The following is a 57,671-nucleotide window of genomic DNA, read 5'->3' as shown; positions in this document are numbered from 1 at the left end:
GCATCGCCGAGGATCGGCGCGCCTTTGGACGACAGGTGGACGCGGATCTGATGGGTGCGGCCGGTGTGCAGGGTGCAGGCGACGCGCGCGGCCATGGGGGCGCCGCCAGCTTTCGCGGGCTGCCCGAAGGTCGCTTGGACGACATAGTCGGTGATGGCCTCGCGACCGCCGGTCTTGAGGACCGCCATCTTCTTGCGGTCGCTGGTGGAGCGGCCGATGCGGGTGTGGATGCGGCCGGTCGCGGGCGATGGCGCGCCGCGCGTCAGGGCGATGTAGGTGCGCTCGATGTCGTGCGCAGCGAACAGGGCGGACAGGCCGGCGTGGGCGCGGTCTGTCTTGGCGGCGACCATGACGCCGGACGTGTCCTTGTCCAGCCGATGAACGATGCCGGGGCGGGCGACGCCGCCGATGCCCGACAGGCTGTCGCCGCAATGGGCCAGCAGCGCATTGACCAAGGTGCCGTCGGGCGTGCCGGGCGCGGGGTGGGCGGCCATGCCCGCGGGCTTGTCGATGACGATCAGGTCGGCGTCCTCGTAGAGGACGATCAAGGGGATGGCCTGGGGCTGAGGCATGGCCGGCGCGACGGGCGGCAGGGCGACGGCATAGAGGCCGGGCTGGGCCTTGGCGGAACCGCCGGTCAGGACCGCGCCATCGCGACTGACAGCGCCCTCGACCAGCAGGGCCTGGAGCCGGGCGCGCGACAGGGTAGGGAAGGCGCCGGCCAGGGCCTTGTCCAGGCGAACGCCGGCCGCGGCGATGCGGGCCTCCAGCACCTCGGCGGGGGCGCCGGTTGCAGGGTCTTCGTCGTCATCGATCAGATCATGGGCGGACACGTCGTCTCCCTAGCACGACCGGCCGCTTGCGCGAGGGGCGCGGGTGAGGTGATAGTCAAGCTTGGGGGCGTAGGGGACATCCGATGAAGCGGTTGATGATCGCCGGGGGCGCGTTCGCCGCAGCGGCGCTGCTGAGCAGCTGCACCACCATGAGCAAGGACGAATGCCTGGCCGGGGCCTGGGGCGAGAAGGGCTATGCGGACGGGGCGTCAGGCTATCCGATGACGCGACTGGACGACCACGCCAAGGCCTGCGCCAAGTTTCAGATCGCACCCAACCCGGCTGCCTATGGCTCGGCGCGTGAAGATGGCTTGCGGACCTACTGCACCTTCCAGCGCGGCTGGGAGGAGGGGCGGGCGGGCAATACCTATTATGGCGTCTGTCGGCCGGAGGAGGAGCAGGCGTTTCTGCCGGCCTATCGTGACGGCCGACTGCTGCATGAGGTCGAGGACGCGTACCAGACGGCGGAAAGCGCGCTGAACAGCGCCGAGGCCCGGATCGAGAACCGCGAAGACAAGCTGGAGGCCAAGGAGCGCGAACTGCGTGGCGAAGGCCTGACGGACGAGGAGCGGGAGCGCATTCGTGACCGCATTCAGGAGGTCAGAGGCGAGATCCGCGATGCGCGTCGCAATGCCCGGGAGGCCCGCGACGCGCTGGATCAGGCGGAATGGGACGTTCGACGGGTACGGCGCGAACTGAGCGGCCGCTACCCGGTCTAAACGACGGTCCTAGGCGGCCTTGACGGCGGCGCCGCGGAAGGACGGATCCAGGTCGCCCGAGGCGTAGCGCTTCGCCATCTGGGCGGTGGAGAGGGGACGAATCTTGGAGGCCTGACCCTCGCAGCCGAACTGCTGGTAGCGCTCCATGCAGAGCTTCTTCATCGCCTCCTTGGCGGGCTTCAGATAGTAGCGCGGATCGAACTCGCCCGGCTTCTCCATCAGGGCCTTACGGATGGCGCCGGTGATGGCCATGCGGTTGTCGGTGTCGATGTTGACCTTGCGCACGCCGTGCTTGATGCCGCGCTGAATTTCCTCGACCGGCACGCCCCAGGTCTGAGGCATTTCGCCGCCGTACTGGTTGATGATGTCCTGCAGGTCCTGCGGCACCGAGGATGAACCGTGCATCACCAGATGGGTGTTGGGCAGGCGGCGGTGGATTTCCTCGATCACGTTCATGGCCAGGACCTCGCCGTCCGGCTGACGCGTGAACTTGTAGGCGCCGTGGCTGGTGCCCATGGCGATGGCGAGGGCGTCGACCTTGGTGGCGGCGACGAAGTCGACGGCCTGATCCGGGTCGGTCAACAGTTGCGAATGGTCCAGCTTGCCTTCGAAGCCGTGGCCGTCCTCGGCCTCGCCCATGCCGGTTTCCAGCGAGCCCAGCACGCCCAGTTCGCCCTCGACCGAGACGCCGCAGGCGTGGGCCATTTCGGTGACGCGACGGGTGACGTCGACGTTGTATTCATAGCTAGCGGGGGTCTTGGCGTCCTCCTCCAGCGAGCCGTCCATCATCACGCTGGTGAAGCCATACTGGATGGCGGTGGCGCAGGTCGCCGGGCCATTGCCGTGATCCTGGTGCATACAGACCGGGATGTGCGGATAGAGTTCGGCCAGGGCGTCGATCAGCTTGGCCAGAACGATGTCGTTGGCGTAGTTCCGGGCGCCCCGGCTCGCTTGAATGATCACGGGAGCATTGACCTCGTGGGCCGCCTCCATGATCGCCAAACCCTGTTCCATATTGTTGATGTTGTAGGCGGGCAGGCCGTAGTCATTCTCTGCCGCGTGGTCGAGCAGCTGTCGCAGCGTGATGCGCGCCATGGGGTAGTCTCCTGAGCCGAAAAGTCTTTTTGGTTGGGCGAGAGATTAGACGCCGGACAGCGCGAAGTCACGCCGTGTTACAGCCGTTTCAACGCCGATTTCAAAGACAGGATGCAGGCGTGATCCGCCTGCATCGCTGAGCCTTCAGGCCCGCAGGGCCTCGACGCCGGGCAGGGGTTTGCCCTCCATCCATTCCAGGAAGGCGCCGCCGGCGGTGGACACGAAGGTCAGGTCCGCCGCGACGCCGGCATGACCGACCGCCGCGACCGTGTCGCCGCCGCCCGCCACCGCGATCAAGGCGCCGGCCTTGGTGCGCTCGGCGACGTGCTTGGCGGCCGCGACCGTGGCGGCGTCGAAGGGCGGCACCTCGAACACGCCCAGCGGGCCGTTCCAGATCAGGGTCTTGGAGCCGTCGATGGCGGCGTTCAGGCGCGCGACGGTGTCGGGGCCGGCGTCCAGGATCTTGTCGTGAGCGGACAGGGCCTCGCCGGTCTTGACGGTGCGGGCCTCGGCGCCGGGCTTGACCTCGGTCGCCACCACGACATCGACGGGCAGCAGGATGTCGCAGCCCTTGGTCTCGGCTTCCGCCAGGATTTCGCGCGCCGTGTCGGCCATATCCTTTTCGGCCAGCGAGCCGCCGATATCGACGCCTTGGGCATACAGGAAGGTGTTGGCCATGCCGCCGCCGATAGCCAGCGTGTCCAGCTTGCCGACCAGGTTCTTCAGCAGGTCCAGCTTGGTCGAGACCTTGGAGCCGCCGACGATGCCGACGACCGGCTTCTGCGGATTGCCGAGCGCGGCGTCGAGCGCATCGAGTTCGCGGCGCATGGACTCGCCGGCATAGGCCGGGATGTGGTGGGCGACGCCTTCGGTCGAGGCGTGGGCGCGGTGCGCGGCCGAGAAGGCGTCGTTGACATAGAGATCGCCGAGATCCGCCAGCTTCTGGGCGAAGACCGGATCATTGGCCTCTTCCGCCGCATGGAAGCGCACGTTTTCCAGCAGGACAACGCCGCCCGCATCCAGGTCGCGAATGGCCTCCACGGCGTCAGGGCCGATGCAGTCGTCGGCGAAGCGGACGGGGGCGCCGAGCAGTTCTTCCAACGGCTGGACGATCGGCTTCAGGCTCATCGACGGAACGCGCTGGCCCTTGGGGCGGTCGAAGTGGGCCAGCAGGGCGACCTTGGCGCCGGTGTCGCGCAGCCGCTGGATCGTCGGCAGGGCGACCCGCAGCCGGGTGTCGTCCGTGACCTTGCCGCCCTCCATCGGGACGTTGAAGTCCACGCGGACCAGCGCCGTCTTGCCGGCGAGATCCTTGGCGTCGTCGAGAGTGCGGAAGGTCATGACGTTATCCCAAAACAGTATTGATGGCGCTGAAGAGGCCTAGGCCTGAGGCCGCCACGATCAAGAGCGCCAGCATCGGAACACTGGCGACTGGTCTGCGGACGGGCACGCCGTCCAGAAGTTCGGAAGATTCAAAGCGGGTTCTGTTGAACCAGGCCAGGGCAAGGAAAAGCCACCAGCACAGCAGGGCGGCCGTCCACGCCGTCGCGTTGATCCAACTGTTGCCGAACTTCAACAGAAGAAGGTGCTTGGAGGCCTCAAGCATGAGGCCGCCTGAAAGCGGCGCCGCGACAGCCGTCAACAGAATCAGGAGGTAGCCTGACCTTGCGTTTCTGACAGCCGTGCGGCGCCCGGTTTTCAAGTTACAGGAACTTCGCCATCACCAATGCGGTGTCGCTCATGCGCGTCGCGAAGCCCCATTCGTTGTCGTACCAGCTCAGCACGCGGGCCAGCTTGCCGTCGACGACCTGGGTCTGGGGCAGGGCTGCGGTGGAGGAGGCGGCGATGTGGTTCAGGTCGTGCGAAACCAGCGGGTCGGTGGTCGTGAACAGGACGCCCTTCATCGGTCCGTCGGCTGCGGCCTGAAGCGCCGCGTTGATCTCTTCGACCGTGACCTCGCGACCGGCGACGACCTTCAGATCCACGACCGAGACATTCGGCGTCGGGACGCGGATCGAAGAGCCGTCCAGCTTGCCCTTCAGCTCCGGCAGAACCAGGCCCAGGGCCTTGGCGGCGCCGGTCGAGGTCGGGATCATCGACAGGGCCGCGGCGCGGGCGCGGTACAGGTCCTTGTGCATCGTATCCAGCGTCGGCTGGTCGCCGGTGTAGGAGTGGATGGTGGTCATATAGCCGCGCTCGATGCCGAACAGGTCGTTCAGCACCTTGGCCACCGGGGCCAGGGCGTTGGTGGTGCACGAGCCGTTCGACACGACGATGTCGTCGGCGGTCAGGGTCTCGTGGTTGACCTTGTAGACGATGGTCTTGTCGGCGTTGTCGGCGGGCGCCGAGACCAGGACGCGCTTGGCGCCGGCCTTCAGGTGGGCGCTGGCCTTGTCCTTGGAGGTGAAGATGCCGGTGCATTCGAAGGCGATGTCCACCTTCAACTCGGCATGCGGCAGATTGGCGGGGTCGCGCTCGGCCGTGACCTTGATCTTGCCCGTGCCGACGTCGATCCAATCCTCGCCCGAAGTCACCGTGCCGGGGAAGCGGCCGTGGACCGAATCGTAGCGGAACAGGTGGGCGTTGGTCTCGACCGGACCCAGATCGTTGATCGCCACCACCTCGATGTCCGTGCGGCCATGCTCGATGATCGAGCGAAGGACCAGACGGCCAATGCGGCCGAAACCATTGATGGCGACGCGAACGGTCATGGGAAGCTCCTCTGAACGGTAGGGTGTTGTGCGCTACATATAGGTTGGCGTCTCAATGGAGCGGTCGCGGACGGGTTTCAACCCCGCGCACGTAACATGATGTGATGGACGGTTACGCTTCGTCGGCTGTCCAAATGTAACGGCGGCAAGAAACACCCTTGTTTCGATCGTTTTGCTTTCGTGGCGCAAAATTATTGCGACAGGGGTTGTGCGACTCCAGCGGCTATGGTTTCTTGGCGTCAGAACAGGGAGCCACCCGTGGCCACTATGACGCGCGACATGACGAAGGGACGCACCGCCAAGGCGGTCGCAGCCGTTCGCGCGCCTGTCGGCCTGGAAAGCCCCGTATTCCTGATTACCCTCGTACTTCTCGGCCTGCTTACGCAAGCGGCGTGGATGCACGCGACCTGACCTTAGACACACTCAGGATCGCCTCGCACCACCCCGCCTCCGAATGGAAGCGGGGTTTTTAGTGCGCGGCGGTTCGAAACGAACCGGACCGATGACGCAAAATTCTACCTCCCAGCCTAGTAAGCCCAACGCGCGCAGCGCGGCGGTGACGGCTGGCCCGAACCGGGCGGCCGCCCGCTCGTATCTGCGCGCCGCCGGCATGCAGGACGCCGACTTCGACAAGCCGATGATCGGCATCGTCAACACCTGGTCGACGGTCACGCCGTGCAACATGCACCTGGATCGCCTGGCCAAGGATGTGCGCGCCGGCATCGTCGCGGCGGGTGGCTATCCGGTCGATTTCAACACCATCGTCGTCACCGACGGCATCTCGATGGGCACGGCGGGCATGAAGGCCTCGCTGATCAGCCGCGAGGTCGTCGCCGACTCCATCGAACTGGCCATCGAAGGCCACCAACTGGACGGCGTGGTCTGCATCGTCGGCTGCGACAAGACGATCCCGGCGGCGGCCATGGCCCTGGCGCGGATGGATATCCCCGGTCTGGTCTATTACGGCGGCACCATCATGCCCGGCGTGATCGGGACCAAGGAAGTCTCGGTCCAGGAGGTGTTCGAGGCTATCGGCGCCCATTCGGCCGGCACCCTGGACGATGAAGGGCTGAAGGCGGTCGAACAGGCCGTCTGCCCCGGCGCGGGGGCCTGCGGCGGCCAGTTCACGGCCAACACCATGGCCATGGCCTTGTCGGTCATGGGCATCTCGCCCATGGGCGCCAACGACGTGCCCGCCGTCGATCCGAACAAGGCCGCCGAGGGCGAGCGCTGCGGTCGCCTGATCGTCGAGCGCGTCTTCTCGGGCGACACGGCCCGCAAATACATCACCCGCGCCAGCCTGAAGAACGCCGCCGTCGCCGTCTCTGCCTCGGGCGGATCGACCAATGCGGTCATGCACCTGACGGCCATCGCGGCGGAGGCCGGCGTCGAGTTCGGCGTCGAGGACTGCCACCAGGCCTGCGTCGAGGCGCCGGTCATCTGCGACCTGAAGCCGGGGGGCCGCTTCCTGGCCTCGCACCTGTTCGCGGCCGGCGGCACGCGCCTGGTCACCCAGCGGATGGCCGAGGCGGGCAAGATCGTGAACACGCCGACCGTGACCGGTCGCAGCCTGTTCACCGAGGCGGCCGAGGCCGAGGAGACCCCCGGCCAGGTGGTGGTGACCACATTCGACGCTCCCGTCATGGATCGCGGCAGCTTCGCCGTCATCTATGGCGATGTCGCCCCGGAAGGCGCGGTCATCAAGCTGACGGGCCACAAGGTCGATACGTTCGAAGGCCCGGCCTGCGTCTTCGACTCGGAAGAAGACGCCTTCCACGCCGTTCAGGACGGATCGGTCGGCGAAGGCGACGTGATCATCATCCGCTACGAGGGGCCCAAGGGCGGTCCGGGCATGCGCGAGATGCTGCAGGTCACCGCCGCCTTGAAGGGTCGCAAGATCGACAATGTCGCCCTGCTGACCGACGGCCGGTTCTCGGGCGCCAGCTACGGCTTCGTCGCCGGACACGTCTCGCCGGAAGCCGCCGTCGGCGGCCCGATCGCCCTCATTCGCGATGGTGACCGCATCACCATCGACGTCACCAACCGCCGCATCGACGTCAATGTCGATCTGGCGACGCGCCGGGCGGGCTTTACGCCCCACGTAGTCCGTCCGGCGCGAGGTGTCTTCGCCAAATACCGCGCCTCGGTCGCCTCGGCTGCCCAGGGCGCCGTCACCATTCCCAACCCGCCGCCGGCCCAAGTCCCGGCAAGCCACAAAACCAACGCTGCTCAGGACGCCTGACCCATGGCCATCACCATCTACACCAACGAAGACATCAAGCCGGGCACCATCGCCGGCCAGCGCATCGCCATCATCGGCTATGGCTCGCAAGGCCGCGCCCACGCCCAGAACCTGAAGGACAGCGGCCATGACGTGGTCGCAGGCGTCCGTCACGGCGGTACGGGCTGGAAACACGCCACCGCCGACGGCGTGCCGACCGCAGAGCCGGCCGAGGCGGTCAAGGGCGCCGACATCATCGCCATTCTGACCCCCGACATGGTTCAGGGCGACGTCTATCGCGACATCATCGAGCCGAACGCCAAGGAGGGTTCGGCCCTGCTGTTCGCCCACGGCTTCTCGATCATCTACGGCCGCATCACCCCGCGCGCCGACATGGACGTGATCCTAGTCGCGCCGAAGGGACCGGGCGATCTGGTCCGCCGCGAGTTCCAGCGCGGGCGCGGCGTGCCCAGCCTGTTCGCCGTTGAGAAGGATGTTACCGGCAAGGCGCGCGACCGGGCCATGGGTTACGCCAAGGGCAACGGCGGCGCGACCGGTGGCCTGCTAGAAACCACCTTCCGCGAAGAGACGGAGACCGATCTGTTCGGCGAACAGGCGGTCCTGTGCGGCGGCGCCAAGGAACTGGTCATCCAGGGCTTCAACACCTTGGTCGAGGCCGGGTACCAGCCCGAGATCGCCTATTTCGAATGCCTGCACGAGCTGAAGCTGATCGTGGATCTGTTCTACGAGGGCGGCATCTCCAAGATGCACCACTTCATCTCGGAAACGGCCAAATACGGCGCCGTCGCCAGCGGCCCGCGCGTCGTGACCGAAGAGACCAAGGCCCGGATGAAGATCATCCTGGACGAAATCCAGGACGGCACCTTTGCGCGCAACTGGATCGCCGAGAACGAGGCCGGCAAGCCGCAATACGAGGCCTGGCTGAAGGCCGACCGCGAAAGCCAGATCGAACAGGTCGGCGCGCGTCTGCGCGAACGCATGGCCTGGCTGAACACGCCCAAGGCAGAAGCGGCCTGATCGCCGCCTGAACGACCGGATGACCCTGATGACCGCCGCCGCTTTCAAACCCTCAGCCGAGACCGCACCCCAATCGGGTGCGCGTCTGCTGGTCTCCACCCTGGAGCGGCTGGGGGTGGAGGTGGTGTTCGGCTATCCGGGCGGCGCCATCATGCCGGTCTATGACGCCCTGGCAGGATCTAGGCTGAAGCACATCCTGGTTCGCCACGAGCAGGGCGCGGCCTTCGCGGCCGATGCCTATGCCAGAAAGAGCGGCCAGGTCGGGGTCTGCATGGCCACCTCCGGCCCTGGCGCCACCAACCTGGTCACCGGCATCGCCAATGCGATGATGGATTCGGTGCCGATCGTCTGCATCACCGGCAATGTCGCCCAAGGCTTGATGGGCACCGACGCCTTTCAGGAGATAGATATCCTGGGCGTCACCCTGCCGATCGTGAAACACTCGATCCTGGTCCGCGACGCCGCTCAGGTCCCGGCCGCGATCGAGGAGGCGTTCCACATCGCCGCATCGGGTCGCCCCGGCCCGGTGTTGGTGGATCTGCCAAAGGACGTGCAGTTCGCCACGACCAGCGAGGACTACGGCTTCCACATCCCCAATACGGCGACCGCCGTCGATCACGACGCCATCGCCGCCGCCGAGGCCGCGATACGCGCCGCGAAGAAGCCGCTGATCTACATCGGCGGCGGGGTGAAGATCGGCGGTGCGACCGAGGCGGTGCGCGCCTTTGCTCAAGCGACCGGCATTCCCCAGGTCTCCACGCTGAACGCCCTGGGCACGGTCCCGACCGATGCGCCGGGGATGCTGGGCATGCTGGGCATGCACGGGACCCGCGCCGCCAACCATGCGGTGCAGGACAGCGATCTGCTGATCGTCGTCGGCGCCCGGTTCGACGACCGCGCGACAGGCAAACTGGCCGAGTTCGCGCCGAACGCTCGCATCATCCATTTCGACATCGATGCCTCGGAAGTCGGCAAGCTGCGCAGCGCCAATGTCGCCGTCGTCGGCGAGCTGCGTGAAGGCGTTGAGGCGCTGACGGCGCGGATGCGGTCGGGCGCCGCCTTGGACATCCAGGCCTGGGCCGACGACTGCGCCGATGCGGCCAAAGCGGGCGCTCACCGCTATGACGCGCCGGGCGAGGGGGTTTATGCGCCCGCCCTGCTGAAGGAAATCTCGGAAGCGGCCGGCGATGACTTCGTCGCCGCCTGCGACGTGGGCCAGCATCAGATGTGGGCGGCCATGCACTGCCGCTTCGCCAAGCCGGAAGCCCACATCACCTCGGGCGGCCTGGGCGCGATGGGCTTCGGCCTGCCCGCCGGCATCGGCGCCAAGCTGGCCGATCCTTCGGCGACGGTCGTCACGATCGCCGGCGACGGCGGATTCATGATGAACATTCAGGAGCTGGCGACGCTGAAGCGTTACGGCATCCCGTTGAAGATCGTGCTGATCGACAATTCCTCGCTGGGCCTGGTGCGCCAGTGGCAGGAGCTGTTCTTCGCCGAGAACTATTCCGAGATCGACCTGTCCGACAATCCGGACTTCGTGAAGGTCGCCGAAGCTTTCGGCATCGAGGCCTTCCGCATCGATCGCCGCGATCAGGTGTCGGACGGCATCCAGCGCCTGTTGGCCGCCGACGGACCCTGCTTGGCCCATGTGGTCATCGACCCCCGAGACAATGTCTGGCCGCTGGTTCCGCCGGGCAAGAGCAATGCTGAAATGATGGAGGGCTCCTGAGATGAGCAACACGATCCACATCCAGATCGACCGTGCGGACGGTTCGCTTCAGCGTCTCATTGGCCTGGTGGAGCGCCGCGGCTTCCACATCGACGGCATGGCCTTGGCTGACGAGGGCGCTTTCCGCCGCATCGCCCTGACTGTGCGCGGCCGCGACGCTGGCCGCTGCATGGACAATCTGGGTCGCCAGATCGACAGGCTGTTCGGCGTGCGCCGCATCAGCAACGACATTATTCAATCCGAGGCCGCGTGATGCACCCCGACAAAGTACGAGTATCGGGCGTATCGCGCACCGAGCAGATCGCCGCTGACCCCAACCGCGTCATCGTCTTCGATACGACGATGCGGGACGGGGAACAGGCTCCGGGCTTCTCGATGAGCGCCCAGGCCAAGGTGAAGATGGCCCATGTCCTGCGGGATCTGGGCGTCGATGTCATTGAGGCCGGCTTTGCCGCCGCCTCGCCGGGCGACGAGGACTGCATCCGCCGCGTGGCGGGCGAGGTCGAGGGGCCGGTCTTCTGCTCCCTGTCGCGCGCCAACGAAAAGGACATCGACGCCACCTTCCGCGCGCTGGCGCCGGCCCCGAAATCGCACCGGCGTTGCCACACCTTCATCGGCACCAGTCCGATCCACCGCACCGCCAAGCTGAAGATGTCCACCAATGAGGTGCTATCCACGGCCGTACGGTCGGTGGAATACGCCCGCAGCCTGTTCGACGATGTCGAATTCTCGGCCGAGGACGCCTTCCGCACCGAGCCGGAGTTCCTGGCCGACGTGCTGGAGGCCGCCGCCGACGCCGGCGCCCGCACCCTGAACGTGCCCGACACCGTGGGCTATGCCACCCCGCAAGAGGTGCGCGAGCGGTTCGCCGCCCTGGCCGCGCGCATCAAGAAGCGGCATCCGCACGTGATCTTCTCGGCCCACTGCCACGACGACCTGGGCATGGCGGTCGCCAACTCCCTGGCCGCCGTCGAAGGCGGCGCGCGTCAGATCGAGGGCGCGATCAACGGCATCGGCGAGCGGGCCGGCAACTGCTCCATCGAAGAGGTCGTCATGGCGCTGAAGGTCCGCGAGGATCGCTATGGCGTCACGACCGGCGCCGACAGCCGCCATCTGGTGCGCGCGTCCAAAATCCTGTGCGAGATCACCGAGACAGTCATCGCCCGCAACAAATCGGTAGTGGGCATCAACGCCTTCGCCCATGAGGCGGGAATCCACCAGCACGGGATGCTGGCCGACAGCCGCACCTATGAGATCATGCGTCCCCAGGACGTCGGGTTCGAGGGCAGCTGGTTCGTGCTGGGCAAGCATTCGGGCCGTCACGCCATCGCCAAGCGCGCCGAGACCATCGGCCGTCCCATCGAGGGCGAGCGGCTGGCGGCGGTGGTCGCCGGATTCAAGTCACGCGCGGATCAGATCGGCGAGATCAATGACGCCGAACTGATCGCCATCATTGACCGGGTCGATGGCGTGTCCGAGGTCGTGGCCCAATATGCCTGATCCCAAGACCCTGTTCGACAAGGTGTGGGACGCCCACGTGGTGCGGTCGGAAACGGCCGACACGCCGGGCGTGCTGTATATCGACCTGCATCTGGTCCACGAAGTCACCAGCCCCCAGGCCTTCAGCGAGATCGAGGCGCGCGGGCTGAAGGTGCGCCGTCCCGACCGGACCTACGCGACCCTTGACCATTCCACCCCGACCCTGCCGGCGGGTCTGAACGGGCTGAAGCCCTATGTCACGGCCCAGGCCGAGGCTCAGGTCCATACGCTGGAGCGCAATTGCGCCGCCCACGGCGTGCCGCTGGCGGGATGGGGATCGGACGATCGCGGCGTGGTCCATGTCATGGGACCGGAACTGGGCCTGACCCAGCCGGGCATGACCGTGGTCTGCGGCGACAGCCATACGGCGACCCACGGGGCCTTCGGCGCCCTGGCCTTCGGCATCGGCACGTCCGAGGTCGGCCATGTGCTGGCGACCCAGTGTCTGTTGCAGCGCAAGGCCAAGGCCATGCGGGTGACCGTGACCGGCGAACTGCAGCCGGGCGTGTCGGGCAAGGATGTGGCGCTGGCCGTCATCGCCGCCATCGGCTTTGGCGGCGGCACCGGCTATGTCATCGAATATGCGGGCGAGGCGGTGCGGTCGCTGGACATGGAGGGGCGGATGACCCTGTGCAACATGTCCATCGAGGCCGGCGCGCGGGCGGGCATGATCGCCCCGGACCAGACGACCATCGACTGGCTGCGCGGACGCAAGCACGTCCCCGCCGACTATGAGGCGGCGACGGCCGAATGGCTGAAACTGGCGACGGATGCAGGCGCGGTCTTCGACAAGGAAGTCACCCTCGACGGCGCCGCCATCCGACCCATGGCGACCTGGGGCACAACGCCGGATGCGGGCGCGCCCATCGGTTCGCCTGTGCCGCAACCCCAGTCGGACTCGGACCGCAAGGCCATCGCCTATATGGGCTTTACGGCAGGGGAGGCGACGACCAGCCAGCCGGTGGATGTCGTCTTCATCGGCTCCTGCACCAACGGGCGCCTGCCCGATCTGCGCGCCGCCGCCGAGGTGCTGCGCGGCCGCAAGGTCAAGCCGGGTCTGCGCATGCTGGTGGTGCCGGGGTCCGAGGCCGTGCGTCGCGACGCCGAGGCGGAAGGCCTGGACCAGGTCTTCATCGCCGCCGGGGCCGAATGGCGCATTCCCGGCTGTTCGATGTGCATCGCCATGAATGGCGATTTCGTCGCGCCGGGCCAACTGGCCGTATCCACGTCGAACCGCAATTTCGAGGGGCGTCAAGGCAAGGACGCCCGCACCATCCTGGCCAGCCCGGCGACGGCGGCGGCGACTGCCGTGGCCGGGGTGCTGACCGATCCGCGCGTCTATCTGAAGGAGGCGGCCGCCCTCAAGCAGTCGAGCGCCGCGCGCGAGATGGTAGGAGCGCAAAATGTCTGAACCCTTCCAGGTGCTGACCTCCAAGACCGTGACCCTGAGTCAGGCCAATATCGACACCGACCAGATCATTCCGGCGCGGTTTCTGACCACGACCACGCGCGAAGGGCTGGGCAAGGCCGCCTTCTATGACTGGCGTTACGAAGACGACGGCTCGGAAAAACCCGAGGCCATTCTGAATCGCATCGATCCGGCCGAGCATCGCATCCTGCTGGCGGGCCGGAACTTCGCCTGCGGCTCGTCGCGCGAACATGCCCCTTGGGCGCTGCTGGACTATGGGTTCCGGGCGGTGATTTCGACCGAGATCGCTGACATTTTTACATCGAATGCGCTGAAAAACGGCCTGCTGCCCATCGTCGTCAGTCAGGCGGTTTGGGACGATCTGGCGTCGCAGCCGGACCAGCCGGTCACGATCGACCTCCAGGCCAATCAGATTCAGCGCGGCAATGCCGAACCCGCGCCGTTCGGGGTCGAATCCTTCGCCCGCCAATGCCTGCTGGACGGAGTGGACACCCTGGGATGGCTGCAAGCAAACATGCCTGAAATCGAAGCCTACGAGCGATCGAAAGAGACCGTAAGATGAGCACCGCCGCCACCAAGACCTACAACATCGTCCTGCTGCCCGGCGATGGCGTCGGACCGGAGGTCACACGGGCCGCGCGCGACGTCCTGCGGGTCATCGGCGACTTCTATGGTCACCATTTCGAGTTCGCCGAGCATCTGATCGGCGGCGCGGCCATCGACGAGACGGGCGAGCCCTTGCCCGAGGCCACACGCGCCGCCTGCGTCGCGTCCGACGCCGTGCTGCTGGGCGCCGTCGGCGGGCCGAAATGGGATGGCGGCAAGGCGCGTCCGGAACAGGGGCTGTTAGCGATCCGCAAGGCGATGGGCCTGTTCGCCAATCTGCGGCCGTTGCAGGTGTCGCCGGTGCTGGCGCACCGCTCGCCGCTGAAGAAAGAGATCGTCGAGGGCGTCGATCTGATCGTCTTCCGCGAACTGACCGGCGGCGTCTATTTCGGCGAGAAGACCCGCACCGCCGATCGCGCCACCGACCTGTGCGAATACACCGTGCCGGAGATTGAGCGGGTGACCCGCGCCGCCTTCCAGACCGCCCAACAGCGTCGTGGCAAGGTGACCTCGGTCGACAAGGCCAACGTCATGGAGACCAGCCGCCTGTGGCGCGAGGTCGTGACCCGCATCCATGCCGAGGAGTTCCCCGACATCACGCTGGAGCACGCCCTGGTGGACTCCATGGCCATGCACCTGATCCGCAAGCCGCGCGACTACGATGTCATCCTGACCGAAAACATGTTCGGCGACATCCTGTCGGACGAGATTTCAGTGCTGGGCGGCTCCATCGGCCTGTTGCCGTCGGCGTCGCTGGGCGCGGGCGGGCCGGGCCTGTTCGAACCGATCCACGGTTCGGCGCCGGACATCGCCGGTCAGGATCTGGCCAATCCGGTCGGGACCATCCTGTCGGCGGCCCTGCTGCTGCGCCACAGCCTGAAGCTGGAGGACGAGGCCGATTCGATCGAGGCCGCCGTCGCCGCCGTGCTGGCGGCCGGCGCCGTGACGGCCGATTTGGGCGGCGCGCTGGGCACGCGCGCGGCGACCGAAGCCGTCATCGACGCCATCCGCGCCATCCACTGGGCGGCCGCGCACAGGGTGCAGATGCATTGGGCCTGACGGCTTGAACTGAGGCTGAAAATCCTGCCGCTGAGCTTGGCTTTGTCGGCATGCACAATCCGACATCGGGCCGTATGATTGAAAGATCGTGCGGCCCTGATCTTTTTGTTCGTGACCGTTGCAAGAAAGTTGCGCCGTTCACGGTCCAGCCCCTTGCGCGTATCGCAAATGCGGTAAAATCTTCGCAACTGCGAGATTGCATAGGGGGTACTAGCTCATGTCGCAGATTACGAAACGACTTACGGGAGCGGCTGCGCTCCTTCTTCCCACACTCTGTCTCATGGTCGCCGGCGTGGCCAATGCACAGGACGCCGCGCCCGCCTTGCTCGGCCACCAGGCTGCGCTTGAGTTGGACAGCGCCGGCGCCTCATGGCTCGGCACCTCGACCGCCCTGGTTCTGCTGATGACCCTCCCCGGTCTAGCGCTGTTCTATGGCGGCATGGTGCGCAAGAAGAACGTCATCGCCACCATCACCCAGTCCGTCGGCGTCTTCGCCGTGGTGTCGCTGGTTTGGTTCATCGCCGGCTACAGCCTGGCCTTCGGCAAGAACGCGAGCGCCGGCCTTCAGCCTTTCATCGGCAGTCTGGATATGCTGTTCCTGAACGGCGTGTCGCTGAAGACGGCCAACGCCCTGCTGCCCGGCATTCCCGAGTTCCTGTTCATCTCCTTCCAGATGACCTTCGCCATCATCACCCCGGCGCTGATCACCGGCGCCTTCGCCGAGCGGTTCAAATACTCGGCGCTCTTGCTGTTCACCGCCCTGTGGTCGCTGCTGGTCTATGCGCCGATCTGCCACTGGGTCTGGGGCGGCGGCTTCCTGGGTTCGGCGGGCGTGCTGGACTTCGCGGGCGGCGCCGTCGTTCACGTCAACTCGGGCGTCGCGGGCCTGGTCTGCGCCATCTTCCTGGGTCGCCGTAAGGGTTACGGCACAGAGGTTATCACCGCCCACAACCCCGTCCTGACCATGATCGGCGCCTCGCTGCTGCTGGTCGGCTGGATCGGCTTCAACGCCGGCTCGGCGGGCGCCGCCAACGACCTGATGGGCGTGGCGCTGCTGAACACCATCCTGGCCGCCGCCGCCGCCGCCCTGACCTGGAAGATCGTCGAATATATTGAGAAGAAGAAGGTCTCGCTGATCGGCATGCTGTCGGGTGTCGTCGCCGGTCTGGTCGCCATCACCCCGGCGGCCGGCTTCGTCGATCCCAAGGGCGCGGTCATCATCGGCCTGATCGCCGGCCCGGCCTGCTACGCCTCGTCGGTGTGGATCAAGAAGCTGCTGCGCTACGACGACAGCCTGGACGCCTTCGGCATCCACGGCGCGGGCGGCCTGATCGGCGCCCTGCTGACCGGCGTGTTCGCCACGACCGCGATCAACAGCCTGTCGGAAGGCGCCAACGTCGGCGCCCAGGCGCTGGGCCTGTTGTGGACCATCGTCTACAGCGCCGTCGGCACCCTGATCATCCTGTTCATCTGCAAGTTCACCACGGGACTGCGCGTGAGCGAGGCTGAAGAAGCCGCCGGTCTGGACACCTCGCTGCATGGCGAGGCGCTGGAACACTGAGCTGAGATCGGGCTCGGCTCCCAAACCCGCGCCCGGCCTCGAATAACGACAACAAGGGGATAGACTATGAAGAAGACCATCATCCGCGCGGCCGCCGTCGCGACCCTCGCCGCAGGACTGATCGGCCTCGCCGCGCCGGCCTCGGCCCAGAGCACCGTCGATGTCGCCTGGAACGTGGGCGTCGTCAGCGACTATGTGTTCCGCGGTTTCAGCCAGACCGGTGAAGATCCCGCCATTCAGGGCGGCGTCGACCTGACCTCGGGCAGCTTCTATGCAGGCGCCTGGGCCTCCAACGTCGACTTTGGCGACGACACCGATGCGGAGGTCGATCTCTACGGCGGCTATCGCACCGAGGCGGGGGGCTTCGCGCTCGACTTCGGCGCGATCGGCTATCTGTATGTCGGAGAGCCGAACGGCGCGGACTACAACTATGCCGAGTTCAAGGCTGCGGCCTCGCGCGCGGTCGGTCCCGCCACCTTTGGCGCGGCCGTCTATTACTCGCCCGACTTCTTCGGCATCGACGACGAGGCGACTTATGCCGAGGTCAACGCCGCCTTCTCGCCGGCGCCCAAGTGGACGGTGTCGGGCGCGCTCGGCAAGCAATGGCTCGACGTCAGCGACGACTACACCACCTGGAACGTCGGCGTTGGCTATGCCCTGACCGACAAGGTAGGCCTTGATGTCCGCTATCATGACACCGATGTGGACGGCGTGCCCGGCGCGGAAGACCGCATCGTCGGGGCGGTGAAACTCACCTTCTGACCCGCGTCAGCCCGAGATGAGTACGGCCCCGGAGAGCGATCTCCGGGGCCGTTTTCGTATCAGCGGGCGTAGCGGTCGTGGACCGGATCGTAGCTGTCCCAGACCTTGCCGTCGGCCAGCGACCGCAGCAGCTTCAGATATTCCGCGTGGGTCCAGGCCAGGGGCGTCGCCGAGTCCGTATTCTGACCCACAGCGTAGTCCTTGGCCGTCGGGTTGCCGACGCCGTCCCACACTTGTTCGGCCAGCATCAGCCCGCCGTTGGCGAACCGCTCCATGCCGCGCACATAGGTCTGGCGGATGGCGGCGATGTCGGCGGCCGAGGGGGCGCCGTTCACGCTGACGCGAGCCAGCTCATAGTGACCGCGCTCGCCGGTGAAGAAGGGCCAGACCCGGCCGCGCTGACCGGGGCTCATCTCGCCGCCGACGCCATAGTTGGCGCCCGTGACGTGATCCTCGCCATAGCCATCGACGCCATAACGGCGCCAGCCCGGCGTCTTGTCGCCCTCGGGACCGAAGTCGTAGCGAACGCGATAAAGCGGCTCCAGCGACTGATCGTCATAGACTGGCAGGGTGGCCAGGATGTGCGGATCGTCGGCCTTGCGCACGCCATAGCGCACCAGTTCCAGGAAGCCGCCGTCAACGACCCGGTCTTCGGCCGGCGCGATCTGGCCATTGGCGGCGCCGATGGGGGCCTTGTCGTTCGGGTTCTCGTTCTGGGTGATGCGGATGAAGTAGCGACCGTCGCCGAAGTCGCCGTTGGTGGTGAACATCCGCTCTTCGATTTTGGACGCATAGCTGTCGGCCGCGATCTGATAGCGCGTCGCGCCGGCGGCGTCGCCTGAGGCGCGCGCCATTTCGGCGGCGACCGTCAGGCCCGCGACCACGGCGGCGGTGCTGGAAGGCGAATAGCCCTGCTGCTCTTCCCAGCGTTCCTGCTGGGTGAAGGGCGGCTTGATCTCCGCGTCGTTCCACATCAGCCCAATTTTGCCGCCGTCGACCAGGAAGTCGGCCGCCGGTTTCAGCATGGACCGATAGTGTTCGGTCATCTGGGCGTCCGACAGCCAGCCCATCTTCCACAGGCGATAGCCCAGCATGATCGGCATAGCGGTCTGATCCAACTGGACCGCGACCCACTCCAGTTCGCCGTCCACGTGCGTCTTCTGCAGGAACCAGCCGCCGACGCCGGTGTTGCCGGGCGTGTTCGGACCGACCTGAACCTGGGGCAGATAGTTGAAGGCCGCCAGCGGCGTGTCCTTGTCGCCCAGAGCCGCCAGAGCCATCGCCACCTGATAGAAGTCGCGCGGCCAGACGGCCTTGTAGCCGGTCGAGGATTTCGACGCGTCCACCGTATCGCCCCACGGGTTCGAGAGTGACGCGATCAGGGCGCCGGCGTGGGTGCGATCCTCCTGCACCTTCAGCATTAGAGCCGAGGCGTAGGCCAGCTTGCCCCCGTCGGTCGCCTGTTCGGCGATGCGCGGCAGTTCGGTCAGGGAGCCGACATAGTCTTCCCAGCCGACGCGCTCGCCCTCGCCGTTGAAGCGGGCCAGCACCTCGTCCAGACCAGTCGCGAAAGAACCGTCCGCAGCTGCGCGCGCCTCAGCTTCGCTGGCGCCGAAGCCGATGACGAAGTCGCGCGTGATCCGGCTGCTTTGGCGCAGACGCGGCAGGGCGCCGGTCATCATGGTGTTGCCGGCCTGATCGCCGGTCGAGGCGTAGGTCCAGTCCAGCTTGCCGTCCTTCAGATCCGTCAGACCGTCCGAGGCGCCGACGAAGCCGACGCTGGCCTTTTCGAAAGCCTCGCTAGGCTTCAGGAACAGGTGGGTATCGCCTTCCCAGGCGTGGAAGCCGTCACGTGTGACCTGACCGCGATCCTCGACGCCGGTGTTGGCGATGTGCGGCTCCAGCATCAGATAGGGCGTCACATCGCCCTTCAGCGCCGTAATGGTGACGCGCAGCACCAGGGCGTTGCGGTCGGGATCGCTGAAGATCTGCTTTTCGATCTGGAAGCGGCCGTTCTTGTCCTGGGTCGTGACGCGATAGGCCGGCGAGAGCGGACGCCCCTGGGCGTCGACGTGCAGATATTCGGTGCGGCTGGTGGTGTCGTCGCCTTCGACGACCAGACCGTCCTGGGTCACGCCGGCGAAGCGCAGCGCCTTGATCTGGGCCTCATGGATCAGGCCGTACATGGTTTCGGTCAGGACGCCGTCGGCGATGGAATACCAGACCTTGGACACCGCGCCGGTCGGGCCGCCGTCGCGATACTGGCCATCGACGTAGGCCTCGTATGAGGCGCCGGCGCCGGTCTTAGCCGCGCTGGACCAGACGGGCGGGGCGCCGGGCGCGCCGGGGGCGCCGCCCGATTGAGCGCTTGCGGCGGAAGCAAGCGCCAGGCCGGCGGCGCCGGCGAGGCAGAAGGTACGGAAACGACGCATTGTGGTCCTCACGGGTTGCGCGTGGGGGCGGGGGAAAGAAGGAAAGTCAAAGGCACGTCGAGCCGCTGGTTCCAGGACGCCTCGTTGTGCTGGGCGCCGGGGAAGACCAGGCTGCGGAAGTCGCCGGCGCCATAGCCGCGACGGCGGAAGGTCTGGTCCACCTGGGTCTGGAAGACGGCGTAGAATTGATCCAGCGTCTCGTCGCCCCGGTCGAAATAGAAGCGGTGGTCGCCCGGCTCGGGCAGGCCGCGTTCGATCACGCCGGTCCAGGCCGCGACCAGCCGTTCGCGCCAAGCGTCCAGCGCCGCGCCGGGTTCAAGCCCTTCGACCTTCAGCGGCCAATGGGTGGACAGACAGGCGGCGGCCGAAAAGACCTGCGGCCGTTTCATCACTGCATACATCGAAATCAGGCCGCCCATGCTGGAGCCGGCGATCATCGTGTCCTGCGGTCCGCTCAGGGTGCGGTAGGCGCCGTCGATGAAGGGCTTCAGTTCCTCGACCAGGAACCGCAAATAGGCGTCGGACAAGGACGGGCCGCCGTAGATGGCCTGGACCTCGTCGCGCATGTCGGCGGGTAGGGCGGCGATCAGGTCGGCGGGGACATATTCCCTCAGCCGCAGGTCGGTGTTCCAGATCCCCACGACGATTGGAGCCCGCACCTGGCCGCTTGCGATCAGCCGCGTCAGATGTTCGTCGACGCCCCATTCGCCAAAGTTGGCCGTGGCCGGATCGAACAGGTTCTGGCCGTCATGCATGTAGAGAACAGGCCAGGCGGCGTCGGACGCCTCGTAGCCGGGCGGCAGCCAGACCGAGACGTTGCGCGCCTTCACGTGGGCCGACGCGACCGCCTCATGCAGCACCAACCGCCCGTCCGCGAGGGTGCCCTCAGCACGCGCCGCGCCGGCGAAGGGCAGGGCGGCCATGAGGGCCAGAAGACCTCGACGGTTCATCCGCGATGCTCCTTGACCATTAGCGCGCTGGCGGCGGCCAGGACGAAGGAGACGGCGCCGAGGACCAGGGCCCAGATCGCCTGACCATTGAACAGGGTCTTCAGGATCAGGCCCAGAACCGTGGCGGCCAGCAGCTGGGGCACGACGATGAAGATGTTGAAGACGCCCATATAGACGCCCATTTTTCGGTCCGGCACCGCTGCCGACAGGATGGCGTAGGGCATGGAGACGATCGACGCCCAGGCGAAGCCGACGCCGATCATCGGCAGCCACAAGAGGCCCGGCTCGCGGATGGCGAAGACGCCGAACAGACCGGCCGCACCCAGCATCAGCATCAGCGCATGGGTCGCCTTGCGTCCGATCCGTTTGGCGATGACCGGCAGGGTGAAGGCCGCCAGGGCCGCCACGCCGTTATAGACCCCGAACAGAACCCCCACCCAGTCCGCGCCCGTAGCGTAGGCGGCCAAGGTGGTGTCGGTGGCTCCGTAATGGACGCGGGTCACGGCCGCGGTGGTGTAGATCCACATGGCGAACAGGGCGAACCAGCTGAAGAACTGAACCACGGCCAGGCCGCGCATCGTCTCGGGCATGCGGAAGATGTCGTTCAGGATTTCGGTCGCGGCGTTGGTGATGCGGCGACGTTGCATCATGCCCACGGCGATCTGCAGCAGGCCGAACCCGGCGAAGAAGCCCGCAAGGATCAGCAGCTCCTTCTCCAGATCGAGCGCGCCGATCAGCACGAAACCCAGCCCGCCGAGCACGGCGCAGACCAGGCCCGAAGTCATCCAGCCCTGCACGCTGCGGGCCGGCGCTTCGGCCTCGACGGGCGCGGTCGGCGCGTCGTCTCGAGCGCGTTCGAAGGCCGCGATCTGTTCGGGGCTGTACTCCTTGGTCGACAGCACTGTCCACAGCACGGCCGAGAACAGGCCGGCGGCGCCGACGTAGAAGGCGATCTTGACCGACAGGGGCACCACGCCCGCCTCGGCGGTCGAGGCGATGTCGAAGACGTTGGATAACAGCCACGGCAGGACCGAGGCGAAGACCGCGCCGGCGCCGATGAAGAAGCTCTGCATCGCATAGCCTGCAGTGCGCTGCTCCTCCGGAAGGTTATCGCCGACAAAGGCGCGGAACGGCTCCATGGTGATGTTGATCGAGGCGTCCATGATCCACAGCATGGCCGCGGCGAACCACAGGCTGGGGCTGTTGGGCATGGCGATCAGGGCCAGGGTGGTGGCGATGGCCCCGACCAGGAAATAGGGCCGCCGCCGGCCGAAGCGGGTCCAAGTCTTGTCGCTGAAATGGCCGATGATCGGCTGGACCAGCAAGCCCGTCAGCGGCGCGGCGATCCACAGGATCGCCAGGCTGTCGACCTCGGCCCCCAGCGTCTGGAAGATCCGGCTGGTGTTGGCGTTCTGCAGGCCGAAGCCGATCTGGATGCCGAAGAAGCCGACGCACATGTTCCAGATCGCCAGGCCGGACAGGCGCGGGCGGTGCGAGAGAAGAGTCATCCGCGTCGCGCCCGGCCGACCGGCACGAACCGGATCGCCTGACCGCCGCCGGGGGCCAGCGCCAGGGTCAGGGTGTCAGACGACGTCACCTCGCGCTGCTCGATGACGATGTCCTCACGCTTGCCGCGATAGTCGGCGTCCGGCCCGTCGCGGTAGATTTCGGCCCGATATCGACGGCCGGCGTCCAGGAAGTCGAGCGGGGCCTTCAGCACGCGCGGATGCTCGTCGGTGACGGCGCCCAGGGCCCAGACATCCGTGCCGCGCTGCTTGCGAACCGTGACGATATAGTCGCCCATGGCGGCGTCCAAGGTGCGGCTCTCGCTCCAGTCGACCGGCACATCCTTGATGAACTGGAACGGGCCGGGGTTGGCCTCGTAGTTGACCAGCAGGTCCGCCGCCATCTGGATCGGGCTGTAGATCACGACATAGAGCGCCAACTGCTTGGCCCAGGTCGTCTGCACGCCGCCGGGGCTGCGTGTCTCCATGCCGAAGATGCCAGGCGTATAGTCCATCGGCCCGGCCAAGAGGCGGGTGAAGACCAGGTTCGGCTCATGCTCGGGCGGATTGCCGGGATTGCCCCAGGCCGAATATTCCATGCCGCGCTGACCCTCGCGGCTGATGATGTTTGGATAGGTGCGGCGAAGGCCGGTGTCCTTGAACGGCTCGTGAGCGTTGACGGCGACCTTGTGGCGATAGCCGGCCTCGACCACGCGCATGTGGTGCTGCGCCATCGCCTGGCTTTCGTGCCAGGCCATGACCATCTGTCCGTCCGGCCCGGCGACGCGTGCGCCTTGCGCATCAGCGACATAGCCGGTCTTTACTGAATGGACGCCGAGGCGCTCATAAAGCGCCATGGCCGGCTCGAGCTGCTGCTCATAGTGGAAGGCGTTGCCGCCGGTCTCGTGGTGGCCGATCAGCTGCACGCCCTTTGACCGCGCGTGGGCGCAGACGGCCTCAATGTCGAAATCGGGATAGGCCTCGGTGAAGCTGAAGTCCGCGCCGTTGGCGAACCACTGGCCGTCCCAGCCCTTGTTCCAGCCTTCGACCAGAACGCCACCCAGGCCGTGTTTGGCGGCGAAGTCGATGTGTTTGATCGCATTCTCGGTCGTCGCGCCGTGTTTGGGCCCGGAGTTCCAGGTCTTCAGGTCCAGGTGCATCTCCCACCAGACGCCGACGTATTTCATCGGCTTGAACCAGCTGACATCGCCCAGCGTGTTGGGCTCGTTCAGGTTCAGGATCAGGCTGGAATCCAGCAGGCCCGCGGCGCTGTCGGAGATTTGCAGGGTCCGCCAGGGCGTGTTGAACGGCGCCTCGCGCACTACCGCCGCATTGGTCAAGCCCGGCGTCAGCTGAGCGCGGAACTTCGTTTCCTCCGACCGGCGCAGGTTCATCCCCGCATAGTCGATGCAGGCCGCCTCGTGGATGGAGACATGCAAGCCCGACTGGCCCCGAACCGTCATCGGCGTCTGGGCGCTGCCGACCGCATCGATCGGCGTGCGGCTGTAGAGATATTCCTCTCGGTTCCATTCCCAGGCCGGGCACCACAGGGCCTCGCCGTTTTCGGCCAGGTTGAACTCGGTGATCTCCGAACCGATGCGGACGGTGGTCAGGCCGGCCTGCTGCGGGAACTCATACCGGAAGCCCAGACCGTCGTCGTACAGGCGGAAGACCACGTCGACGCGGCGTTGCAGACCGCCGGTCTCGGCATAGGCGACGCGCCATTCGTTGTAGTGGTTGCGGATGAACTGCCGCTCGCCCCAAGGCTGCTCCCAGGTGTCGTCGACCGCGATCGGCTGGCCTGCGGTCAGGGTCAGGCCGCGCTCGATGGCCGGGGCGTCGGTCAAGAGGAAGCCTAGCTTGGACGGCGCCACGACGACCCGGCCCTGACGCAGCACCGAATACATCGGCCGCCCGTCATTGTCGGTGAAGGCCTCGACGGTCAGCACGCCGCCGGGCGAGGACGCCCGGGCATGGTTCGGCGCGGTCTGGGCGCGCACGCCCGTCGCCCCCAGAGCCAGGATCGATACGCCGCCAAGGGCCAGGAAGGATCTGCGCTGCATCATGGGAACTCCGTTACGCCGCCTCTTGCCAACCGCCGCGAACGGTGGCTGAAATATTTGCAGAAAATTTTGCAGCTTCACCATGCTGCTGTGAGGACCCGCGACCTTGAGCCGCAAGACAACCCGTCTGGAAGACATCGCCCGCCTGGCTGGCGTGTCCATCGCCACCGCCTCGCGCGCCCTGAACGACAGCCCCGCCGTCAACGACCGGACCAAACAGACGATCTGGAAGCTGGCCAAGGAACACGACTACCCGTTCCGCCGCCACATGCCCGCCGGTCCGATCGGCGCCCAGGGCACCATCGCCCTGGTGGTGCCGCGCCCGCAGGGGCGCGAAGGGCGCCTCAGCGACCCCTTCTTCCTGGAGCTTCTGGCCGGGGTGGGCGAGGCGGCGCGCGAACGCGGCTGCGACCTGCTGATGAGCCATATTTCGCCCGCCAACTATGACGAGCTGTCGGCGGCGCTGAACACCAGCCGGGCGGACGGCGTGATCTTCTTGGGTCAATCCAGCCTGCATTCGGCCTTCAACCGTCTGGTCGACGCCGACCATCGTTTCGTCGTCTGGGGCGCAGAACTGCCCGACCAGGACTACTGCTCCATCGGCTCGGACAACATCTCCGGCGGGCGCCGCGCGACGCTTCATCTGGCGCGGCTGGGGCGAAAGCGCGTCGTCTTCCTGGGCGACCTGGATCCGCCCGAGGCCATGCAGCGGCATCGCGGCTATCTGGACGCCTTGAGCCAGAGCGCGTTGGACGTGGACGCCGACTTGATCGTGCCTGCGCATTTCGAGGTCGAATCCGCAGAGGCCGCCGTGGACGCCCTGATCCGACGTGGGCTGGATTTCGATGGCGTCGTGGCTGCGTCTGACCAGATCGCCCTGGGCGCCGTGCGTGCCCTGTTGCACGCCGGCGTCGAGGTGCCGGGCCAGGTCTCGGTCATCGGTTTCGACAATGTGCCGTTCAGCCGCTACTCGCGCCCGGCGCTCAGCACCATCGCCCAGGACACCATGAAGGCCGGCCGGTTGATGGTGTCCAAACTGCTGGATCACGGCGGCGCCGCAGCAGGCCGTTCCGAGCGCGTTCCGACCGAGTTGATCGTTCGCGAGACCTGCGGCGGCTGACCCCGTCATCCGGCGTCGGCGAAGATCAGGCCGGCCAGCGGCCTCAGCGTCGATCCGTCTGCCTCGGTCCAGTTGACCGCCGCGATCCGGCGCGCGCCGGTAGGCGCGGACCAGTCAAAGGCCTCGAAGCCCAGGTTGAACGCGCACAGCAGACGCTCGCCGCCCTCGGCCCGTTCGAACCGGCGGAAGACCACCAGGTCGCCCGCGCTCTCGATCTCCAGTCCGCCGATCCGCAGCGCCGGATGGGCCTGACGCAGGGCGATGATGCGGCGCGCGGCGTGCAGGATCGATGTCGGGTCCGCCTCCTGCGCGTCCACGGCCAGCGCCAGATGACGCGGATCGACCGGCAGCCAGGGCTCCACCGTCGAGAAGCCGGCGTTGGGCGCCGAGGCCACCCAGGGGATCGGCGTGCGGGCGCCGTCGCGGCCCAAAGTCTCAGGCCAGTTGGCGATGGCCTCGGGATCGACCAGCCGCTCGAACGGCACCTCGGCCTGAGGCAGACCCAACTCTTCGCCCTGATAGACGAACACATTGCCGCGCAGGCACATCAGCAGCAGCAGGGCCATTTCCGAGAAGGCCTTCTCGTCCCGGCCCTGGGCCCAACGTGACACCGCGCGCGGCGCATCGTGGTTGGAGAAGGTCCAGGACGGCCAACCCTCGCCCTGCTGATCCGGCCACATCCCATCGCCGATGCCGATCAGTTCGCCCTTCAGCGTGTCGGCGTAGAGGTAGAGGAAGCCATAGGCCGAATGCAGCCGGTCGTTCCCGGCGGTGAACTCCTTCATTTCGCGGTCGGCGTGATCGCCGCCGACCTCCGCCACCGTGAACCGGCCTTCATAGCTGTCGGTCAGCGCGCGGATGCGGTTCAGGAAGCCGATGATGTCCGGGTGGGACTGGTTATAGATCTTGTCCTGGAAGTCGAACGGCCGCGTGCGCTTCCTGCCGTCCTGGATCGGCGGATTGTCGCGCAGGGACGGATCGTGGATGGCGAAGTTGATCGCATCCAGGCGGAAGCCGTCCACTCCCCGATCCAGCCAGAACCGCGCCGCCGCGATCAGGGCGTCCTGAACCGCCGGGTTCCTGACGTTCAGCTGAGGCTGTGAGGCCAGGAAGTTGTGCATGTAGTACTGGCCGCGACGCGCGTCCCACGTCCAGGCCGGGCCGCCGAACACCGACTGCCAGTTCGAGGGCGGCGAGCCGTCCGGCTTGGCGTCGGCCCAGACATACCAGTCGGCGTGGTCGCCGTTTCGGCTGGCGCGGCTGTCAGTGAACCAGGGATGTTCGTCCGAGGTGTGGGAGAAGACCTGATCGATGACGACCTTCAGCCCCAGGGCATGGGCGCGCGCGATCAGGGCGTCGAAGTCGGCCAATGTGCCGAAGATCGGATCGACGTCGCAATAGTCCGACACGTCATAGCCGAAGTCCTTCATCGGCGACGTGAAGAAGGGCGACAGCCAGATGCCATCCACGCCTAGAGAGGCGACATGGTCGAGGTGCTGGGTGATGCCCTTCAGATCGCCGACGCCGTCGTCGTTGGAGTCGGCGAAGCTGCGCGGATAGATCTGATACAGCACCGCGCCACGCCACCAATCGTGCGCCAATGCGGGGGCGGCGTCAGCCGTGGAAAGATCGAGGGGCAGGGCAGTCACGGCACGCTCTTGCAGACGAGGTAATCGAGGGGGGGCACGCGAACGGCGACGCTGGCGGGCGCGGAGGATTCGGGTGCGCAATCGCCGCGCAGAGCTTGCCACCGCAGCGAGCCGGGCTCCACCTCGACTTGAGCGGCGACGGGCGCAGTGGAGGTGTTGAACAAGGCCAGGACCTCCGATCCGTCCTCGCCGATGCGCGACAGGGCGAACAGACCGGGCTTGTCGCCATAGGCGCGCACGACCTGACGGCCGCGTCGCAGGGCCGGCTCTTCGGCGCGGATGCGGGTCATTTCGGCAATGGCCCGATACAGAGGCGCGTCGGTGGAATAGGCCGGCTGGCGACCGCCGATGGGGGTTTCGTTCGCATAGACCGGCGTCCGGCTGGGCCACATGTCTTGGCGCGAGTTTCCGTATCCGCCCGCGCCCGCGAACCCCTGTTCATCCCCGTAATAGAGTGTCGGCACGCCCCGGCTGAACATCATCAAGGCATGGGCCAGTTTGATGCGCGCCAGCACCTCCGCGTCGTCGGCGTTCGGATTGGCCTGTTTCACGAAAAAGCCGACCCGGCCCATGTCATGGTTGCCCAGGAAGGTCGGCAGGATGGCGGCGGTTTCAGCGCCCTTGTCATAGATCGTGTCGGCGTCGAACAGCTTGGCCAGGGCGTCGGTCCCGACCTTGCCGGCCGCCACATCGGTCGCCTGCTTCTGGAACGGGAAGTCCAGTACCGCCGGATAGCTGTCGACCCGCGTGAACCGCGCCGTCACCGCCGGATCGGGATCGTAGACCTCGCCGAAGATGTGGAAGTTCGGGATGCCCTTGGCCTCGGCGCGGGCGATCATGGCGGGGATGAAGGCCTGCCAGAAGCCCGGGTTCACATGACGGGCGGTGTCTATGCGGAAGCCGTCGATCCCGTATTTGTCGATCCAGCCGCCGAAGATGTCGATCATCCCCTGCATGACCACCGGGTCCTCGGTCAGCAGGTCGTCCAGCCCGGCGAAGTCCCCGTCCAAGCTGCTTTCGCCGGTGAAGGTGCTCTCGCCCCGGTTATGATAGTGGATCGGGTCGTTCAGCCAGGCCGGAACCTTGGCGTTCTCCTCGCCCGCCGGGACATAGGGCGTGTAGGCGTAGTCAGGCCGGGTCAGGCGCGAAAAGTCCCGACCGTCGAAGCCCTCATTGATCGGCGCACCGTCGACGCCGCCGCGACGGGTGTAGGGATAGTCGGCGCGGCTGCGATAGGCGCAGCGACCCTCCGGGCATTCGCGATACTGGATGACGTCGGCGGTGTGGTTGGCGACGATGTCCAGATAGACCTTCATGCCGCGCGCGTGGGCCGCCTCGACCAAGGCGCGCATCGCAGCCTCGTCGCCGAAGTGCGGATCGACGGCAGTGAAGTCGGTGATCCAGTAGCCGTGGTGCGCCGCGCCGGTATAGCCGCCATGGCTCTGCACGGGCTTGTTCTTGAACGCCGGCGCCAACCAGACCGCCGTCGCGCCCAGCCCCTGGATATAGTCGAGCCGTTGGGTCACGCCGGCCAAGTCGCCGCCGTGATAGAAATCGGTATCGGCCGGATCGAACCCGCTTTTCAGCCGGTCGGCGGCGTAACCGCCGTGGTCGTTCGATGCATCGCCATTGGCGAAGCGATCCGGCAGCAGGAAATAGATGACCTCGTCCTGAGGCAGCCGTTGACGCAGGGCTGACAGGGCGTCTTCGGCCTGGCGGTTCTGCGCCGTCGTCGGCGTTGCAAAGCCGCTCAGCAGAACCGCCGCCGCCATCGCTGCGTGCAGTCCGGCCCTTCTGGGGGTTCCCCTCGCCATGACGCTCACTCCCTTGCGTCTGGAAAGTGCAAAGCCTTCCAGATCGATTTGCAAGATTTTGCAGCAATGGGCGGGGCTGTCAACGCGTCGCTGAAATGCTGCGATGCGCCATGGGAATAGAGCGAAACCGCACATTCCCGCGCCTTTGCGGGCTATCAACGGGCGCGAAGTGCGACGGAAATCAGACGCCCGCATTAACTGCTTGCAACATTCCCGAAGATTTGCATATTTTTGCGACGGCTTCAGATCGCGACGTTCAGAATCGCGGTCAGCCCCAGGGAGGATGACCATGTTCCAACGTCTCAACCGGCGCGCGCGCCTGCTATCCGGCGTCGCCTTCGGCGCAGCCGCCCTGATGGCGGTCGGTTCGGCCCACGCACAAACCGCGCCCGCCACGACGGCGCAGGCCGACGACCAGGCCACTGAAGTCGGCGAAATCGTCGTCACCGGCATTCGTCGTTCGATCGAGGCCGCGATCTCGGCCAAGGCCAACAATACCTCGATCGTCGAAGTCATCTCGGCTGAAGACATCGGCAAGCTGCCGGACGTCTCGATCGCCGAATCCCTGGCGCGCCTGCCGGGCGTGACCATGCAGCGCCTCGACGGCCGCAGCCAGGCGATCTCTATCCGTGGCCTGGGGCCTGACTTCACCACCGCCCTGTTGAACGGGCGCGAACTGGTCACCACCGGCGACAACCGCGGCGTCGAGTTCGACCAGTTCCCCGCCGAACTGCTGAACAGCGTTGTCGTCTACAAGACCCCGGACGCGGCCCTAATTGGTCAGGGTCTGGGCGGCACCGTCGACCTGCGCACCGTTCGCCCGCTGGCCTACGGCCGTCAGGCCATCGCTCTGAACTATCGTCATGAGTGGAACGAGCTGGGCGCCCTGAACTCGGGCACGACCGATAACGGCGACCGCTACACCATCTCCTACATCGACCAGTTCCTGGACGGCACGCTGGGCGTGGCCCTGGGCTACGCCCACATGAACTCGCCCTATCAGTCCGAGCGCTTCAACGCCTGGGGCTATCCCAACTACACGGACGGCAATCTGCTGACCGGCGGCGTGAAGCCCTATGTGATGTCGTCGGAGCTGGAGCGCGACGGCTATATGGGCGTGCTGGAATGGCGCCCGAACGATCGTATCCACTCCACGATCGACGCCTTCTATTCCGAGTTCAAGAACACCCAGGTTCTGCGCGGCATCGAATTCCCGCTGGCGTGGGGTGGTTCCTCGGGTGACTGCACCGTGAACGTCCCGTCGGCGGTCTGCCGTCCCGGCCCCGCGCTGCGCCCTGGCTACACCGTGCAGGACGGCCTCATCGTCGCCGGCACCTGGGACAACATCAAGGGCGTGGTTCGCAACGACCTGAACAAGCGCGACAGCAACATCACCGCGTTGGGCTGGAACACCGAGTTCACACTCAGCGACGACTGGTCGGCGAACCTGGACCTCAGCTATTCGAAGGTCGAGCGTAACGACATCATCCTGGAAACCAACGCCGGCACCGGCCGCAACGTTAACGGCGCGTTGGACACTCTGGGCTTTGAACTGACCGACGACGGCGTGACCCGCTTCACCAGCCGTCTGAACTACGCCGATCCCAACCTGATCCGTATCACCAGCCCGCAAGGCTGGGGCGGCGACGTCATTCCGGGCGGTCAGGCCGGCTATATGAACACGCCCTCCATCGAGGACGAGATCAAGGCGGCTCGCTTCTCCGTGACGCGCCAACTGCACCAGAGCCCGTTCAAGTCGATCGACTTCGGCGCCAACTATACCGAGCGTCAGAAGAGCTTCGTCAACGATCAGTTCTATCTCGGCGTCCCCGGCGGCGGCGATTTGACCGTGCCTTCGGCCTTCCTGCTGGACCCGACCGACCTCGGCTATCTCGGCATCAGCGCCGTGCTGAGCTACGACGCTCTCGGCCTGGTCAACAGCGGCGCGCTGAACCGCGTCCGCAACCCGAACGCCGACGTCACCGCAGGCAACTGGGAAGTGACGGAAAAGGTCTCGACCGCCTACGTCCGCGCCAACATCGATCACAACCTGTTCGGCCGAGCCCTGACCGGCAACGTCGGCATGCAGTTCGTCTATACCGACCAAAGCTCCAGCGGCTTCTCGGCGCGGCAGGTCGGACCGGGCGTCTCCGAGACCATCGCGGTGACGGGCGGCGACGAGTATCTGGAGATTTTGCCTAGCGCGAACTTCATCCTGGAAACCGGCGAGGACATGTTCGCGCGTCTGGCGGTTTCGCGCACCCTGGCCCGTCCGCGCATGGACGATATGCGCGCCTCGCGAAACTACAGCTATAACCCCAGCTTGGCCCAATCGACCGACATCAACCGTTCCCCCTGGGGCGGCGGCGGCGGCAACCCGGAACTGCGGCCGTATATCGCCGACGTGATCGACGTGTCGTTCGAGAAGTATTTCGCCAACCGCAAGGGCTACATCTCGTTGGCGGCTTTCTACAAGAACCTGGAAAGCTACGTCTTTAATCGCAATCAGATTTTCGACTTCACCGGCTATCCGATCGGCGTAATTTCGCCGACAAACCCCGAGCCGGCGTTGCGCCAAGGCCTGGTCGGCGCGCCTGACAACGGCGAAGGCGGCTGGATCAAGGGTCTCGAGCTTTCGATCTCGGCGCCGTTCGACATCTTCCATCCGGCCCTGGAAGGTTTCGGCGCCCAGTTCAGCGCTTCGACCACGGACAGCGAAGTCCAGCCCGATCCGACCCAGGCCCCGACCGCTCTGCCGGGTCTGTCGGAAAACGTGATCAACGGCTCGCTCTACTACGAGCGCTATGGCTTCCAGTCGCGGATTTCGGCCCGCTATCGCTCGGATTACCTGGGCGAGGTCGCCGGCTTCGGCAACGGCCGCACCCTGCGTTCGGTGGCCGCTGAAACGGTTGTCGACGCCCAGGTCGGCTATGAGTTCCAGTCCGGTCCGCTGGAAGGCCTGTCGGTTCTGGCTCAGGTCAACAACCTGACCGACGAGCCGTTCAAGACCTTCGAGAACGGCGATGAGCGCCGGACCATCGACTATCAGCACTACGGCCGCACCTTCGCGGTCGGGCTGAACTACAAGTTCTGATTTCCCTTCTCTTCTGAGCAAACTTGGGCCGCCGCGTTCGCGAGGCGGCCCTTTTCTTTGCCTGCACCACAGGGCGAGGGAAAAGTTTCGTTACAGAGGGCGCTTTTCGGCTGGACGCGCCTTTCGCGATGTCCGAACCAAGCAGGATGAGAACCGCGCGACCACAGCGCGGCCGTTCGATTTTACTGGGGGATCATTCATGACCGTTCCGGACGCCGGAAAACGCCAGGGTGCAGGCCTGGCCTTCGCCTATGTCACCACGCTGTTCTTCGCCTGGGGCTTCGCCACCTCGCTGATCGATCCGCTGATCGCGGCGGTGAAGCGGGTGTTCGATCTGAACAACGCCGAGGCCTTCCTGACGACCTTCGCCTGGTTCATCGCCTACGGGCTGATGTCCCTCCCGGCCGCCTCGGTGCTCAGCAAGCTGGGCTACAGCCGCTCGATCATCGGCGCCCTGATCGTCATGGTCGCAGGCTGCCTGATCGTGCCGGCCGCCACCGCCGCCGACTGGTATCCCGGTGTCCTGATCGCACTGTTCGTCATCGCCTCGGGCGTGACCCTGTTGCAGGTCGCGGCCAACCCGCTGGTCGCCGAACTGGGCAGCCCCAAGGGCGCCTCCAGCCGACTGAACCTGTCGCAGGCCTTCAACTCGCTAGGCACGACTGTCGGTCCCTGGCTGGGCTCGCACGTCCTGCTGACGGGCGGCGTCTTCGCCGCTGGCGCTGTGGTGACCGCCGCGACCCGCACCCAGTCGCTGCGTAGCATCGACATGGCCTTCCTGGGCATGGGCGCCTTCTTCGCCTTGATCGCCGTCTTCATCTTCACCGCGCGCAAGAAGATCAATGCGGCGGCGCCGGAGTTTCACAACGCGGTCTCGCCGCTGAAGGCGCTGTCGTCGCCGTGGGCCGTGTTCGGCGCCCTGGCCATCTTCCTCTACGTCGGTTCCGAAGTCGCCATCGGCGGCATGCTGACCAACTTCCTGGAAAGCCCCGACATCCTAAACGCCCCCATCGAGACGGCGGGCAAGATGGTCGCCTTGTACTGGGGCGGCGCAATGGTCGGCCGCTTCATCGGCTCGCTCGTCCTGACCAAGGTGCGCCCCGGCGTCGTCCTGGCCTTCTGCACCGTCGCGGCGGCCGTCCTGTGCCTGACCGTCAGCCAGATCGGCGGCCCGACGGCAGCATATGCCGTCCTGTCGATCGGCCTGTTCAACTCGATCATGTTCCCGACCATCTTCACCCTGACCCTGGAACGCTCGACCGCTCCGACGTCGGCGACGTCGGGCCTGCTGGTGTTCGGCATCATCGGCGGCGCCCTGCTGCCCCAGGTCGCGGCGCATATCGCCGATGCGGCCGGCAAGCTTCAGCCCGCCTTCATCGTGCCGATGCTGGGCTACGTCGGCCTGACGATCTTCGCCATCGGTTGCATCCGCACCAAGGCGCGGACCGAAGTGACCTCGACCGCCTCGCACTGAGCCGGTCGTCAGACAAGACAAAGGGCGCGGAGGTCAGCCTCCGCGCCCTTTTTCGTTTCGGCGATGGGATCAGCCGTCGATCAGGGACTGAAGAATGGGTGCCAGGCGGTCGCGCATCTCCTCGCACTGGGCGGGTTCGATGTTGAAGCTGCCGCCGCCCAGTTCGCGACTGACCGACATGCCCATGATGAAGCCGGCCAAGAGACGCGCGCGGACGGTGGCGTCCGGCCCGCTCAGCCATTCCTCCAGCGGGCCGAAGAAGCGCTGAGTGCAGGTATTCTGAACCATCTCCGACGCCTTTGCCGAGCCGATGGAGCGCAGCATGATCGACATGCCCTTCAGCTTTTCGGCCTTCTTGGGTTCGAAGACGATCTCATGCGCCACGCGCCGGCCGAAGTCGGCCTTTTCGCCCTGCATCAGCGCGCTGCCGTCGACGCAGCTGTCCAAGGCGGCCAGAAACAGATCGTCTTTGGAGCCGAAATAACGACTGATCAGCGCCGCATCGACGCCGACGTCACGGGCGATGTCGCGCATGCCCACGTCGTCATAGCTCTCGGCCGCGAATCTCTCGCGCGCAGCACCGAGAATTGCCGATCGGGTGGCGACGGCGTTTCTCGGGCGTGGGCCGGGGCACAGCAAGGCGATGGTACTCCAGTACAAAATAACCGTAGTTCACATATGGCTTTGTCAACGCCTGTTGACAAGCGCTGCTGCGCTCATCATTAAGTCACCATGCATTGACAAGGCCGCTCCCCATCGGCCTATGTCCGCACGACTGGGATTTGACCTCCGACAGGGAGATGCGCAGATGCGCGGGCTGAAGATTGCGGCGGCATCCGTCATTGTGACGGGTGCCCTTTATGGTTGCTCACCAAAGGCCGAGGCGCCGGCGCAAGGCGCGCCGCCCGTGACGGTGGCTGTGCCGCTGAAGCAGCAGGTGCGGGACTGGGACGAGTTCACCGGCCGGTTCGAAGCCGTCGAGAGCGTGGACGTCCGCGCTCGCGTCGGCGGCTATATCCAAGCCGTTCACTTCCGCGACGGCCAGATGGTCCAGAAGGGGCAGCTGCTGTTCACCCTGGATCCGCGCCCGGCGCAGGCCGCCCTGGCCCAGGCTCAGGCCCAAGTGGCCCAGGCCCAGTCGCAACTGTCGCTGGCCCGCGCCAATCTGGCCCGCAGCGAGGCCCTGCTGGCCTCGCAAGCCGTGTCCAAGGCCGAATATGATTCCAACAAGGCGGCCGTCGACGCGGCCCAGGCCAATCTGGCGGCCGGCAACGCCGCCGTCCGCAATGCGCGTCTGAACCTGGAATACACCCGCGTCACCGCGCCGACCTCGGGTCGCGTGTCCGACCGTCGTGTCGACCCGGGCAATGTCATCGCCGGCGGTTCGTCAGCCGGCGACATCCTGACCACCATCATCTCGGGCGGCCCGATCCACTTCGTCTTCGACGGCTCTGAAGCGGTCCTGCTGAAATACCTGCGTCAGGGCGGCGCCAACCAGGGCGCGGTCGTCAACGTCCGCCTGCAGGACGAAAGCACCTACAAGCATACCGGCCGTCTCGACTTCTCGGACAACGCTGTGGACACCGCCTCGGGCGTGATCCGTCTGCGCGCCATCCTGCCCAACGCCGACGGTTTCCTGCGTCCCGGCATGTTCGGCAGCGCCCAGGTCGCGGGCGCCGGCGCCTATGACGCCCTGCTGGTGCCGGATTCGGCCATCGGCACCGATCAGGCCCGCCGCACCGTCGCTGTGGTCAACGCCGACGGCACCGTGACCAACAAGGCCGTCCAGCTCGGCCCGATCGTCCAGGGCCTGCGCGTCGTTCGTTCCGGCCTGGCTCCGACTGACCGCGTCATCATCGCGGGTCTGCAACGCGCCGCCCAGCCGGGCTCCAAGGTCACGCCAAAGAACGGCAAGATCGAACCCGTCGCAGGCAACGCCTCCCAGGCGCCGGTGACGCAGGCGGCTCCGGCATCCAGCGCCTCCTTCGCCAACAGCCTGCCGGCCGGCTAAGTCATGAATATCTCCCGCTTCTTCATCGACCGGCCGATCTTCGCGGCCGTGATTTCGGTGGTGATCACGATCATCGGGATCGCCGCCTATCCCTTGCTGCCCCTGGCGCAGTATCCCGAGATCGCGCCCCCGACGATCACGATTAACGCCGCCTACCCCGGCGCCTCGGCCGAGACCCTGGCCGAAACCGTCGCCGCCCCCATCGAGCAGGAGGTGAACGGCGTCGAGAACATGCTCTACATCTCCTCCTCGTCCACGTCGGACGGGACGGTGGCCATCACTGTGACCTTCCAGCCGGGAACGGATCTGGATGCTGCTCAGGTGCTGGTCCAGAACCGGGTCGCCTTGGCCGAGCCTCGACTCCCGGAAGCGGTTCGCCAGACGGGCGTCGTGGTCAACAAGGCCGAGAGCGGCTTCCTGATGATCCTGGGTTTGACGTCGCCTGACGGCACGTTGGACAACGACTATGTCGGCAACTACGCCAACTCCACGCTTCGGGATCGTCTGCTGCGGATCGAGGGCGTCGGCGCAGTTCAGGTCTTCGGCGGCGGCAACTATTCGATGCGCGTATGGATCGACCCGGCCAAGGCCGCCGAGCGCGGTCTGACGGGCCCTGAGATCGTCTCGGCCCTCCGCGCCCAGAACGTGCAGGCCGCCGCCGGCTCCATCGGCCAACCTCCCTTCCCGAACAACGCCGCTGCGTTCCAATTGCCTGTTCAGGTTCAGGGGCGTCTGAGCGATCCCAATGAGTTCGCCAACGTCGTGCTGAAGACGGACGCCGAGGGTCGCGTCACCTACCTGCGCGACGTCGCGCGGATCGAACTGGGCGCCCAGGATTACGGCATCCGCGGCTTCTTCGACGGCCAACGCGGCGTCGGCGTCGCGATCGTTCAGCAGCCGGGGGCGAACGCCTTGGGCACGGCTGATCGGGTCCTCAAGGAAGTCGAGGCCGTCAAGGGCGAACTGCCGGCCGGCATGGCCATCTCGGTGCCTTACAATCCGACCGAGTTCGTCGCCGCCTCGGTGGAGTCGGTTCAGCACACCCTGGTCGAGGCCGTCATCCTGGTCATCATCGTGGTCATGGTCTTTCTTCAGACCTGGCGCGCGGCCATCATTCCCATCGTCGCCATCCCCGTCGCTCTGGTCGGCACCTTCGCGGTGCAGCTGGCGCTGGGCTATTCGATCAACTCCCTGTCCCTGTTCGCCCTGGTCCTTGCGGTCGGCATCGTGGTCGATGACGCCATCGTCGTGGTCGAGAACGTGGAGCGCGCGATCAGCGAAGGCCTCAGTCCCAAGGAGGCCGCTTATCGATCGATGCAGGAGGTCTCCGGCGCCCTGATCGCCATCGGCCTGGTGCTGGTGTCGGTGTTCGTGCCGACGATGTTCGTGCCCGGCATCCCCGGCATCTTCTATCGCCAGTTCGCGGTCGTCATCGCATCGGCCTCGGTCATCTCGCTGTTCGTGTCGCTGACGCTGTCGCCGGCCATGGCCGCCCTGCTGCTGAAGCCGCACAAGAAGGATCATGAACATGCCCGCAAGCCGGGCGTCCTGGGTGCGGTGGTCTACTACGGCGGCTGGGCCGGGCGGAAGTTCAACGACGGCTTCGACTGGCTGTCGGATCGCTACGGTCGTTTGACGGCACGTCTGATCCGTACGGTCGGCCTGGTGCTGATCATCTATGCCGGTCTGCTGGGCCTCACCGCCTGGCGGTTGATCGATACTCCTTCGGGCTTCATTCCTGAACAGGATCAGGGCTTCCTGATCGGCGTTATCCAACTGCCCGCCGGTGCGTCGCTGGATCGTACGGAAGCGGTGATGACGCGTGCTACAGACATCATCCGCAAGACCGACGGTGTCGACGGCGCCATCGCCTTTGCGGGTCTGGACGGATCAAGCTTCTCCTTCGGCTCGAACGCCGCGACCATCTTCGTGCGTCTGAACCCGTTCGAGGATCGCACCAAGGAGCAGGCCGCCACGGCTCTGGCCGGCGCCATCACCCAGGCGACCGGACAGATCGAGGACGCGCAGATCTTCGTCATCGCCCCCCCGGCGGTCCAGGGTCTGGGCACCGGCAACGGCTTCTCGATGATGATCCAGGACCGCGAAGGCGCCGGCTATCGTCCGCTGGAAGGCGCCACCTTCGCCATGATGGGCGCCGCCGCCCAGAAGCCGACCGAGGTCAGCCAGGTCTTCTCGACCTACAACACGGCCTCGCCGCGCGTGACCGCCGATGTCGATCGCGACAAGGCGCTGATGCTGGGCGTCCAGCCCAGCTCGGTGTTTGACACCTTGGGCGTCTATCTGGGTTCGTCCTACGTCAACGACTTCAACATGCTGGGCCGAACCTTCCGGGTGACGGCGCAGGCGGAGCCGACGGCGCGCGACGACATCGCCGACATCGCCAATCTGAAGACCAAGTCGTCCTCCGGCGCCATGGTGCCGATCGGATCGGTGGCTAATCTGATCGACGACTCCGGTCCGGCGCGGATCGTCCGCTACAACCTGTTCCCGGCGGCCGAGCTTCAGGGCAACGCTGCAGCAGGGGTCTCCTCCGGCGAGGCGCTGCAGGTCATGGAAACCATGGCCGCCCAGACCCTGCCGCAGGGCTTCTCCTACGAATGGACGGGTCTGGCCTATCAGCAGAAGGCGGCGGGTTCCGGCGCGACGGTCATCTTCCTGATGGCGGTGGTGTTCGTCTTCCTGGTGCTGGCGGCTCAGTACGAAGCGTTCACGCTTCCGCTGGCGGTCATTCTGATCGTGCCGATGTGTCTGCTGGCGGCCATCATCGGGGTGAACCTGCGCGGCCTGGACAATAACATCCTGGTCCAGATCGGACTTGTCGTTCTGATCGCGCTTGCGGCCAAGAACGCCATCCTGATCGTCGAGTTCGCCAAACAGGCCGAGGAAGAGCAGGGCATGAACCGGTTCGAGGCTGCGGTCGCCGCCGCCAAGACCCGTCTGCGTCCGATCCTGATGACCTCGTTCGCCTTCATCCTCGGCGTCGTGCCGCTGATGCTGGCCTCGGGGCCGGGCGCGGAGATGCGTCAGTCGCTGGGCACGTCCGTCTTCTCGGGCATGCTGGGCGTGACCTTCTTCGGCCTGATCTTCACGCCGGTCTTCTATGTGGTCTGCCGCTGGCTGTCCTCGAAACTGCCGCAAGGCAAGAAACCGACCCCGACGCCTGACCGTCCTTCGGACCGGCCCGTGCGTTATGACGAAACCAGCGACCTGACCGATCCGAACGCGCCTGCGCCCGCGACCGGCCGGGGAGGGGACATCTGATGACCCGCAACAAGACCCTCAGCTTCCTGACCGCTGCGGCGTGCAGCGCCCTGCTGGCCGCCTGCGCGGTCGGGCCCAAGGCGCCGGTCGCGGACCTGCCAGTCGCCGGCACGGGCGCCTTCGTCGGCTCGGCCAGCCCCACTGTCTCGACCGCCGCCGCGCGCGACGACTGGTGGCGGCTGTACGAGGACCCCACGCTGGACGCCCTGATCCAGCAGGCCTTCGCCGAGAACAATGAGCTCGAAGCCGCCTTCGCCAATCTGCGCGCGGTCCGGGCGTCGCTGTCGGAGGCCCGCGTCGGCCGTTTCCCAACCACCACGACCAGCGCCCAGGCCCAGCGCAGCCGCGCCTCGGCCGCCACGGTCCAGGGCCTGCCCCCCGGGCAGGATGCGCCCGAGATCGATACCTATGACGTCGGTATCCAAGCGTCATACGAGATCGACCTTTTCGGCCGCGTGGAATCCACCATACGCGCCGCCCGCGCCGACGCCCGCGCCGCCGAGGCCGCCCTGGCCACGGTCCAGGTGACGATCGCCGCCGAGACGGCTCGCGCCTATGCCGACACCTGCTCGGCCAATGCGCAGATCGCGGTGGCCGAACGGACGCTGGAGCTGCAACGCAACACCGCCGAGCTGACCCAGACCCTGCTTGACGGCGGGGCGGGCACGGGGCTGGACGTGGCCAGCGCCCGCGCGGCCCTGGCCCAGACCGCGGCGACCCTGCCGACCCTGCGCGCGGCCCGTAACGAGGCCCTGTTCCGCCTGGCGACCCTGACCGGCCGCACCCCGGCCGAGGCCAGCCAGGCCGCCGCCGCCTGCGTGCGTCCGCCCCAGCTCAGCCAGCCGATCCCGGTCGGCGATGGCGCGGCGCTTCTGGCCCGCCGTCCCGACGTGCGCCAGGCCGAGGCCGAACTGGCCGCCGCCGCCGCGCGCGTGAATGTGGCGACCGCCAACCTGTTTCCGCAGATCAGCCTGGGCGGATCCTTCGGCTCCACCGCGCTGGAGTCGGGTGAACTGGGCGACGACCAGAATTTCCGCTTCAGCTTCGGTCCGCTGATCAGCTGGTCCTTCCCCAACGTCTTCGCCGCGCGCGCCCAGATCAAGGCCGCCGGAGCCCGTTCGGACGCGGCGCTGGCGACCTTCGACCAGACGGTGCTGACGGCGCTTCAGGAAACCGAGACGGCTCTGTCCAACTACGCCAACGAACTGGACCGCCGTGCGGCCCTGACCGAGGCCCGGGACCAGGCGGCCCGCGCCGCCGACCTGTCGCGCCTGCGCTTCAACGCTGGCGCCGACAGCTTCCTTCTGGTGCTGGACGCCGAACGCACCCAGGCGGCGGCCGACGCGGCTCTCGCCCAGTCCGACGCCCTGGTCACGACCTACCAGATCGCCCTGTTCCGCGCCTTGGCCGGCGGCTGGCAAGCCGACAGCTGATCGCGTCGCGATGCTGAAAGAAGAGGGCCGGGCGATGTATCGCCCGGCCCTTTTTGATCTGATCAAGTTTACCGCGGTCAGGCCAGAGTCCGCACCTTGCGCTCGCGGTCCCACTGGCGGGTGCGGGCGGGGGCGAGGAAGGCCTCGGCGTCCTTGGACAGGTCGATCACGCCGGCATCCGGCTCGACGCCTGCCTTATCGAGCAGGGGCTGGGCTTCAGGCGTGTGGCCGATGGCCTTGAGGTGGCCGAAGGCGTCCTTGGCGAAATCGACCGCGGCGCCTTCTTTCAGCATCTGGGCGCAGCCGTCCTCGGACAGGATGATGGCGACAGCGTCGAACAATACCGACGGGCTGCCGGCCAGCTGACCGTCGGCCGCGAGCGTCTTGCAGTCCTTCAGCTTGGCGCCGCCGATCTTGGGCGCAACGATGAAGACCGAGCCGCCGTCACCCTCAACCGCCGCCTTGACCGCATCGACGACAGCGCCATCCGAACCGTCGGCGACCAGGATGGCGACCTTTCTGCCCTTTAGGGTGTCCGGATATTTGCCGACGATGCGAAGCGCCGGCGAGGCGTCCAGATCGATGGGGGCCACACCGGGCTCGGACGCCTTGGGCAGGGGCAGGTTCAGGCTGTCTGCGACGCGCTGGGCCAGGGTCTCATCAACGTTCTGCAGATTGGCCAGAACGCGTTCGCGGACGTGGGCGAGCGACACCTTTGACAGTTCGAAGACAATGGCGCTGGCCAGGTGGGCCTGCTCGATATCGGTCTGGGAGCGGAAGAACAGCCGCGCCTGGCTGTAGTGATCGGCGAAGCTTTCGGCGCGCAGTCGGACCTTTTTGCCCTCGACCGGGATGGGCGCGGTGCGGAAGCCGCCCTTGGGGTCTTCACGCGGGCCGCCGTCCTCGCCCGCCTCGGACAGGCTGTTGGGTTCGTAGTTGGCGCGGCCCTTGGGCACGGCCATCTGCATATGGCCGTCGCGCTGGAAGTTCTGGAAGGGGCAGCCCTTGGCCTGGTTGATCGGGATCTGGTGGAAGTTGACCGTGCCCAGTCGCGACAGCTGGGTGTCCTGATAGGAGAACAGCCGCCCCTGCAGCAGCGGGTCTTCCGAAAAGTCGATGCCCGGCACGATGTTCGTCGGCAGGAAGGCGACCTGTTCGGTTTCCGCGAAGAAGTTGTCCGGGTTGCGGTCCAGGACCATGCGGCCGATCACGCGGATCGGATGGTCTTCTTCCGGCACCAGCTTGGTCGCGTCCAGAATGTCGAAGGGCAGGGCGTCGGCCTGTTCCTGGGTGAAGAGTTGCACGCCGAACTCCCATTCGGGGAAGTCGCCCTGATCGATGGCTTCATACAGGTCACGGCGATGATAGTCGGGATCGGCGCCGGCGATCTTGACCGCCTCGTCCCAGCAGGTGGATTGCGTGCCCAGCTTGGGCCGCCAGTGGAACTTGACCAGGGTCGCCTCGCCTTCGGCATTGATCAGCCGGAAGGTGTTGACGCCAAAGCCTTCCATCATGCGCAGGCTGCGCGGGATGCCGCGATCCGACATGGCCCACATGACCATATGCATGCTCTCGGGCATCAGGCCGATGAAGTCCCAGAAGGTGTCGTGGGCGCTGGCCGCCTGGGGATAGCCCTTGTCGGCCTCCATCTTCACCGAATGGATCAGGTCCGGGAACTTGATCGCGTCCTGGATGAAGAAGACGGGGATGTTGTTGCCGACCAGATCCCAGTTGCCTTCGGTCGTGTAGAATTTGACCGCAAAGCCGCGCACGTCGCGCGGCGTATCGACCGAGCCCGCGCCGCCGGCGACGGTCGAGAAGCGGGTGAACAGTTCGGTCTTCTTGCCGACTTCGGTCAGAATCTTCGCGGTGGTGAACTCCGACAGACTGTCGGTCAGTTCGAAGAAGCCGTGGGCGGCCGAGCCGCGGGCATGGACGATCCGCTCAGGGATACGCTCGTGGTCGAAATGCTGAATCTTCTCGCGAAGGATGAAGTCTTCCAGCAGGGTCGAGCCGCGCGGGCCGGCCTTCAGCGAGTTCTGGTTGTCGCTGATCGGCGTGCCGTGATTGGTGGTCAGGCGGGTCTCGGGCGTCGAGGCGGTCTGGTGCACCTTTCCGGCGTTGCCGATTATCGGCGCGCCGGCCGGCTTTGCGTTCTTGGCCATCTTGGGAGTCCTTTGGAGCAGCGGCGCAAGCGGAAGCCACGCGCGTTCCCGAAGACAACTCGGTGGAGGCGCAATAGTTCTGTGCGAGTTCGCGCACAGGCATGCCCGATCGTCCCTAGAAAAGTTCGCTCCGTATGCGGCGCGCCCTTCGCAGGAGGCGAGGCGGCGTTTATGAGGCGAAAATGATCGCACGCCTTCGCCCCGTCCCGTTCGACCTCGGTCCCGTTCATTTCGTCGGCATCGGCGGCATCGGCATGAGCGGCATCGCCGAGATCATGCTGAGGATCGGCTATTCGGTGCAGGGCTCTGACGCCAAGGCGAGCGCCAACACCGAGCGACTGGAACAGCTTGGCGCCAAGATCTTCATCGGCCACGACGCCGCCCATGTGGGCGAGGGCGTTTCAGCGGTGGTCTATTCGACGGCGGTCAAGGCCGACAATCCCGAGATGAAGGCGGCCCGCGAGCGCCGCATCCCGCTGGTGCGTCGGGCCGAGATGCTGGCCGAGCTGATGCGGCTGCAGTTCTCGATCGCGGTGGGCGGCACGCACGGCAAGACGACGACGACCTCTATGGTGGCGGCCCTGCTGGATGCGGCGGGCCTGGATCCCACTGTGGTCAACGGCGGCATCATCAACGCCTATGGCACCAACGCGAAGGTCGGGGACGGCGACTGGATTGTGGTGGAGGCGGACGAGTCGGACGGCAGCTTCCTGCGCCTTAAGTCGACGGTGGCCATCGTCACCAATATCGACCCAGAACATCTGGACCACTACGGCGACTTCGACGGGGTGCGGAAGGCGTTCGTAGATTTCGTCGAGAACATCCCTTTTTACGGGTTCGCCGCTGTCTGTATGGATCATCCCGAAGTGCAGAAGCTGGTCGCGGCCATCGATAACCGGCGGCTGGTGACCTACGGCGTCAATCCGCAGGCCATGGTGCGGGCCGACAATGTCGAGATGGGGCCGGACGGCTGCCGCTTCGACGTGGTCATCCAGAATGGCGAAACTCATACGATCTCAGGCGTCCATCTGCCGATGGCCGGCTGGCACAATGTGTCGAACGCCCTGGCCGCGATCGCCGTGGCGCGCGAGCTGGATGTGTCGGACGACGCGATCCGAGCGGGCCTTGCCGGCTTCGGCGGGGTCAAGCGCCGCTTCACCACCACGGGCGTCGTGGGCGGCGTTCGCATCGTCGACGACTACGGCCACCACCCTGTCGAGATCGCCGCCGTGCTGAAGGCCGCGCGCCAGGTGACGGAGGGTCGCGTCATCGCCGTGGTTCAGCCGCACCGCTACACGCGCCTGCGCGACCTGATGGACGAGTTCTCGACCTGCTTCTCGGACGCCGACAGCGTGATCGTCGCCGACGTCTATCCCGCCGGCGAACAGCCGATCGAAGGCGTGGACAAGCATGCTCTGGCCGACGGGGTGCGCCGCTACGGCCACCGTCACGTCCAGGCCTTGGAGAACGCCGCCGTCCTGCCCCGCCTGATCAAGGATGAGGCCAAATCCGGCGACGTCGTCGTGCTGCTGGGCGCCGGCGACATCACCAGTTGGGCCTATGGCCTGCCCGCTCAGCTGGAGGCTCTGGCGTGAAGGGTCTGCCCGAGGTGCGCGGCAAGCTGCTGCTGAACGAACCGTTGGCGCCCTATACCTGGTTCCGCGTCGGTGGGGCGGCCGAGGCCCTGTTCATTCCGGCGGACGCCGAGGATCTGGCGGATTTCCTCAAGGCGCTGGACCCGGTCGTGCCGGTGACGGTTCTGGGCGTCGGATCGAACGTCATCGTCCGTGATGGCGGGGTCGAGGGCGTGGTGATCCGCCTGGCGGGCCGCCCGTGGGCGCAGATCACGACGAACGGCGACACAGTTACGGCCGGCGCGGGCGCGCTGGACTCCATGGTCGCCAAGGCCAGCGCCAAGGCGGGAATCGCCGGGCTGGAATTCTACGCCGGCATTCCGGGCACGATTGGCGGCGCCCTGACCATGAACGCTGGCTGCTACGGCTCCGAGACCAAGGATGTGCTGGTCTCGGCTTGGGGGCTGACGCGAACAGGCGAGCGGGTCGATTACGCTCTGGCCGACTTCGGCTACACCTATCGCCATTCCGAGGCGCCGGCCGACATCATCTGGATCGAGGCGACCTATCGCGGCACGGCCGACGAACCCAAGGCCGTTGCCGCCCGGATCACCGAGATCACCAGCCGGCGCGAGACGACCCAGCCGATCCGCGAGAAGACGGGCGGCTCGACGTTCCAGAACCCCGAGGGCCATTCGTCGTGGAAGCTGGTGGATGAGGCCGGCTGGCGCGGCAAGCTGCACGCCAAAACCGGGGGTGGGGCCAAGTTCAGCGAACTGCACTCCAACTTTATGATCAATCCCGGCGAGGCAACAGCCGCCGACATCGAAGGCCTGGGCGAGGCGGTTCGCGCTGATGTGCTGGCCAAGACCGGCGTTCTGCTGGAGTGGGAAATCAAGCGGATCGGCCGGGCGGGATAAAAAATCCCGCGCAAAAATGGCCGGCGGACGCGAATGGTTGACGGCCTGTTAAACATGTAGGCCCCAATCCAAGGCGTCATGTCCCGCGCTTTCAAAGATCTTCATGTCGCCGTCCTGATGGGCGGCGTTTCCGCAGAGCGGGAGGTGTCCCTCTCGTCGGGCGAGCAGTGTGCGCGCGCGCTGGAGCGGCAGGGCGTGCGCGTCAGCCGCGTGGATGCCGGGCGGGATCTGGCCAATGTGCTTTCGGGTCTGATCAAGCCGGACGTGGTCCTGAACTGTCTGCACGGCGCCTGGGGCGAGGACGGCTGCGTCCAGGGCGTGCTGGAAACCCTGCGTATTCCCTACACCCATTCCGGCGTGCTGGCCTCGGCCCTGGCGATGGACAAGGACAAGTCCAAGGCCGTGTTGCGGGCGGCGGGCATCAAGGTGCCGGGCGGTGGCCTTTACGATCGTCACGAGGTCGCCAGCCGCCACGTCATCGACCCGCCCTATGTGGTCAAGCCGAATGCCGAGGGCTCGTCCGTCGGCGTCTTCCTGGTGCGCGAGGGCGCCAACCGTCCGGTCTCCGAAGTGGGCGAGCCGGGGTGGACTTACGGCGAGCAGGTCGTCGTCGAGCCCTATATCGCCGGCAAGGAGTTGTGCGTCACCGTGCTGGGCGAACCGGCCGGGCCGCGCGCCCTGACCGTCACGGACATCACCCCGACCAAGGGGTTCTATGACTATGAGGCCAAGTATGCGCCGGGCGGGTCGGTGCACGTCCTGCCGGCCGTCCTGCCGCCGCACGTGTTCGAGAAGGCGCTGCGTCAGGCCGAGGCGGCGCACGTGGCCATGGGGTGTCGGGGCGTGTCGCGATCCGACTTCCGTTATGATGATGTTAAGGACGATCTGGTCCTGTTGGAGGTCAATACGCAGCCCGGCATGACCCCGACTTCGCTCGCGCCCGAGCAGGCCGCCCATACCGGGATGAGCTATGACGATCTGGTTCGGTGGATGGTGGAGGACGCCTCATGCCCGCGGTAGTTCGCGGCGGCCGGCGACAGGGTTCTAATCAGGCTCCACAACGCGGTTCGGCTTCCAAGGGCGGAGGCCGGTCGCGCGGCGGGGCCCAGAACGCGTCCGCCGTTCCCGGCAAGATGGCCGCCATCGGCCGTGTCGATATTTCGCCCCGCACCGCCGTGATCGCCTTGGGCGCCGGCGCCCTGCTGCTGGTCGGGGTTCTGGCCACAGGCGCTCGCGCCGAGCGGATCGGCGCCTCGGTGTCGCATGGCCTGGACAATGTGACGGCCGGCATGGGCCTGACGCTGAAGCGGGTGCACATCACCGGCGCCTCGCCGGAGGCCGAGCCGACGATCCAGCGCGCGCTGGGCCTGTATGCCGGTCAGCCGATCACCAGTCTGGATCTGGACGCCATTCGCATGCGGGTTCAGGGCGTGGGTTGGGTCAAGGAGGCGCGCGTGGTTCGCCTGTTGCCCGACACCCTGATCGTCGAGGTCAAGGAACACGATCGCCTCGCCGTCTGGCAGCAAGCCGGTCAGATCAAGGTCATCGACAACCGGGGCCAGGTCATCGACGGCGCCGACGCGCGTCGCTATCCGACCTTGCCGCTGGTCGTGGGCAAGGGCGCCGATGTGGCGGCGGGCGAAATCCTGCCTCTGCTGGCCCAGCGCCCGCGACTGATGGGGATGGTGGACGCCCTGGTGCGCGTGGACGAGCGCCGCTGGGACCTGCGTCTGAAGGACGGCAGCCTGATCCAGCTTCCCGCCACCGAACAGGAGGCGGCCCTGATCCGCCTCGATGCGCTGGACCAGCGCGAACGCCTGCTCGACCTGGGCTTCGCTCGCGTCGATCTCAGAACCCCGGACGAGGTCGCCGTGCGACCCGCCGGCGACGCCTAAGGACCGTAGAGACATGACCAAGCAACGCGGCGCGGCGAATGATCACGGTCGGGGCATGGATCCTCGCGCCGGACGTGCGCCTGTGGTCGCCGCGCTGGATATCGGTCAATCCAAGGTGTCGTGCTTCATCATGAAGCCGGACGGCGTGCGTCACGCCGACCGCACCATCCGCGTCGCGGGCGCCAGTCACGTCCAGTCCAAGGGCGTCAGGGGCGGGGCCATCATCAATATGGATGAGGCGGCCCAGGCCATCGGCCACGCCGTCGAACGCGCCGAGCGCGCGGCCCAGAGTCCGGTTTCCGGCGTCGTCGTCACCACGGCCATCGGCCAGATGGCCAGCCACCGGGTCCAGGCCCGCGTCTCGCTGGGCGCCAATCCGGTCGGGGACGCCGATCTGGCGCGCGCCATCGGCATGGCCCTGGCCCAGATCCGCCTGCCCAACCGTCGCCCGATCCACGTCCTGCCCATCGCCTGGTCGGTCGACGGTGCGCGCGGCGTGCATGATCCGCGTTCGATGCGTGGCGGCTCGCTGGGGCTGGACCTGCTCGTGGTCTCGATGGCCGAGAACGTCTTCACGACCCTCAGCCACTGCCTGGAGCTGGCCCACCTCGACTTGCAAGGCGTCGCCGCCGCACCCGTCGTGTCGTCACTGGCCGCGCTGGAAGAGGACGAGATGGATCTGGGCGCCGTCTGCATCGACATGGGCGGCGGCTCGACCAGCGCCGCGGTCTGGGGCGGCCGCTCCCTGCTGCATATTGAAAGCCTGAACGTCGGCGGCGATCATGTCACCTCCGACATCGCGCGCGGCCTGTCGACGTCCAAGGCCGGCGCCGAACGGCTCAAGACCCTGCACGGCTCAGCCATGGCCAGCGCCAACGAGGACCGCGAAATGCTGGAGGCCCCGCCGCGCGGCGAAGACGCCTCGGCCGGACCCGTCATCGTCCCGCGCGCCATGCTGAAGACCGTCATCGCGCCCCGCGTCGAGGAAACCCTCGAACTGCTCCGTGATCGGCTGAAAAACGCCGGCGTCGGCCTGGAGCCCGGCGCAGGGCTGGTCCTCACCGGCGGGGCCAGCCAGCTCAACGGCGTGCGCGAACTCGCCGTGCGGGTCTTCGACCGCCCCGTCCGCCTCGGAAAACCCCAACGGGCGCCACATTTGGCCGACGCCGCCTCCGGCCCCGCCTTCTGCGCCACCGCCGGCGTCCTCCTGCGCGCCGCCTACGGTCCGCGTGAGGCGGTGTCGGCCAGGAAGCTGATGGCGCGTCAGATCACGGCTGCGGACGCGCCGCGTATTCACCGTGGCAACGTGGTGGGGCGGGTGGCGGGGTGGCTCCGCGACAATCTGTAGCAATTCCAAGCAACAGTGTTGTTTCGGTGTCACTTCGGCTTTGTTTTGCCCTGATTGAGACACAAAGCGCTTGCCTCCGCTTTGTGGTTAGGTGACAGAAAGTTCATCAAACTATCGCGATTTGCGCGACTCGCAGGGGCACAAATGATTAAGCGTAATTATCTATTTGGGACGACTGTCTTGGCGGGCGTCATTGTGGCGTCAGCACCTGCTTGGGCTCAAACGTCCTCCACGCAAACGCCTGTGCCTGCGCAGCGCTCCAGTTCCACACAAACGGAGGCAGAGGCTGAGGCTCAAACGCTTGATGAAGTCGTGGTTACGGGGTCGCGCATTCGTCGCCCTCAATATGAAGGCACGGTGCCAGGTGCACAGGTCGATCGCGCTCAGATCGAAGAGCGCGGCTTCACGAATGCCATCAATATTCTGAACGACATTCCGCTGGTCGGTCCTCCGGTCTCGTCGATATCGACCGGCACGGCGCAACCGGCGAACTTCGGCGCTCAATATGTTGACCTGCTAGACATCGGCTCTGCGCGCACGCTGACCTTGGTCAACGGACGGCGTATGGTGTCGAATAACGGCGGCACGATTTTCGTGGCCGGGAACGAACCAGGTAACCAGGTCGATGCCAGCACGATCCCCGCTTCGCTGATCGATCGGGTTGACGTGCTGACCGTCGGTGGCGCTGCGGCTTACGGCTCTGACGCCGTTGCTGGGGTTGTGAACTATATTCTACGTGACGATTTTGATGGTCTCGAAACGCGTGCCTCGGTTCGGGGATATGAGGATGGTCAAGGCGAAACCTATCAGTTCGGTCTGACGGCGGGGCGCAACTTCCTCAACGATAGACTGAACATTACTTTTGCTGCGGACCTGAACAAGTCGGACGCGCTTTACGCTAAGGACTTCGATTTCCTTGCGCGCAACTCGACCACCTTCACCAACCCCTTCGCAGTTCGCAACCCAGATTATGTCCTGGGCGTCAGGCCGACCACAGTGCTGGGTCCGATCCTAGCTGCCAACGCTGACGGCTTGCCTCCTGGCGTGTTTGTCAACAGCTTCCGCTCGCACACCGCATTGCCGGGTGGAACAATCTTCCGCGCCAACCCCGCACGCACCCTGCAATCCGGTGCGACCATGCAGGTGTATGAAAACCCCACTGCAGGCGGAACATTCAACAGCAACGTATCTTTGGGTTCTCTTGACGCTGCGGCCTATTATTCAGGCCAGTTCTTCCCTAGCCAGCCCAACCTCTGCAACGCTGGAGCCTTCTCCGCCGCGCAGGCCGCAACCGCTGCTGCCGCCAATCCACGCATTTGTAATTTTGCGCCCTCCACCTTGCCTACAGGTGTGACAGCGGCGCGCGTTTTCGCCACCTACGGCGTCACGCCTCCCGCCGGCGCCACCACCGCAGAACTCAATCGTCTGGCTCTGGACACGCTGCAAAGCCGGCTTCCCACGGCTCGCGAGTACTTCCAGGCAAACCCGAACCTCGACCCCAACCTGTTCATTGGATCCTTCATCCAGGGCTATCCGGGCATCGCGAGTGGCAACCCGTTGCTGCCGATTATCGCGCAGCCGCTGCGTTTCGACTCAAACGGCAACGTGGTTCAGTTCTCGGTCGGCGATTTGAATTCGAACTCGCCCGGCAGCTTCGGCAGCGCTCCTGGATCCTCTAGCGATCTGTTCAACGCTTCTGATCGAAATCAACAGCGGTTCGAGCAGGAGCGTTCGATCTTTAACTTGAACGCACGCTTCGACATCACTGAAAATATATCGTTCTTTACCGAAAACCTGTATTCTGACATCCGCAGCGTTCAGGAAATCAATCCACAAAGCTCTTTCAACAGTGTTGGATCCGCGGGGATCGAAAATGGTGGCATCATCGCCAGCGTCAACAACCCGTTCCTGACGGCGCAAAACAGGGCAGACCTGGCGGCGCGCGGCATCACCTCAACCTTCGCCTTGTCGACCGACTTCTATGACATCTTCGGCGGCAACAACGAGGCACGAAGCAAGTCTGAGACTTTCCGCTCGGTCAATGGCGTCCGTGGAGACTTCTTCACCCACGGCCGGAACTTCAACTGGGAAGTGGCCTATTCCTACGGCGGGTCTGACTTCCGCTACGAAACAAAATTCATCAAGGACGTCGAGTTCTTGCTCGCGATTGATGCCGTCAATGATGGCGGCACAATCCGCTGCCGTAGCCAGACGGCTCTGGGGGCGGGAGTTCTCGGCACTAGCCCTCCCGGTCTGACCAACAACGTGGTCCGCGTGCCCTATGCAGTGAACGCCAATCCTGCGGTGCCCGTCGTGGGAGACGTGCCTCAAGATCAGAACTACCAGCCGGTCGTCACGCAAGCTCAGATCGATGGTTGCCAACCGTTGAACCTGTTTGGGGTGGGACGTTCTTCGCAACCTGCGCGTGATTATATTCTGGCAGACACCTTCATCACCAATGAAGCGCGGCAGGAATACTGGTCGGCAGTGTTCGGCGGTGAGTTGTTCAAGCTTCCGGCGGGCTGGCTGAGCTTCGCCGTGAACGCTGAAAATCGCAAAGAGTCTCTGGTTTATGGCGGTGACCAACTCGGACAGCTTGGCCGGTCGCGTTCTGCCCCGACCGCTTTGACCGACGCCGAGATCAAGACGGAAGAGTACGGCGTAGAGCTGAACATCCCCGTCTTCTCACCAGACCAGAACCTGCCGTTCCTTTACAATCTGACCATCAACCCGGCATGGCGCTGGGTTAAGCAGACGGGTTCGGCTGCCGCCTTCCGAAACGCCAACGGCACATTGGTCGAGCCCAAGTATGACGGCGACTATCAAGACATCTATTCCATCGCCGCCACCTACTCACCTGTTCGCGACCTGACCTTCCGGGGCAACATCTCTCGGTCGGTTCGACAGCCGGGTATCGTCGATCTGTTCTTGGGCAGCCAACCGGCGTTCCTGAGCAACGGTGTCGATGCGTGCGGCTCGACAAACATTGACTCAGGCCCCAGCCCGGCCACGCGTCGTGCAAACTGCGAAACGTTGGTTCGCCAGCTGAATCCCGTTTCAAACACTTACCAGAGCGGCGTGATCGACCCGACGCTGACAGATGCGGAAAATACGGCTCGCATTCGTAACTTCTTGTCGACCTTCTCTTCCAGCGTGCCCACGTTCCAGACCATCGTGGCCGGCGAACCTGGACTGAAACCCGAGGTCGCCAATAGCTACACTTGGGGCATCGTGGCGCAACCACGCTTCATCCCAGGCCTGAGTTTGTCTGCTGACTACGTCAAGATCACCGTCAAGGGTCTGATCTCGAACCTGTTTGCAACGACAGCCAATCAGTTCTGCGTCGATAGCTCGACCTATCCCAACACCCAGCCCCAAACCGGCCTGGATTTGTGCCCTTACGTCATTCGTGACAGCCAGTTCACCATCACCAACGGCTCCATCTCCGGCTTCTGGAACCAAGGCGGCATTCGCGTCCAAGCTTTGAACCTGAATGCGGCCTACGGCTTTAATGTCAGCGAACTGTTCGGCGATGGCGCTTCTGACTTTGGTCGCATGGGACTGAGAGCATCGGCCTATCACCTGATCAAGTATCAGAGCTCGCCCGACGGTGCCTTTGGCGACAACACCACCTATACTCAGGGCACGACGGCACGCCCCGACTGGGAAGTTCAATTGGGAGCCAACTACTCGCGCGGACCCATCAGACTGAGCTGGACCGGAAACTGGCAGGACACCACCAAGGTCTATGCTGGTAACGGTACGCTATTCCCCACGGTGGATCAGGCAACGGTGCGCTTCTATCGCTCGTATTGGATCCACTCCGCGACCGCTGCCTATGATGTTACGGAAGCGGCGCGTTTGCAGCTGACAGTGGATAACGTGTTCGACACGATCTATCCGTCGGTCCAGTATGAGATTGCTGGCTCACCGCAAAGCTTGGGTCGCACGATCATGGGGCAACTGATCTACAAGTTCTGATCGAACCACAGTCGAGCACAACTGGAGGCGCCCCCCGGGGCGCCTCTTTTGTTTTGCGAGATTTCGCAGGTTTCTGCTGTTCTTCGCTCCGACTCACATTATCGCCGTAACCTTCTCTTAACCCTCGTGGGCGCAATCCTTAACGCGCTCATAACCAAAGCGATTCGGCGGGGCGGTCGGTTGGTTTGAAGGGGCGGGTCAGCAGGTCGGAAACAGAAAATGTCGCTCTCATTGGTCAAGCCGCAACACACTGAACTGAAGCCCCGCATCGTCGTGTTCGGCGTCGGCGGCGCCGGCGGCAACGCCGTGAACAATATGATCGACGCCGGCCTCGAAGGGGTCGAGTTTGTCGTAGCCAACACCGACGCGCAGCACCTCAGCTTCGCCAAGACGGATCGTCGCATCCAGCTGGGCGAGACGATCACCCAGGGCCTGGGCGCCGGCGCCCATCCTGAGGTCGGCATGAACGCCGCCGAGGAGTCCGCCGACGAGATCCATCAGCACCTGGAAGGTGCGCACATGGTCTTCATCACCTGCGGCATGGGCGGCGGCACCGGCACCGGCGCGGCGCCGGTCATCGCCAAGTGCGCGCGTGACCGCGGCATCCTGACCGTCGGCGTCGTGACCAAGCCCTTCACCTTCGAAGGTCGGCACCGCATGCGTCTGGCCGACGCGGGCGTCGCCGAGCTGCAACGCTATGTCGACACCCTGATCGTCATCCCGAACCAGAACCTGTTCCGCGTCGCCAACGAACGCACGACCTTCGCCGACGCCTTCGGCATGGCCGATCAGGTCCTGCACTCCGGCGTGCGCTCGATCACCGACCTGATGATCCTGCCCGGCCTGATCAATCTGGACTTCGCCGACGTGCGCGCCGTCATGTCCGAGATGGGCAAGGCGATGATGGGCACGGGCGAGGCCACGGGCGACGACCGCGCGCTGCTGGCGGCCCAGAACGCCATCGCCAACCCGCTGCTGGACGAGACCAGCCTGAAGGGCGCCAAGGCCGTGCTGGTGAACATCACCGGCGGTCTGGACATGACCCTGCTGGAAGTCGACGAAGCCGCCAACGCCATCAGCGCGGAAGTGGACGGCGACGCCAACATCATCTTCGGCGCGGCCTTCGACCCGGCCCTGGATGGCAAGATCCGCGTCTCGGTCGTGGCGACCGGAATGGACGAGGGCGAGGTGCGTCGCATCGAACCCATCGCCCCGCCGGCCGCCAGCGCGCCGCTGGCCAGCCATGATGCGCGCCGCTCGGCCGGCGGCCTGTACGGCACGCAAGCCTCGCGCGCCCCGGAACCGACCCGCGACACCTATCGCGAGCCGGTCCGTGCCGAAGCCCCGCGCGCGCCCGAGCCCCGTATCGAGCCGGCGCCGGTCGTGCCGACCTTTCAGGCCCCTGCCGCTCGCGAACCGGAACCGCGCCCCGAGCCGGTGATCCGCGTCGCCGAGCCGCAGCCGCGCACTCTGGACCCCATCGTCGATCCGTGGGTCGAGGAATATGAAACCCGCGCACCGACTCCGCGCGTCGCGCCGCAAGGAGATCTCTACGAGCGCGCCGCGCCTGCGGCCCAGCAACCCCAAGCTGACGACGGTTACGACGACCGTGACCACCGCCGCAGCGGCTGGAGCCTGTTCGGGCGCGGCAAACGCACGCAGCCTCAGCACGACATGTCCTATGCGCCGCAATCGTCGCATCAGGCGCGCTCGTCGGCTCAACCGGCCCAACACCCAGAACCGGAGGCGGGACAGGCCGATGACGACCTGGAAATCCCATCCTTTCTCCGCCGTCTGGCCAACTAAACGTCCCAAATGACGATGAAACGCCCCGGAGCCCGCCTCCGGGGCGTTTCTCGTTCTCGGATGTGTCTCAGACCGAAACAATCCGAAACCGGACTTTGATTTCGCGCTTGCGGCATGACCGCTAAATGAAACCCAGGGCGCAATCCGCACGGCGTGCGGCGCGCAAAGGAAAGAGCGAGTTCAGGTTTGTCGGTCAGAAACGACCATCACGAACGCACCATCGTCGCCCCGGCTATCATCGCCGGAGTCGGGGTGCACACCGGCCGCCGGGTGCGGCTGGTGGTTCGGCCTGCGCCGTCGGGCACGGGCATCGTCTTCGTGCGCACCGACATCACCGACCGCGACAACCGCATTCCGGTGTCGGGCGATGCGGTCGTTGACGCCCGCCTGAACACCATGATCGAGAACGGCGCGGGCGTTCGCCTGTCGACGATCGAGCATCTGATGGCCGCCTTCGCCGCCTTGGGCGTGTCGAACGCCGTGGTCGAGGTGGATGGACCGGAGCTGCCGATCCTGGACGGTTCTGCGCTGGAGTTCGTGAAGCTGCTGGATCGGGCCGGTTTCCGACCGCAGCCGACGCCGCAGCGCTATATCGAGATCCTGGAAACGGTCCATGTCGTCGAGGGCGACAAGCATGCGGCCCTGATACCGTGCGACCGCTACGAGATGCGGTTCGAGATCGACTTCCCGTCGGCCGTGATCGGCAATCAGGTGATCGATTTCGTCGTGGACGAACCGACCTTCCGCAAGGAGATCATGGCCTGCCGCACCTTCGGCTTCGCCCATGAGGTCGAGGCGCTGCGCAAGGCGGGCCTGGCGCGCGGCGGATCGCTGGAGAACGCCGTGGTCATCGACGGCGACGAGATTCTGAATCCCGGCGGCCTGCGCGTGGAACGCGAGTTCGTGCGTCACAAGGCGCTGGACGCCATCGGCGACCTGTATGTGCTGGGCGCGCCCCTGCTGGGTCGTTACGAAGGCTACAAGGCCGGCCACGCCCTGAACAACAAGCTGGTCCGCGCCCTGCTGGCCGCCCCGCACGCCTGGCGTGAAGTGACCCGCGTGCCGGAACTGGCGCGCGCGGGCTAGGCCCCGATCACCGCAATCAATCGACCGAAGTCCGGCTCGCCGTGCTGGAAAGCGCGGCGGTTCGAATAGAACCGCTCTGCGTCCGCGCAGGTGTCGTGGCCGGTCCAGACGGCCTGGCCGACCCCCGCCTGCTGCAGCCGCCACAGGACAAAGCCGGGCAGGTCGAACTGGCGTTTGTCGTCGGACTCTCTGGGGTGGAAGAAGCGGTCGCTGCCAGGATCGTGGTGGGTGAAGCGATCTTCGAAATCGACGCCGACCTCATAGCTGGCGGGCGCGATGCAGGGGCCGACGACGGCGACCACACGCCGAGGCTCGGCGCCCAGGGCCTGCATGGCGGAAACGGCGGAGTGGATGACGCCGCCCAGCGCGCCCTTCCAGCCGGCGTGGACGGCGGCGACGATGCGGGTCTCGGGATCGGCCATCAGGATCGGCGCGCAGTCGGCGGTCAGGACGGAACACAGCAGGCCCGGCTCGGCCGAGACGACGGCGTCGCCCTCCGGACGATCGCCATGCCAGGGACCTTCGGCCACACGCGCCACGGCGGAATGGATTTGATAGCAGCCGTTCAGATGGTCCGGGTCGGCGTTGAAATGGCCCGCGACACGCCGGCGGTTTTCGGCGACGGCGGCCGGGTCGTCCTTGGAGCCGACGCCAGCGTTCAACCCTTCATAGAGGCCGGTCGAGACGCCGCCCGCGCGGGTGAAGAAGCAGTGGGCGATGCCGGCGGCGGTCAGAAGCGGGTGGGTGATAGGGGCCAGGTCGCTCATGCCCCCACCTATATCAGGCGTCCCAGCCGGGCACGACTAGGGATCGGGGGGCGAAGATGGCGGCGGCCTTGAACAGGGCGCCCATCTGGTCGTCGCCGGTCAGCCGGTCCAGCTGGCGGTCGATGACGCCCGAGGCGGCAGGCCGGCCAGCTTTCAGCGTCTCGGCGCGGGCCTCGATGCCCAGCCGGCGCAGGAACTCGCTCTGGGGCAGGCTGCCGGTGACGTCGGCGCCCGTGCGAACGGCCGCTTCCAGCACCAGGGGGAAATCGGCCCATTGGGTCAGGTCGGCTTCGCCGGGCGTGGCGAGGGGATCGACCTTCTGGTGACGACGCAAGGCCTGGAGCGTGTCGCCGGCTTCGGGCCGGGCGCGGCCATAGTCGATCAGCAGGGCGGCGCCCGAGGCGGCCTTCATCAGCAGGCCGAGGTGGCGGCCGAAGACCGCCTGCTGGTCCGAAATTTCCAGAATGCCGCCCGGCGCGATCTCGAAGTCCGGCTTTGGAAAGCCGCCGGATATGGCGGTCAGGCCGAACATCAGGTCGCCATCGTCTGTGACGCCGATGCGGCGCTCGGCCCAGCCGCCGTCGGTGCGGACGAACTGACGGGCGGGCATGCAGTCCAGCACTTCGTTGGCGATCAGGATGACCGGCGCGTCGGTCTCGATCGCCGTCAGGCTGCGGACCCAGCGCGGCGACAGGTCGGCGTCGGCCAGGGCCTTGGCCTGCAGATCGCGCAATGGCGCGCTGGGTTCGATCAGGATCAGATCGCAGGCTTCGAGAAAGCCGGGGACCAGGCGGGCGGCGCGCAAGGCGTCGCTCATCAATGTGCCGTCGCCGGGGCCGACCTCGACCAGCCGGAACCGCTCGGGCGCGCCCAGCCGGTTCCAGGTTTCGATCGCCCACAGGCCGATCAGTTCGCCAAACATCTGGCTGACCAGGGGGGCGGTGATGAAGTCGCCGCGCGCGCCCAGATCCGGACGCGACGCATAGTAGCCGCCCTTGGGATCGTGCAGGCAACGGGTCACATAGTCGGCGACCGTCATCGGGCCCGTCAGGGCGATCTCGCGCGCCAGACGGGCCTTTAAGCTTTCAGCCTGGCTCATGCCTCAGCGGAGACCGGCGGACGCTTCCACGCGCGCCAGATCAGCCAGGCGCCGACCAGGATCATCGGGATCGACAGCATCATTCCCATGGTCAGGCCGAACGGGAAATCCGGCATGCCGATATCCGGCTCGCGCACATTCTCCAGCGCCGCGCGGCAGACGCCATAGCCGACCAGGAACAGGCCGGTGATATAGCCGGGCTTCTTCAGCAGGCCGAACTTCCAGATCGCAATGGAAAGGACGGAGAAGAGGACGATCCCCTCAAGACCCGCCTCATAGAGCTGGCTGGGGTGGCGGGGCGCATCGCCGGCGGGGCAGAAGCCGTACATCTGTTCGATGCGGGCGTTGCAGAAGCGCACGGCCCAGGGAACGGTCGTCTCGCGGCCCCACAGCTCGCCATTGATGAAGTTGGCCAGGCGGCCGAACATCAGGCCGATGGGCACGACGGGCGCCACCAGATCACCAAGGCGCAGCATGTCGATCTTCTGCGACCGGGCATAGAGGACGATGGCCAGGCAGACGCCCAGGAAACCGCCGTGGAAGCTCATGCCGCCGGTCCACAGCTGGAACAGTTCGAACCGCTCGCCCAGCGTCTGGCCGGTGAACAGCTGGCCGTACATGGCCGGCTTGTAGAAGAGGGCGTAGCCGAGGCGCCCGCCGAGGATGATGCCCAGCACGATCCACAGCACCAGGTCGTCCAGTTGCGTCGTGGTGACGGGCGGCTTGCCCGGCGCCCACAGGCGCTGGGTCTTGGCCAGACGCGCGGCGTACCACCAGCCCAGCACGATGCCGGCGACATAGGCCAGGGCGTACCATCGGATCGGAAGCGGTCCGAGGTGGATCAGGACCGGATCGAATTCGGGAAAGGGCAAGGGGCGTTCCTGTGCGGGACTGTCTT

General features: G+C 66.1%; 41 protein-coding genes (1 of these 41 cut by a window edge). 25 read left to right on the top strand and 16 right to left on the bottom strand.

Going from position 1 to position 57,671, the window contains the following annotated elements:
• Window positions 1-833, bottom strand: partial view of an RluA family pseudouridine synthase gene (locus ABIB58_RS06130; RefSeq protein ID WP_185223715.1) — the 5' portion only. The gene continues 187 nt to the left of window position 1, outside the view; only the first 833 of its 1,020 coding nucleotides appear in the window; it begins with the start codon at window positions 831-833; the stop codon falls past the left edge of the window.
• An 83-nt stretch (window positions 834-916) separates the two neighbouring features.
• Between ABIB58_RS06130 and ABIB58_RS06125 the strand changes: the two genes are divergently transcribed.
• Window positions 917-1,552: a DUF2799 domain-containing protein gene (locus ABIB58_RS06125; protein ID WP_185223716.1), complete on the top strand. Its 636-nt coding sequence runs from the start codon at window positions 917-919 to the stop codon at window positions 1,550-1,552.
• Window positions 1,553-1,561: 9 nt separating this feature from the next.
• On the opposite strand, the gene fba is transcribed toward ABIB58_RS06125, so the two are convergent.
• The 4 genes from fba to gap all read right to left on the bottom strand — a co-directional run bounded on the left by fba (window position 1,562) and on the right by gap (window position 5,358).
• On the bottom strand, window positions 1,562-2,647 hold the full coding sequence (gene fba / locus ABIB58_RS06120; protein WP_039244618.1) for a class II fructose-bisphosphate aldolase: 1,086 nt from the start codon (window positions 2,645-2,647) through the stop codon (window positions 1,562-1,564).
• Window positions 2,648-2,791: 144 nt separating this feature from the next.
• Window positions 2,792-3,988, bottom strand: coding sequence for a phosphoglycerate kinase (locus tag ABIB58_RS06115; RefSeq protein ID WP_354039676.1), 1,197 nt, complete (start codon window positions 3,986-3,988; stop codon window positions 2,792-2,794).
• 4 nt (window positions 3,989-3,992) lie between these two features.
• Window positions 3,993-4,253 (bottom strand): hypothetical protein, encoded by a 261-nt coding sequence (locus ABIB58_RS06110; RefSeq protein ID WP_354039674.1) that lies wholly within the window; start codon window positions 4,251-4,253, stop codon window positions 3,993-3,995.
• Window positions 4,254-4,350: 97 nt separating this feature from the next.
• The gene (gene gap / locus ABIB58_RS06105) at window positions 4,351-5,358 is read right to left on the bottom strand and encodes a type I glyceraldehyde-3-phosphate dehydrogenase (protein ID WP_055753058.1); all 1,008 of its coding nucleotides are present in this window, start codon (window positions 5,356-5,358) and stop codon (window positions 4,351-4,353) included.
• 502 nt (window positions 5,359-5,860) lie between these two features.
• Between gap and ilvD the strand changes: the two genes are divergently transcribed.
• The 10 genes from ilvD (at window position 5,861) to ABIB58_RS06055 (ending at window position 17,305) form a co-directional block, all read left to right on the top strand.
• A complete protein-coding gene (ilvD, locus tag ABIB58_RS06100; RefSeq protein ID WP_354039671.1) occupies window positions 5,861-7,600 on the top strand; it encodes a dihydroxy-acid dehydratase in 1,740 nt (579 codons plus the stop codon).
• Window positions 7,601-7,603: 3 nt separating this feature from the next.
• Window positions 7,604-8,617 (top strand): ketol-acid reductoisomerase, encoded by a 1,014-nt coding sequence (gene ilvC / locus ABIB58_RS06095; RefSeq protein ID WP_354039669.1) that lies wholly within the window; start codon window positions 7,604-7,606, stop codon window positions 8,615-8,617.
• 19 nt (window positions 8,618-8,636) lie between these two features.
• Window positions 8,637-10,349, top strand: a complete 1,713-nt coding sequence (gene ilvG / locus ABIB58_RS06090; protein ID WP_354039667.1) for an acetolactate synthase 2 catalytic subunit — start codon at window positions 8,637-8,639, stop codon at window positions 10,347-10,349.
• 1 nt (window position 10,350) lies between these two features.
• Window positions 10,351-10,602 (top strand): ACT domain-containing protein, encoded by a 252-nt coding sequence (locus tag ABIB58_RS06085; RefSeq protein WP_039244600.1) that lies wholly within the window; start codon window positions 10,351-10,353, stop codon window positions 10,600-10,602.
• Complete coding sequence (locus ABIB58_RS06080; protein WP_185223722.1) at window positions 10,602-11,849, top strand: 2-isopropylmalate synthase; 1,248 nt, start codon at window positions 10,602-10,604, stop codon at window positions 11,847-11,849. Before ABIB58_RS06085 ends, ABIB58_RS06080 begins: the two co-directional genes overlap by 1 nt.
• Entirely contained in the window at window positions 11,842-13,299 is a 1,458-nt protein-coding gene (gene leuC, locus ABIB58_RS06075) for a 3-isopropylmalate dehydratase large subunit (protein ID WP_185223723.1), read from the top strand. The genes ABIB58_RS06080 and leuC overlap by 8 nt, the downstream gene beginning before the upstream one ends.
• Window positions 13,292-13,879, top strand: coding sequence for a 3-isopropylmalate dehydratase small subunit (leuD, locus tag ABIB58_RS06070; protein ID WP_185223724.1), 588 nt, complete (start codon window positions 13,292-13,294; stop codon window positions 13,877-13,879). The genes leuC and leuD overlap by 8 nt, the downstream gene beginning before the upstream one ends.
• On the top strand, window positions 13,876-14,982 hold the full coding sequence (gene leuB, locus ABIB58_RS06065) for a 3-isopropylmalate dehydrogenase (protein ID WP_039244589.1): 1,107 nt from the start codon (window positions 13,876-13,878) through the stop codon (window positions 14,980-14,982). The genes leuD and leuB overlap by 4 nt, the downstream gene beginning before the upstream one ends.
• 217 nt (window positions 14,983-15,199) lie before the next feature.
• A complete protein-coding gene (locus ABIB58_RS06060) occupies window positions 15,200-16,543 on the top strand; it encodes an ammonium transporter (RefSeq protein ID WP_185223725.1) in 1,344 nt (447 codons plus the stop codon).
• A gap of 66 nt (window positions 16,544-16,609) precedes the next feature.
• Complete coding sequence (locus ABIB58_RS06055) at window positions 16,610-17,305, top strand: TorF family putative porin (protein ID WP_045810432.1); 696 nt, start codon at window positions 16,610-16,612, stop codon at window positions 17,303-17,305.
• 59 nt (window positions 17,306-17,364) lie between these two features.
• On the opposite strand, the gene ABIB58_RS06050 is transcribed toward ABIB58_RS06055, so the two are convergent.
• The 4 genes from ABIB58_RS06050 to ABIB58_RS06035 are packed head-to-tail and all read right to left on the bottom strand — an operon-like array spanning window position 17,365 to window position 24,258.
• On the bottom strand, window positions 17,365-19,737 hold the full coding sequence (locus ABIB58_RS06050) for a glucan 1,4-alpha-glucosidase (RefSeq protein WP_354039662.1): 2,373 nt from the start codon (window positions 19,735-19,737) through the stop codon (window positions 17,365-17,367).
• Between the two features lie 8 nt (window positions 19,738-19,745).
• Window positions 19,746-20,687, bottom strand: coding sequence for an alpha/beta hydrolase (locus ABIB58_RS06045; RefSeq protein ID WP_354039660.1), 942 nt, complete (start codon window positions 20,685-20,687; stop codon window positions 19,746-19,748).
• Window positions 20,684-22,195, bottom strand: a complete 1,512-nt coding sequence (locus ABIB58_RS06040; RefSeq protein ID WP_354039658.1) for an MFS transporter — start codon at window positions 22,193-22,195, stop codon at window positions 20,684-20,686. Before ABIB58_RS06040 ends, ABIB58_RS06045 begins: the two co-directional genes overlap by 4 nt.
• Window positions 22,192-24,258: a glycoside hydrolase family 97 protein gene (locus tag ABIB58_RS06035; RefSeq protein WP_185223729.1), complete on the bottom strand. Its 2,067-nt coding sequence runs from the start codon at window positions 24,256-24,258 to the stop codon at window positions 22,192-22,194. Before ABIB58_RS06035 ends, ABIB58_RS06040 begins: the two co-directional genes overlap by 4 nt.
• Before the next feature lie 103 nt (window positions 24,259-24,361).
• On the opposite strand from ABIB58_RS06035, the gene ABIB58_RS06030 reads away from it, so the two are divergent.
• Entirely contained in the window at window positions 24,362-25,375 is a 1,014-nt protein-coding gene (locus tag ABIB58_RS06030; RefSeq protein ID WP_354039655.1) for a LacI family DNA-binding transcriptional regulator, read from the top strand.
• A 5-nt stretch (window positions 25,376-25,380) separates the two neighbouring features.
• Here ABIB58_RS06030 and ABIB58_RS06025 read toward each other — a convergent pair whose 3' ends face one another.
• Together ABIB58_RS06025 and ABIB58_RS06020 are read right to left on the bottom strand one after the other, a co-directional pair.
• On the bottom strand, window positions 25,381-27,024 hold the full coding sequence (locus ABIB58_RS06025; RefSeq protein ID WP_354039653.1) for an alpha-glucosidase: 1,644 nt from the start codon (window positions 27,022-27,024) through the stop codon (window positions 25,381-25,383).
• The gene (locus ABIB58_RS06020) at window positions 27,021-28,838 is read right to left on the bottom strand and encodes an alpha-amylase family glycosyl hydrolase (RefSeq protein WP_354039651.1); all 1,818 of its coding nucleotides are present in this window, start codon (window positions 28,836-28,838) and stop codon (window positions 27,021-27,023) included. The genes ABIB58_RS06025 and ABIB58_RS06020 overlap by 4 nt, the downstream gene beginning before the upstream one ends.
• 289 nt (window positions 28,839-29,127) lie before the next feature.
• On the opposite strand from ABIB58_RS06020, the gene ABIB58_RS06015 reads away from it, so the two are divergent.
• Both ABIB58_RS06015 and ABIB58_RS06010 read left to right on the top strand, forming a co-directional pair.
• The gene (locus tag ABIB58_RS06015) at window positions 29,128-31,932 is read left to right on the top strand and encodes a TonB-dependent receptor (RefSeq protein ID WP_354039649.1); all 2,805 of its coding nucleotides are present in this window, start codon (window positions 29,128-29,130) and stop codon (window positions 31,930-31,932) included.
• A gap of 199 nt (window positions 31,933-32,131) precedes the next feature.
• Window positions 32,132-33,406 (top strand): sugar MFS transporter, encoded by a 1,275-nt coding sequence (locus ABIB58_RS06010; RefSeq protein WP_045810424.1) that lies wholly within the window; start codon window positions 32,132-32,134, stop codon window positions 33,404-33,406.
• 69 nt (window positions 33,407-33,475) lie between these two features.
• Here the strand turns inward: ABIB58_RS06010 and ABIB58_RS06005 are convergent, their stop codons facing one another.
• Window positions 33,476-34,045, bottom strand: coding sequence for a TetR/AcrR family transcriptional regulator (locus ABIB58_RS06005; RefSeq protein WP_354040139.1), 570 nt, complete (start codon window positions 34,043-34,045; stop codon window positions 33,476-33,478).
• Window positions 34,046-34,214: 169 nt separating this feature from the next.
• On the opposite strand from ABIB58_RS06005, the gene ABIB58_RS06000 reads away from it, so the two are divergent.
• Genes ABIB58_RS06000 through ABIB58_RS05990 form a run of 3 tightly spaced genes read left to right on the top strand, consistent with a single transcriptional unit; the run spans window position 34,215 to window position 40,132 of the window.
• Window positions 34,215-35,417, top strand: a complete 1,203-nt coding sequence (locus ABIB58_RS06000) for an efflux RND transporter periplasmic adaptor subunit (RefSeq protein ID WP_354039647.1) — start codon at window positions 34,215-34,217, stop codon at window positions 35,415-35,417.
• A gap of 3 nt (window positions 35,418-35,420) precedes the next feature.
• Window positions 35,421-38,699: an efflux RND transporter permease subunit gene (locus ABIB58_RS05995; RefSeq protein WP_354039645.1), complete on the top strand. Its 3,279-nt coding sequence runs from the start codon at window positions 35,421-35,423 to the stop codon at window positions 38,697-38,699.
• Complete coding sequence (locus ABIB58_RS05990; RefSeq protein ID WP_354039644.1) at window positions 38,699-40,132, top strand: efflux transporter outer membrane subunit; 1,434 nt, start codon at window positions 38,699-38,701, stop codon at window positions 40,130-40,132. Before ABIB58_RS05995 ends, ABIB58_RS05990 begins: the two co-directional genes overlap by 1 nt.
• Window positions 40,133-40,209: 77 nt before the next feature.
• Here ABIB58_RS05990 and ABIB58_RS05985 read toward each other — a convergent pair whose 3' ends face one another.
• Complete coding sequence (locus ABIB58_RS05985) at window positions 40,210-42,297, bottom strand: catalase (RefSeq protein ID WP_354039642.1); 2,088 nt, start codon at window positions 42,295-42,297, stop codon at window positions 40,210-40,212.
• Between the two features lie 182 nt (window positions 42,298-42,479).
• Here ABIB58_RS05985 and murC point away from each other — a divergent pair, with 182 nt between their 5' ends.
• From murC to lpxC, 8 genes are all read left to right on the top strand, one after another.
• Window positions 42,480-43,892: a UDP-N-acetylmuramate--L-alanine ligase gene (gene murC / locus ABIB58_RS05980; RefSeq protein WP_045810418.1), complete on the top strand. Its 1,413-nt coding sequence runs from the start codon at window positions 42,480-42,482 to the stop codon at window positions 43,890-43,892.
• Complete coding sequence (gene murB, locus ABIB58_RS05975; RefSeq protein ID WP_045810417.1) at window positions 43,889-44,791, top strand: UDP-N-acetylmuramate dehydrogenase; 903 nt, start codon at window positions 43,889-43,891, stop codon at window positions 44,789-44,791. Before murC ends, murB begins: the two co-directional genes overlap by 4 nt.
• Before the next feature lie 78 nt (window positions 44,792-44,869).
• Window positions 44,870-45,811: a D-alanine--D-alanine ligase gene (locus tag ABIB58_RS05970; protein WP_045810416.1), complete on the top strand. Its 942-nt coding sequence runs from the start codon at window positions 44,870-44,872 to the stop codon at window positions 45,809-45,811.
• Complete coding sequence (locus ABIB58_RS05965) at window positions 45,799-46,686, top strand: cell division protein FtsQ/DivIB (protein WP_045810415.1); 888 nt, start codon at window positions 45,799-45,801, stop codon at window positions 46,684-46,686. Before ABIB58_RS05970 ends, ABIB58_RS05965 begins: the two co-directional genes overlap by 13 nt.
• A gap of 55 nt (window positions 46,687-46,741) precedes the next feature.
• Complete coding sequence (ftsA, locus tag ABIB58_RS05960) at window positions 46,742-48,034, top strand: cell division protein FtsA (RefSeq protein ID WP_039247066.1); 1,293 nt, start codon at window positions 46,742-46,744, stop codon at window positions 48,032-48,034.
• A 180-nt stretch (window positions 48,035-48,214) separates the two neighbouring features.
• Complete coding sequence (locus ABIB58_RS05955; protein WP_354039638.1) at window positions 48,215-52,015, top strand: TonB-dependent receptor domain-containing protein; 3,801 nt, start codon at window positions 48,215-48,217, stop codon at window positions 52,013-52,015.
• A 219-nt stretch (window positions 52,016-52,234) separates the two neighbouring features.
• Window positions 52,235-53,821: a cell division protein FtsZ gene (gene ftsZ, locus ABIB58_RS05950; RefSeq protein WP_354039636.1), complete on the top strand. Its 1,587-nt coding sequence runs from the start codon at window positions 52,235-52,237 to the stop codon at window positions 53,819-53,821.
• 186 nt (window positions 53,822-54,007) lie between these two features.
• Window positions 54,008-54,907: a UDP-3-O-acyl-N-acetylglucosamine deacetylase gene (gene lpxC / locus ABIB58_RS05945; RefSeq protein ID WP_354039634.1), complete on the top strand. Its 900-nt coding sequence runs from the start codon at window positions 54,008-54,010 to the stop codon at window positions 54,905-54,907.
• On the opposite strand, the gene pgeF is transcribed toward lpxC, so the two are convergent.
• The 3 genes from pgeF to lgt are packed head-to-tail and all read right to left on the bottom strand — an operon-like array spanning window position 54,904 to window position 57,645.
• Window positions 54,904-55,674: a peptidoglycan editing factor PgeF gene (pgeF, locus tag ABIB58_RS05940; RefSeq protein ID WP_045810411.1), complete on the bottom strand. Its 771-nt coding sequence runs from the start codon at window positions 55,672-55,674 to the stop codon at window positions 54,904-54,906. The genes lpxC and pgeF overlap by 4 nt on opposite strands.
• 13 nt (window positions 55,675-55,687) lie before the next feature.
• Window positions 55,688-56,773, bottom strand: a complete 1,086-nt coding sequence (locus ABIB58_RS05935; RefSeq protein ID WP_354039632.1) for a class I SAM-dependent methyltransferase — start codon at window positions 56,771-56,773, stop codon at window positions 55,688-55,690.
• A complete protein-coding gene (gene lgt, locus ABIB58_RS05930; protein WP_045810409.1) occupies window positions 56,770-57,645 on the bottom strand; it encodes a prolipoprotein diacylglyceryl transferase in 876 nt (291 codons plus the stop codon). The genes ABIB58_RS05935 and lgt overlap by 4 nt, the downstream gene beginning before the upstream one ends.
• Window positions 57,646-57,671: the final 26 nt, after the last annotated feature.

This window comes from Brevundimonas sp. UYEF29 (genome assembly GCF_040546195.1).
In the GTDB taxonomy this organism is placed as follows: domain Bacteria; phylum Pseudomonadota; class Alphaproteobacteria; order Caulobacterales; family Caulobacteraceae; genus Brevundimonas; species Brevundimonas huaxiensis.
The sequence above is the reverse complement of the archived record's forward strand: the minus strand, read 5'-3'. Positions and strand labels throughout refer to the sequence as shown.

What these genes read in the sequence shown, in the direction of transcription:
- ABIB58_RS06115 (WP_354039676.1), bottom strand. Translation starts at nt 3,988, where the DNA reads ATGACCTTCCGCACTCTCGACGACGCCAAGGATCTCGCCGGCAAGACG.
- ABIB58_RS05990 (WP_354039644.1), top strand. Translation starts at nt 38,699, where the DNA reads ATGACCCGCAACAAGACCCTCAGCTTCCTGACCGCTGCGGCGTGCAGC.
- ABIB58_RS06015 (WP_354039649.1), top strand. Translation starts at nt 29,128, where the DNA reads ATGTTCCAACGTCTCAACCGGCGCGCGCGCCTGCTATCCGGCGTCGCC.
- ABIB58_RS05965 (WP_045810415.1), top strand. Translation starts at nt 45,799, where the DNA reads ATGCCCGCGGTAGTTCGCGGCGGCCGGCGACAGGGTTCTAATCAGGCT.
- pgeF (WP_045810411.1), bottom strand. Translation starts at nt 55,674, where the DNA reads ATGAGCGACCTGGCCCCTATCACCCACCCGCTTCTGACCGCCGCCGGC.
- ABIB58_RS06000 (WP_354039647.1), top strand. Translation starts at nt 34,215, where the DNA reads ATGCGCGGGCTGAAGATTGCGGCGGCATCCGTCATTGTGACGGGTGCC.
- leuD (WP_185223724.1), top strand. Translation starts at nt 13,292, where the DNA reads ATGTCTGAACCCTTCCAGGTGCTGACCTCCAAGACCGTGACCCTGAGT.
- ABIB58_RS06125 (WP_185223716.1), top strand. Translation starts at nt 917, where the DNA reads ATGAAGCGGTTGATGATCGCCGGGGGCGCGTTCGCCGCAGCGGCGCTG.
- ilvD (WP_354039671.1), top strand. Translation starts at nt 5,861, where the DNA reads ATGACGCAAAATTCTACCTCCCAGCCTAGTAAGCCCAACGCGCGCAGC.
- ilvC (WP_354039669.1), top strand. Translation starts at nt 7,604, where the DNA reads ATGGCCATCACCATCTACACCAACGAAGACATCAAGCCGGGCACCATC.
- ilvG (WP_354039667.1), top strand. Translation starts at nt 8,637, where the DNA reads ATGACCCTGATGACCGCCGCCGCTTTCAAACCCTCAGCCGAGACCGCA.
- ABIB58_RS05935 (WP_354039632.1), bottom strand. Translation starts at nt 56,773, where the DNA reads ATGAGCCAGGCTGAAAGCTTAAAGGCCCGTCTGGCGCGCGAGATCGCC.
- ABIB58_RS05995 (WP_354039645.1), top strand. Translation starts at nt 35,421, where the DNA reads ATGAATATCTCCCGCTTCTTCATCGACCGGCCGATCTTCGCGGCCGTG.
- ABIB58_RS06055 (WP_045810432.1), top strand. Translation starts at nt 16,610, where the DNA reads ATGAAGAAGACCATCATCCGCGCGGCCGCCGTCGCGACCCTCGCCGCA.
- ABIB58_RS06045 (WP_354039660.1), bottom strand. Translation starts at nt 20,687, where the DNA reads ATGAACCGTCGAGGTCTTCTGGCCCTCATGGCCGCCCTGCCCTTCGCC.
- fba (WP_039244618.1), bottom strand. Translation starts at nt 2,647, where the DNA reads ATGGCGCGCATCACGCTGCGACAGCTGCTCGACCACGCGGCAGAGAAT.
- leuC (WP_185223723.1), top strand. Translation starts at nt 11,842, where the DNA reads ATGCCTGATCCCAAGACCCTGTTCGACAAGGTGTGGGACGCCCACGTG.
- ABIB58_RS06060 (WP_185223725.1), top strand. Translation starts at nt 15,200, where the DNA reads ATGTCGCAGATTACGAAACGACTTACGGGAGCGGCTGCGCTCCTTCTT.
- ABIB58_RS05970 (WP_045810416.1), top strand. Translation starts at nt 44,870, where the DNA reads ATGTCCCGCGCTTTCAAAGATCTTCATGTCGCCGTCCTGATGGGCGGC.
- ftsA (WP_039247066.1), top strand. Translation starts at nt 46,742, where the DNA reads ATGGATCCTCGCGCCGGACGTGCGCCTGTGGTCGCCGCGCTGGATATC.
- murC (WP_045810418.1), top strand. Translation starts at nt 42,480, where the DNA reads ATGATCGCACGCCTTCGCCCCGTCCCGTTCGACCTCGGTCCCGTTCAT.
- ABIB58_RS06035 (WP_185223729.1), bottom strand. Translation starts at nt 24,258, where the DNA reads ATGATGCAGCGCAGATCCTTCCTGGCCCTTGGCGGCGTATCGATCCTG.
- ABIB58_RS06050 (WP_354039662.1), bottom strand. Translation starts at nt 19,737, where the DNA reads ATGCGTCGTTTCCGTACCTTCTGCCTCGCCGGCGCCGCCGGCCTGGCG.
- ABIB58_RS06110 (WP_354039674.1), bottom strand. Translation starts at nt 4,253, where the DNA reads ATGCTTGAGGCCTCCAAGCACCTTCTTCTGTTGAAGTTCGGCAACAGT.
- ABIB58_RS06085 (WP_039244600.1), top strand. Translation starts at nt 10,351, where the DNA reads ATGAGCAACACGATCCACATCCAGATCGACCGTGCGGACGGTTCGCTT.
- leuB (WP_039244589.1), top strand. Translation starts at nt 13,876, where the DNA reads ATGAGCACCGCCGCCACCAAGACCTACAACATCGTCCTGCTGCCCGGC.
- ABIB58_RS06040 (WP_354039658.1), bottom strand. Translation starts at nt 22,195, where the DNA reads ATGACTCTTCTCTCGCACCGCCCGCGCCTGTCCGGCCTGGCGATCTGG.
- ftsZ (WP_354039636.1), top strand. Translation starts at nt 52,235, where the DNA reads ATGTCGCTCTCATTGGTCAAGCCGCAACACACTGAACTGAAGCCCCGC.
- ABIB58_RS06010 (WP_045810424.1), top strand. Translation starts at nt 32,132, where the DNA reads ATGACCGTTCCGGACGCCGGAAAACGCCAGGGTGCAGGCCTGGCCTTC.
- ABIB58_RS06080 (WP_185223722.1), top strand. Translation starts at nt 10,602, where the DNA reads ATGCACCCCGACAAAGTACGAGTATCGGGCGTATCGCGCACCGAGCAG.
- ABIB58_RS05985 (WP_354039642.1), bottom strand. Translation starts at nt 42,297, where the DNA reads ATGGCCAAGAACGCAAAGCCGGCCGGCGCGCCGATAATCGGCAACGCC.
- gap (WP_055753058.1), bottom strand. Translation starts at nt 5,358, where the DNA reads ATGACCGTTCGCGTCGCCATCAATGGTTTCGGCCGCATTGGCCGTCTG.
- ABIB58_RS06020 (WP_354039651.1), bottom strand. Translation starts at nt 28,838, where the DNA reads ATGGCGAGGGGAACCCCCAGAAGGGCCGGACTGCACGCAGCGATGGCG.